Below are 54,156 nucleotides of genomic sequence, written 5' to 3'. Positions count from 1 at the left end.
TCTCCAACGGCCAGCTGACCCGCGAGGAGATCGAGAAGGGCGAGAGAAGCCCGGACTACCGGCTCCGCCTCCAGGAGAGCAAGGTGGTGCTGCCACCGCAGCCCAAGCGCAAGGGTCCGCGATACACCCCGGTCTCGCGCCGCCACGAGCGCCCGAGCGCCATTCTCTGGCTGCTGCGCAACCATGCCGAACTCAAGGACGCCCAGATCATGCGCCTGGTTGGTACCACCAAGAGCACGATCGCCAGCGTCCGCGACCGCACCCACTGGAATACCTCGTCGCTGACCCCCATCGACCCCGTGACCCTCGGTCTCTGCTCGCAGATCGAACTCGATTTCGAGGTCGCGCGCGCCGCCAAGGAAAAGCCGATCGACGCAGCCTATGGCGGCGCAACCCTGCTGCCGGCCTCCGAGACCACCAAGAAGGACGAGTTCGAGCCGGCGGAAAAATCCAGCGACGACCTCAACGTCGACGCCGTGTTCGCCAAGCTCAAGACGCTTGGCGGCAAGAAGCAGGAGGAAGATGGGGAGTAATCCTTCGTCTTCAGTCGTCATCGAATGCAAACGCGGCGGAAAAACCCGCCGCGTTTTTGTGACGCAAGGACGGTGGAAGCAGCCTCTACGGCCGGTCCGGATGGTTCAGCATGTATTCGCCGAGGTCGCGCTGGCGACGGTCGGCCCGGGTGGTCGCGGCGCTGCGCTGGACGTCGCGGTCCTTGCGGCAGGCCACGTATTCGGGCGAGCCCAGCGCATTGCCACGGCTCTGGCAGACCGCGTCGTCATCGTCGCCGCCCATCGCCACCGGCGTCTGGTAGCGCGCGGAGCAAGCGGAGAGGGCGAGGGCGAGCAGGACAGCTGCAAGCAGGCGCGGCGTGGCGGCGAGTGGCATCCGAGATCCTTATTGGCCGGCCTTGTTTAGCGCGGAATGAGGAGATTGTAAGTCGTTTGCACCGTCATTCCGGAGCGGTCCGCAGGACCGAACCCCTAATGACGACGGAAAACTCACACTCTCCCCTTCAGCGCCTCTCCGATCTCGTCGAGCACCTTGGGGTCCTCGATCGTCGCTGGCACCGTCCAGGTCTCGCCATCAGCGATCTTCTTGATGGTGCCGCGCAAAATCTTGCCCGAGCGCGTCTTGGGCAAGCGGCCGACAATGATGGCGAGCTTGAACGCGGCGACGGGACCGAGCTTGTCGCGCACCAGCGCGACGATCTCTTTCTCGATCTCGGCGGGAGCCCGCTTCACGCCAGCCTTGAGCACCAGGAAGCCGCAGGGTACCTCGCCCTTGATCGCATCCTTGACGCCGAGCACGGCGCATTCGGCGACATCGGCATGCGAAGCCAAAATCTCCTCCATGCCGCCGGTCGAGAGCCGATGTCCGGCGACGTTGATGATGTCGTCGGTGCGGCCCATGACGAAGACATAGCCGTCCTGATCCTTGTAGCCGGCATCCGAAGTTTTGTAGTAGCCGGGAAATTCGGTGAGATAGGCTTCCTTGAATCGTTCGTCCTGATTCCACAGCGTCGGCAGGCAGGCCGGCGGCATCGGCAGCTTGATGACGATCGATCCCATGGTGTTGGGGCCGACCGGCTTTGCGGCCTCGTCGACCACGTCGACCTGATAGCCCGGCATCGGGACCGTCGGTGAGCCGTGCTTCACCGGCAGCATGCCGAGCCCCACCGGATTGCCGGCGATGCACCAGCCCGTCTCCGTCTGCCACCAATGGTCGATGACAGGCACTTTCAACTGCTGCTCCGCCCATTCCACCGTCGGCGGATCGGCGCGCTCGCCGGCGAGGAACAGCGTGCGGAATGTCGAGAGGTCGTATTGCCGGATGAATTTTCCTTCCGGATCATCTTTCCGGATCGCGCGGAACGCGGTCGGCGCGGTGAAAAAGGCGACCGCCTTGTGCTCGCTGATCACGCGCCAGAATGCCCCCGCATCGGGCGTGCCGACCGGCTTGCCCTCGTACATGATCGAGGTCGCGCCGTGCAGCAGCGGACCGTAGACGATGTAGCTGTGGCCGACCACCCAGCCGATGTCGGAGCCGCACCACCAGACCTCGCCCGGCTTGACGCCATAGAGGTTGAACATGGACCATTTTAGCGCGACGAGATGGCCGCCATTGTCGCGCACGACGCCCTTGGGAATGCCGGTCGTGCCTGACGTATAGAGGATGTAGAGCGGATCGGTGGCCGCGACGGGCACGCACGGCGCCTTCTTGCCGTCGTTCATCGCCTTGCGGCGCAGGCCCGCCCAGTCGTAGTCGCGTCCTGGCGTCAGGTCGCAGATGAAGTGCGAACGTTGCAGCACGATGCAGGCCTTCGGCTTCACACCTGCAAGCCTGATCGCCTCGTCGAGCAGCGGCTTGTACTGCACGATGCGCCCGGGCTCGATGCCGCAGCTCGCCGACAGAATCAACTTTGGCTGCGCATCGTCGATGCGGCTGGCGAGCTCCTTCGCGGCAAAGCCGCCGAACACCACGGAGTGCACCGCGCCGATGCGCGCGCAGGCGAGCATCGCAACGACGGCCTCCGGTACCATCGGCATATAGAGGATGACGCGATCGCCCTTGGCGACACCAAAATCCTGCATGATGGCGGCGAGCGCCTGCACCTCGGCCAGCAGTTCAGCATAGGTGAACCTGGTGACCGTGTTGGTCAGCGGCGAATCATGGATCAGCGCGACCTGGTCGGCGCGGCCCCGTTCGACATGGCGGTCGAGCGCGTTGTAGCAGGTGTTGACGACGCCGCCGCTGAACCAGCGGCCGTAGACGCCCTGCGAAGCATCGAAGATCGCCTTCGGCGGCTCGATCCAGTCGATCTCCTTCGCCGCCTCGGCCCAAAAGCCCTCAGGGTCGGCCAGCGAGCGCGCATAGACGTCGTGATAGCTGCTTTTCCCCTGGACATTCATGCTTGCGCTCCCGTTCCCTTTATTCGCCTGGCCTTGACCTTTGGCGGGACAAACGTCCCGCCATGACGGGGATCAAGTACCGGGCTTGTTTGGGGGGTATTTTCCCGGGAACGGGCCGTGGTTCAAGCTGAAAGAACGGTGCTCAGCTATCCATCGCATTCAGCCGCTGTAACCGCTCCTGCATGACCTTTCTCAGGTCATAGCCCGGCCGGCGGAAGCTCGTATTGCGGGTGGCGAGGAAATCGCGCTGGCTGCGGCGGAGATCGCCGGCCGAGCGGGAGCCGGCCGACTTCAATACGCGTTCGTAGGTCTCGGCAATCTGGCGGTCGAGCACGCCCAACTGTGGATCGGCGCAGATCATCTTCTCGACCTCGCGCTTCGCCGTGGCACAATCGAACGACGGGCCATTGCCGGAATTCGCCGCGAGCGGCCGCAGCGGCTCGGCGCCGAATTTCGCGATCTCCGCGATCATGGTGCGGCGGCCGCTGGCGGCATTGTCGTTGCCGGGATCGAGCCGCAGCGCGGTCTCGTAATCGGCCAGCGCCTTCTTGCGCTCGCCCATCTTCTTGTAGAGCACGGCGCGGTTGTTGTAGGTCTGCGCGAAAGTCGCGTCGAGTTTCAGCGCGGCCTCGTAATCGCTGAGCGCAGCACCAAGCTCGCCCTTGAGATGGTAGGAATCGCCGCGATTGGTGAAGAAATTCGGCCGCGGTGCCAGCCGCAGCGCCTGATCGTAATCGGCAATCGCCTTGTCGTACTCGCCCATCGCGGCCAGCGACAGGCCGCGATTGTCATAATATTCGGGCACCTTCGGATCGAGCCTGATCGCCTCGCCGTCGACGGCAACCGCCTTGTCGAGCTGGCCGAGCTTCTTGTAGGCGGCGCCACGATTGGTGTAGCTGCGCGGCCGGTTCGGATCGAGCCGCAGCGCCTCGCTGAGATCGCGAATCGCCTTGTCGTTGTCGCCGCCGAGATAGTAGGTCACGCCGCGGTCGGACCAAGCCTGCGCATTGTCAGGCTTCAGCTTGATCGCCTGGTCGTAATCGGCAAGCGCGCGGTCGAGCCGGTGCTGGTTGGTGTAGACCACGCCGCGCAGCTCGTAAGACTCCGCATCCTGCGGATCGAGCTCGATGGCCTTGCTGAGATCCGCCGCGGCGCGGTTGAGATCGCCGCCGGCCTCGCGCAGGAGATCGCCGCGCAGGCGCCAGGCTTTTGCATTTCGGCCCTCGAGCGCGATGGCGCGGTCGATATCCCTCAGCGCCTGCGTGACGCCGCCCGAGGTCCGCGCATTGGCGTCGGCGCGCACCAGCAATGCCGCGGCGCGATCGGAAGATGGATTTGAGGCCTGGTCGATGATGGCGCTGCATGCCGGGATCAGCTCGGCCGGAGCGGCCTTGCTCCCCATCACGCAATCGACGCCGGACAAGGCAGGAGCGACGAGGACGACGCTCATTGCCGCGCTGAGCAGGAAGGAGCGAAGCGAGATTTTTGCAAACGAGAACATTTGCGCGGAAAGATGCGTGCCGCACATGGCATAGGGCTCCGAGACATCAGGCTTTCACCATTGTCGCGGCGGCCAAAGAATCGGTTCAAATCGGGCGTGTCAGGGGCGCACCGACCCCTCGCTCCCTCGCCCCGCTCTTAAGGCGGCAGACGAGGAGCCTCAATAGCCATCCACCCCGTTCAGCCGCAGCAACCGCTCCTGCATCGCCTTCTTCAGATCGTAGCCGGGCCGGCCATATCGGGCATTGCGGCGGGCGATGAAATCGTCCTGCTCGCGCTGAAGCGCCTTCGCTTCGCCCGCATTGCGGGCGTCGCGGAGCACACGGGCATTGGAGGCAAAAACCTCGCGGTCGAGATCGGCGAGCTCGCGGTTGGCGCAGATCGACTTCTCGACGGGGCGGCGCGCACCCTTGCAACTGAAGCTGGGCTTGCCTGCGACCGCCATCTGCGCGCCGATCCGCTCGATCTCGCGCGCCATCGCCTTGTGATTGACCCTGGCCTTCTCGTGGTTCGGATCGATCTTCAATGCCGCGCCGAAATCCTGCACCGCCTTGGGCTTGTCGCCCTTCCTCAGCCAGAGCTCGCCGCGCGCGTTGAAGATATCGGCGAGGCCGGAATCAAGCAGAAGAGCGCGGCTGTCGTCGGCGATCGCGCGGTCGATCTGGTCGTGCCGGGCAAACAGCGCGCCGCGCGCGATCAGCGCCTTGATCAGGTCGCCTTTCGCCGTCTTCTCGTTGTCGATCACGGCGGCGCAGGCCGTGGCGGCCTTGTCGAAGTCGTCGGCCGCTGCAGCAGCAAGGCACGGCGCGACATCGACCTGCGGGACCGCGGCCGGTTCGCCGCCGGTCGCGGCATGAGCCGCGGCGAACGAGAGCGCAAAGAGCAACCCGGCGCCGGACCATTGAATGAGAAAACGCATGCTCGTCACAGTCGGTAAGGCCTGAGTTAAGGTCCGGGTTAAGGTCTTGCCTCGGGGCCGCACTATCCATCATACGGCCGGATTGGTGCTAGCTTGTGGCGCCGCTCAATCGGTTTCGGGGATCAACGTGTCGACATTCGAATGGATCATCGTGCTTCTGCTCGGCGCCGTTGCATTATCGGCGCTGGCGCGGCGGATCAAGGTCCCCTACCCGACCTTTCTCGCGATCGGTGGCGCGCTGATCGCCTTTGTGCCGTCGAGCCCGTCCTGGACGCTGGAGCCCGACCTGGCATTGGCTCTTTTTGTCGCACCGGTCCTGCTCGATGCCGCCTTCGACACCTCGCTGCGCGATCTGCGCAACAATTGGGTTCCGGTCTCCACCCTGGTCGTCGCCGCCGTCGGCCTGACCACGGCCGGCGTGGCCTACGTCGCGCACCGGCTGATGCCGGACATCCCCTGGGCCGCCGCGGTTGCGCTCGGCGCCATCGTGGCCCCGCCGGACGCAGCCGCCGCGGTCGCAATCCTGAGCCAGGTGAAGTTGCCCTATCGGATGGTCAAGGTTCTGGAAGGCGAGAGCCTGCTCAACGACGCGACCGCGCTCTTGATCTATCGCATCGCGGTCGGCGCCGTCGCCACGGAGCATCTGGCATGGAGCCAGGTCGCGCCGACCATGGCGCTGGCGCTGGTCGGCAGCGTCATCGCGGGATTGGTCGCAGGCCGCATCATCCCGCTGTTCATGGAACGGGTAAAGGAAGCGCCGAGCGCGATCATCGTGCAGTTCGCCACCACCTTCATGGTCTGGATTGCCGCCGAGCATCTCGGCCTCTCCGGCATCCTCACCATCGTGGTCTACGGCATCACCATCGCGCGCACGGCGGGGGCACGCATGCCGGCGCGGCTGCGGGTGCCGTCCTATGCGGTGTGGGAGACCATGGTGTTCGTGCTCAACGTGCTCGCCTTCATGCTGATCGGCATGCAGATGCGGCCGATCTGGACGCGGCTCAATGCGGACGTGCGCTGGGAGTATTGCGTGGCCGCGGCCTGGATCCTGCTCACGGTGGTGCTGGTGCGGGTCGCTTGGATCACATTCTACCGCACGACGCTGCGCGCACTGATCGCGCACGGGGTCTATCACCCGAAGGATCCGAAGCAGGTCGCCTCGCCCAAGGGCGGCCTCATCGTCTCCTGGTGCGGCATGCGCGGTCTCGTCACGCTCGCGACCGCCTTTGCCCTGCCGGAAAACTTTCCCTATCGCGACTTCATCGTCTTTTCGGCGTTTGCGGTCGTGCTCGGCACGCTGGTCGTGCAGGGCCTGACGCTGCGGCCGCTGATCCTGGCGTTCGACCTCAAGGACGACGATCCCGTCGGCATCGAGGTCGCGCGCGCCCGCGCCGTCGCCTATCGCGCGGCGCTCGACGCGATCGAGGACGATCCGTCGGAGGAGGCTGAAATCCTGCGGCTCGAATATCGCGCCATCCTGATGCAGACAGACGACGATCCGAACGGCGGTGTCGCCAACGGCGAATTGCCCGCCGATCCCCTGCGCCGCCGGGGTATCGCGGCCGCGCGAAAGTCGATCTTCGACCTCCGCGCCACCGAAGTAATCGGCGACGATGCATTTCATCGGATCGAGGAAGAGCTCGATCGCGCAGAATTGAGCGCGGGGGGTTAAATCCTGTCGCCCCTGACATCCGCCCCGCCTGCACAGGTGGCCAGGGGCTTGAACCAAACCCCGCCTCTTCAGACTCATTCCAGATGACGACCCTAATCGACGACCGTCGTGTGCGCGCGCGAGATGCGTCGCCCGCACGATATTTTTATCTCCACATGGCACTGGCCTGCGCGGCCACCGCTTTTCTCGGCTTCGCACCGACCTATTTTGTGCCGCTCGCGCAACGGACATTGTCCGCAAGCCCCGTGATTCATTTTCACGGTCTCTTGTTCTTCACCTGGTCTCTCTATTTCGTGATCCAGGCCTGGCTCGCGGCCTCGGGCCGCGTGCTCAATCACCGCGCGATCGGCATCGCCGGCGTCTCGCTCGCGACCGCGATGACGATCTTCGGCTTCCTCGCATCGGTGCATGTGATGCAGCATTCCGCCGCGCTCGGACAAAAAGAGGCCGGCATCGCCTTCTCGATCGTGCCGATGAGCGGGATCGCGTTCTTCGCAGTGGTGTTCATGCTTGCGATCATGAACACGCGAAAGCCCGAGATTCACAAACGCCTGATGCTGCTAGCCGCGGTCTCCATCCTCGATGCGGCGATCGCGCGCTGGTTTCTCACCTTCCTTGCACCTCCGGGACCGCCCGGGCCGCCGCCAGTGCCCGTTACCATCGCGCCGGCCGTGGTCGCTTCGCTGCTGCTCGTCGTCGCCATGGTACGCGACTGGCGCACCGAAGGCCGGGTGCATCCGGTGTACATCTACGGTACGCTCGCGATGCTGGCGGTGAAGGTGCTGAACTGGCCGATCAGCGAGACTGCGGCTTGGCATTCGTTTGCCGGCGGGATTCTGGCGCTGGCGCAGTAAGGGCCCGGGCTGTCGTCCTGGCGCAAGCCAGGGCGACGAGGAAGGGAGCTACGCCCCCGCCTTGCACGTGATCCCGCCGTCCACCACCAGCTCGATCCCCGTCACATATTTCGCTTCGTCCGACGCCAGGAACAGCGCCGCATTCGCGACGTCCCAGGCCTCGCCCATGTGGCCCATCGGCACCTGCGCATCGCGGGCGCGCCACATCGCCTCGACATCGCCCTTGGCGTAGCTGTTCGCAAGACCTGCGGAATGTTCCACCATCGGCGTCTTCATCAGACCGGGCAGGATTGCATTCACGCGCACATGGTTCTTCGCGAACTCGATCGCGGTGGATCGCGTCAACTGGTTCATCGCCGCTTTGCTGACGTTGTAACTGATATAAGAAATCCCGACATGGCGGATCGATGCGATCGAGGAGATGTTGATGATCGAGCCGCCGCCCTGCTTCACCATCACGGGGATGACGTGCTTCATGGCGAGATAGGCGCTCTTGAGGTTCACGGTGAAGACGCGGTCCCAGCTCTCCTCGGTCACCTCGACGACGCTGCCCATCTCGGCGATGCCGACATTGTTGTCGAGCACGTCGATGCGGCCATAGGCCTTGAAGCACGCCGCAACCATCGCCTCAATCTCGGCAGACCGCGAGACGTCGGCGGTAAACGCGGTCGCCTTGCCGCCTTCGTCCGAGATGATCTTCGCGGTCTCTTCAGCGGCCGCGCCGTTCCGATCGACGCAGAACACCTGCGCGCCCTCGCGCGCAAAGGTGACCGCGGTGGCCTTGCCGTTGCCCCAGCCCGGCCCGATCGAACCGGCGCCCACCACCATCGCAACCTTGCCCTTGAGCCGATCCATCGCGGGTCTCCCTTATTTCTCTTGTTCTTCGCAGATGCTCATCTTCGTGACGTTAGCACCGATCGGATGCCCGACAATCTCCGACAACGTCTGGCACTTACCGTCATGGCAAAGCCGCCATTCGCCAGCCGCGCCGGAATTGCCCAGCACCACCTCCGGCGTCGGCGCGCCCCCAGGCCTCCACTGAAACCAGCCGTCGACGAGCCGCGCCTCGGGCGGCGGCTCCATGCCGGGTCCGGTGCCCTTCACCCGCGCCTGCACCAGTTCGAGCCCCGCGTGGGTGACGCGCCAGTCTTCCTGCCAATCGACCTTCGCGATCGAATGTGTCCACACCAGCGTGAAGGCGGACAGCGCCAGCGCCTTCACGCCTGAGGCTGTGGCGAAGCAGAGGCTCACATCGCCTCGACCGGCGCCGGCGGACGCTGCCGCCACTGCCACAGCACGATCGCCGCGGAGAGCAGGAAGCCCGCGGTGTCGCTGAATGGGAAGTCGCCGAGCAGGCAGAGCGCTGCACCGAGCGCGACCAAACGTTCGAGGAACGTCAGGCGCGTGAACAGGAAGCCGATCGCGACCATGCCGAACAGCGCGATCGCCACCAGCGCCTTGAAGGTCGCCAGCGCCACCGCGCCGTAGAAGCCGAGCCTGGCGGCCATGGGATCGCCGGCCTGCAGCATCAGCGCCGGCGAATAGACGAAGACGAACGGGATCACATAGCCGGCGAGCGCGATGCGCATCGCCTCCCAGCCGATCTTGTCCGGATTCTCCTTCGCGATCGGCGCCGCCGCGAGCGCCGCAAGCGCCACCGGCGGCGAGAGGTCGGCCATGATGCCGTAATAGAATGCGAACATGTGGCTCGCGATCAGGGGAACGCCGAGTTTGGCCAGCGCAGGTGCTGCAAGCGCCGCGGTGATGATGTAGGTCGGGATGGTCGGGATGCCGGTGCCGAGCAGGATCGACAGCAGCATGGTCATGATCAGCGCCAGGAACAGGCTCTTCTCGCCGAGGCCGATCACCCAGCCGCCGAAGATGGTGCCGACGCCGGTCTGCGACATCATGCCGATGATGACGCCGACGATGGCGCAGGCCATGCCGACGGTGATGGCGGATTTCGCGCTTTCAGCCAGTGCATCGCGGCAGGCGCGCAGGGCGGAAAATCCGCCGCGCACGAACGCAGTGATCACGATCAACGCGACGACGACGCCTGCGACCGGCACGATCTGAAGGCCGTCACGCGACAGCGCGGCAACAACGAGCGCGAGCCCGATCCAGAAGATGCTGCGGATCGCCATCGAAGACGCGCCCGTCGTGATGGCGGTTCCAAGGATCAGCCCCACTGTGAGCGCGAGGCCCATGCTACCGGCATAGAGCGGCGTAAAGCCTTCGAACAGCATGTAGACGAGGGCTGCGAGCGGCAGCACGAGGTACCACCCCTTCACCAGCGCCTTCCAGGCGCTCGGGGTCTCCGACTTCTTCATGCCGGTGAGGCCGTGCTTGCCGGCTTCCAGATGCACCATCCAGAAGGCGGAGGCGAAATAGAGCATCGCGGGAATCGCCGCCGCTTTCACGATCTCCGAATATTGGACGCCGAGCGTCTCCGCCATGATGAAGGCGACCGCGCCCATTACCGGCGGCATGATCTGCCCGCCCATCGAGGCTGTCGCCTCGACGCCGGCCGCGAACGCGCGGCGATAGCCGAACCTGATCATCAGCGGAATCGTGAACTGGCCGACGGTGACGACGTTGGCGACGCCCGAGCCGGAGATCGTGCCCATCATGCCCGAGGCGAACACCGCGACCTTGGCAGGTCCCCCGCGGGTACGGCCGAACAGGCCGAGCGAGACGTCGGTGAAGAGCTGGATCATGCCGGCGCGCTCCAGGAACGAGCCGAACAGGATGAACAGGAAGATGTAGGTCGCCGAGACGTAGATCGGCACGCCGTAAAAACCTTCGGTGCCGAACGACAGATGCGTGACGATCTGGTCGAAATCATAGCCGCGATGGTTGAGCGGCGACGGCAGATATTGCCCGAAGAACCAATAGACGAGACAGGCGCCGCACATCAGCGGTAGCGCCGGCCCCATCAGGCGTCGCGTGCCCTCGAAAATCAGCACCGCAAGCAGCGTGCCGACGGCGAGATCGAGGCGGGTCGGATCGCCGTCGCGCGCAATCAAGTCCGCATAAAAAATCCACTGGTAGAGGCCGCAGAAGAAACCCGCGCCGCCGATCACCCAGCCGAGCGCGCGTCCGGCGGCGCTCTTCGCGGTGAAGTTTGCGATCAGGCCGAAGGTGAGAAGAACGAGGAAACCGACATGGACGCCGCGCACCACCTGGCTCGGGAGATAATTGAAGGCGGCGACATAGAGCTGGAACGTGGCGAACGCGATGCCGATCCAATAGGCGAGTGTGCCCCACCAGCCAGGGCCAAAGCCTTCCGGGAAACCGTGCTCGAAATTGTCGAACTCGACCTTGATGGGCGCCGCGGTGCCCTCTGCCTGCAACATCGATATGTCCCCGCCCCCGATCGGGCGTTCCTACAGCATTCGCGCTGCATCCTGAATACGTTATGCCCGGGCTTGTCCCGGGCATCCACGATCTTTCTCGCCTGGCCTTAGAACGTGGACGGCCGGGACATCTGCGCGAAGACGCGCTTCGCGCTTTTGCCCCGGCCATGACGTCCGATAATGAGGGCCGACCTTACTTGATCAGCCCTTTTTCCTTGTAATAGCGGATCGCGCCGGGATGCAGCGGAACCGGGCTGCCGCTGGCCGCCGTCTCGAGCTTGATCTCCTTGCCGGCCGCATGCGCATTGGCGAGCTCGGGCAACGACTCGTAGACCAGTTTTGTCATCTGATAGGCGAGATCGTCCGACACCGCCGAGCTGGTGACGAGATAGTTGACCACGGCCGCGGTCGGCACGTCCTTGTCCTGCCCGGTGTAGGTGTTGGCGGGAATGGTCGCCGCGATGAACGGCAGGCCGATCTTGTCGACGGTCTCCTTCGGCACCGACACCACCGTGATCGGGCTCGAGGTCGAGAGATCCTTCAGCGAGGCCACGCCGAGGCCGGCCGATTGCAGCGTCGCGCCGAGCTGGCGGTTCTTCATGAGATCGACGGATTCGGCAAACGGCAGATACTCGACCTTGCCGAGATCCTTGTAGCTCATGCCGGCCGCCGCCAGGATCGCGCGCGAATTGAGCTCCGTGCCCGATTTCGGCGCGCCGACCGACAGGCTCTTGCCCTTGAGGTCCGCCAGCGTCTTGATGCCGCTCTCGGCAGTCGCGACGATCTGGATGTAGTTCGGATAGATCGCGCCGATGGTCCTGAGCTTGTCGAGCTTGGTCTTGAAGCCCGCCTCCTCCTCGCCGTCCCAGGCGGCTTTCAGCGAGTCGCCGAGCGTGAACGCCAGCTCGCCGCGGCCCTGCTGGAGCAGGATCAGGTTCTCGACCGACGCCTTGGTGGCCTGCACCTGCGTCTTCACGTTCGGAATCTTGTCGCCGTAGATCTTCCCGATCGCAACCCCGAGCGGGTAGTAGACGCCGGAGGTACCCCCGGTCAGCACGTTGATGAAGGATTGCGCCTGCGCGCAAGGTGCCGACGCCGCCAGAGCAAGAGCCGCGGCCACGCCGAAAATCGTTCGTTTCATGATCTTTCCACTCCCCAAACCGGCCGGGAAGTTGGCCGGATGAGGGGAGCGGGTCAACCTATCCAAAAGTCAAAACAGGACTGCGGTAAATGGCTGTCCTGGCTTGATTTTTGGGGAACCGGGCAGGTGCGGCGAGGTGGCGCAGCCAGGCACGCTTACGTGGGATCAATCACTCACGCAGCAGGCTCGGTGCAACCTCTCCCGCGTACGGGAGAGATCGGCGCGATGCGCCGGGTGAGGGCTTTCTCCTCTGGGACTATCCCATTGCGGATACACCCTCTCCCCAACCTCCCCCGCAAGCGGGGTCGCAAGCGGGGAGGGAGCGCACCGTCACTGGCAAGCCTTCACTGGCAAGCCCTTACTGGCAAACCCTCATTGGAAGGTCATGTCCAGGCACTTGGAGATGTCGGAGCCGAGGCCGGAGGAGATGATGATGCAGCCGCGGACCTTCTGCGCGCTGACGTCGGCGGCCCAGACCGAGTAGCCGCCGGGGCCGAAGAACGAATTGGTGTTCGGCGGCTCGGTCTCGGTCGCGTCGAAATCGTAATGGCCGTCGGTCTCGAAGACGCGCGGCTTCTTGGTGCAGCCGCCGTCGGTCTGGACGTTGATGACTTCCTTGTTGTCGCGGGTCAGCGCCAGCGAGACCTGGCAGCGGAAATATTCCGAGGTCTTGGTATTGAAGAGGTAGGTGTAGGACTTGCAGGTCGCAGTGTTGAGCTTGCCCGGGGCCAGGCCGCGGCTGCACGAAATCCGCTGGTTGTGGCTGAGCTGGTAGTCATCGGCCCGGGCGGCCGGCGCCAGCGCCGTCAGCAGCAGCGCGGCGGCCCAGCAGGCTTTAATGACATGGTGCATCCGAATCATCCCTACCCAATATTTTGTCGAATTGCGTTCTAGACGGAAAGCGGAACATAGTCGCGCGGGGACGATGGGAAAATCACAAACTGCTGGGCAAGACGTGATGCGCTGCGGCACTTACGCAGGTTGACCTGTAAATGCCGTTCGTGATTTGTTCAAGACGGGCAACCCCAATGGCGGGGAGGATGGATGATGATATTTCCAAAGAAGACATTTGCACTTGTTTCGGCTGCACTCGTAGTAGTGCTCGGCACGTTCGCGGCTCCCACATCGGCGCAGACCGCGGCCACGCCGTGGGAGCTGAAGCCCGACACGGGCTATGCTTATGACAAGGAAGGCAAGACCTTCTCCTACAAGATGGGCACCAGCAATGCCGGCGAACTTCTGAAGGGTGCCAAGAAGGTGCCGAAGGGCACGCTGTTCTTCATCGGCCACAACGGCCAGCTCTACATGCGCAGCGGCCCTTATCTGGAAGGCGACGGCAAGTTCAAGTTCGGGGCGGATCACTAGGGGCGGCGCGTTACCTACTCGGTGTCGTCACCCGCGAAAGCGGGTGATCCAGTATTCCAGAGGCCGTGATGGGATACGGAGAAGCCGCGGCGTACTGGATGCCCCGGTCGAGCCGGGGCATGACATCGACCTGTTCTGACGCCAGCTAAAACGCCCCCGCCAGCTCCCGCGCGCCGGCATTGTTGCTGTTGCTGTCCATCCGCGTATCCGTCACCGCCAGCAGCTTCGCCACCGTGTTGTGGCGGATCGCGACCGGGTTGCGCTCGTAGCCGCCGCGCTGGAAGAAGTTCGAGGTCGGCACCTGCTCGCGCATCGCCTGCGGCATCGTCACCATGTCGAGGCCGGTGCCGTCGCCGGTGAGGTTCATCATCTCGAGCTCGGCGGCAGTGAGCGGACGGCTGTAACCCTTGGTGCGCGCGAACAGCACCGAGGTGAGCAGCTTGTGGGTCTGCAGCATCGGCCCGATATCGATGTCAAGCACCATGGCATGCATGGCCCAGCCTTGCGCGGTGTTGCCGATCTTCTCGTGCTCCGACCAGGTGTCGGGCACCGACTTGGCATGCGCCACCATTTTCTTCAGAACCGTGAGCTTGTGCTCGAGCGACTGGCGCGCCGGTCCCGAGGTCCGCGCTACCTTGTCGGAGAGCGCGCGGATGAGTTCATGGCCCTGCTCGGCCAGCAGCTCGACGCTGTTTGTGGTCAGCAACTGGTTGTATCCCATCGCGGTCGAGATCGCGCGCTTGCCGCCATGCTCGATGCCCGCCTGCACGTCGTAATTGCCGGTTCCGCCGGTTTCGAACGCATAGACCCGCACCGTCTGCTCGCGCGTCAGCCCCGAGGCCAGCGCGTAGCGTGCATAGACGCGCTTGAACTCGACTTCGCTGGACGGCCGTTGCGGCGTGAACTGGTAGAGCTCCTGCGCCGCGCGCAAGAGATCGGCGACGACGGGTATCGGCTTTCTGGTGGGACGGTCCGGGGTTTCCTCCGGCTCCGGATTCACCGGTCGCTTCGGCCCGTTATAGAGCGGCGGATGCTCCAGCACGTAGTCCTCTAGCGTGACCTGCTGTCCACTGCGCCGCTTGGCGTTGCGGCCACGACGCTTCTCGGAGATCTGGCTCCAATAGGCGCCGGCCTCCTCATCGAAGGCGCCGCGTGCCGCCTGATATTCCTGCAGCTTGCGGCGATACTCGAGCACCGCCGGCGACGCTCCACCCTGCGCAAAGAACTGCGACAAGAGCTGGGCTCTGGCATTGCTGACGGCCGGCGGCAGCGCGTCGGATTCGCCACCGCGCGCGGCGGGCGCGAGCAGGACGAACGCGAGTGGAACCAGCCTCACGGCATTTCGAATCGATCGATGCATGCCGCCTTCTTAGCAGCTAGCCGGTAACCGTCACGTTAACGCGCCGTTTACCTCTTTTTTCGTCTCTTGCATCACTTCCAGGCGAATACCGGCTGTTCCAGCTCGATGACGCGGGTGTGCCGTCCCGCCAGTACTTCGCGGAACTGGTAGATCAGCGCCGCCGTCGGTGCGTGGATCAGGCTCGTCTGATGATGGAAGCGGATCACACGGCGCGTGCTCTCGGGGATCGCGACGAAATCGAAGGCGTCGTCGCGCTCGATCGTCGCGAGAGCGATGCGGTGAACCGAAGCCACCTCGTCCGGATTTGGCTTGATCGCAGCACTGTCGGCGGCCCAGACCACGACGGGCGTGATCAAATAGCCGGAGCGGGTCGGATAATCGTCGAGCGTGCCGAGCACCTCTGCACTGGTGAGACGGAGGCCAAGCTCCTCGTCGAGTTCGCGTAGCGCCGCTTCGACCGGCGTCTCGCCGGCATCGCAGCGTCCGCCGGGCAAGGCCCATTGGCCGCGATGAGCGCGCAGATGCGATGCACGCAGCGTGAGCAGCAACGCCGTGTCATCGCTCTCGCTGGCCGCGGTCAGCGCAACCACCACTGCGGCACGCTTCAACGCCGCCGGCGCTTCATCCTCCGGCAGGCGCGTGAAGGCCGCGCAAGCGGCCGCGATATTCCGTCGTGTGGCATCGTCGAACGGTCTCATGATGCTTGACTACACCACGTCCCGCCCCGATGAAATGAGATCGCAAGGCCCGCGCAGGAATGGACGACCACATGACCAACAAGACGGCCGCAAGGCTCAAGTCAGACGGCTGGACCATCCTGGAGACCACGGGCTTCATGCACCTGATCGGTCCCCTGTGGGAGCGCAAGGTCGGCGGCCAATACGAATTCGCACTTGCGACCGAGGACAAGCACCACAACCGCCGCGGCATGGTCCAGGGCGGCGTGATGATGACGTTCGCGGACCGCACCTGCGGCATGACCGCCCGCTACGTCTCCGGCAAGGAGTTCATGGCAACGGTACAGCTCGACACCCATTTCGTCGAAGCCGGCCAGATCGGCGACATCCTGATTTCCCGCCCACGCGTGGTGCGCTCGACACGCAGCCTCGTCTTCATGAGCACCGAGGTGACGGTGGACGGTCGCTGCGTGGTGATGGCCAATGGTGTGTTCAAGATTTTGAAGGGGCCGGGGTAGGTCCACGCCCAACGCTGTCATTCCACGCGAAGGCGGGGAATCCAGTACGCCGCCGCTTCTCCGCTCAATCACCAACCTCTCGGCTCGCAATGACGGAGCGAGACGGTTATGCTGGCGCCACAAGAAGCAGCAAGGACAGCCCATGCAATACCGCCAGCTCGGCCGCAGCGGCCTCAAAGTGTCGCCGATCTGCCTGGGCACCATGATGTTCGGCGGGCAGACCGATGAAGCTGCCTCAAAGCGCATCATCGCGAAAGCACACGAGGCCGGCATCAATTTCATCGACACCGCGGACGCCTATTCCAAGGGTGCATCCGAAGAGGTCGTGGGGCGCGCGATCGGCAACAACCGCTATGCCTGGGTGCTTGCGACAAAGCTCGCCAACCCCATGGGCACCGATCCAAACCGTGTCGGCCTGTCGCGGCGCTGGGTGTTGCAGGCAGCTGATGAAAGCCTGAAGCGGCTCGGCACCGATCACATCGACATCTTCTATCTGCACAAGGAAGATCATGCGACGCCGCTGGAAGAGACGGTGCGCGCGATGGGTGACCTGATCCGCGCAGGCAAGGTGCGCTATTTCGGCGTCTCGAACTACCGCGCCTGGCGTGTCGCCGAAATCTGCAACATCTGCGACCGGCTCGGCATCGACCGGCCCGCGGTGAGCCAGCCCTATTACAACGCCATGAACCGCATGCCAGAGGTCGAGCACTTCCCGGCCTGTTCCTATTACGGCCTCGGCATCGTGCCCTACAGCCCACTGGCGCGCGGCGTGCTGACCGGCAAATACAAGCCCGATGCAACTCCTGACAAGGAGACGCGCGCGGGCCGTAACGACACCCGCATGATGCAAACGGAATGGCGGCCGGAATCGCTTCAGCTCGCGCAGGAGATCAAGACCCATGCCGAGAAGAAGGGCATCACCGCCGGCCAGTTCGCGGTCGCCTGGGTGCTGAACTCCGCCTTCGTCTCCTCGATCGTCGCTGGCCCCCGCACCGAGGAGCAATGGGACGGTTACATCAGCGCGCTCGACTACCGCTTCACTGCGGATGATGAGGCGCTGATCGACCGTCTGGTGACGCCGGGCCATCCCTCGACGCCAGGCTACAACGACCCCGCCTATCCGATCGAGGGCCGCCGCGCGCGGACGGCTTGAATCGCGGAGACGACGATGGCGCTTGACGACCGCTACGGCCTGCCGGTCTCCACCACCTCGCATGAAGCGGCAAGCGCTTATCGCGAGGGCATCGACCTGATGCTGGCGGGCTGGACCGGCACGGCGGAAGCGCTGGAGCACGCGATTGCGGCCGATCCGGATTTCGCGCTTCCCCATATCGCCCGCGCCCGCGTCCACGCCTTCTACCAGCAGGGCGATCTCGCGCGAAGCAGGGCGGCGCTCGCGCGCGAGCTCGTGGCGAAACGCGGCACCGAGCGCGAGCGTTCACATGTCGAGGCGCTGGCGCTGGCAATCGAGGGCCGGCTGCCCGAGGCGATCGCGGCGACGATGAAGCACGTCGAGGCGTGGCCGCGCGACGCATTGGTGCTGTCGCTGCCGCTCGGCGCGTTCGGCCTGTTCGCCTTCTCCGGCATGGCCGATCACGACCGCGCGCGGCAAGAGCTGTGCGAGCGCGTCGCTCATCACTATGGCGAGGACTGGTGGTTCCTCACGATGTACGGCTGGGCGATGACCGAGAACGGCGACGTCGCGCGCGGCCGCGGTGTCACCGAGCGCGGCTTCGACCTGCGCCGGCAGAATGCCCACGCTGCGCACGCCGTGCTGCATGCGATGTTCGAGGACGGTTCGATCGCGGCGGCCGACCGGCTCGTCGACGACTGGATTCCCTCTTACGACCGCGCCGGAATTTTGCACGGCCATATCCGCTGGCATCAGGCGCTCGGCGCGCTGGAGCATGGCGATGCCGCGCGGGCGCTTGCAATCTATGCCGATGTGCTGCAGCCAAAAGCCACGCAGGCGCCGCCGCTCAACGTTGTCACCGACGCCGCGTCCCTGCTCTGGCGCCTGTCCGCTTACGGCCACGCGGTGCCGAGAGCGCTGTGGGTCGAAGGCGATGACAACGCGCAAAAACTGTTTCCGAAATCGAGCCTGCCCTTCGCCGACATCCACATGGCGCTGTTCGCGGCTGCGACGCAAAATCGCGAGGCGCTCGCCGCGCGTCTTGCCGTGATCGAGCAGCGGCTCACTGAGGGCAAGCTGCCGGCGGGTCCCGTGGTGCCGGCGGTCTGCCGCGCCCTGGCAGCCTTCGCGGACGAGAATTACGCGGCGTGCGTGCAAATGCTCGCGCCGGTTCTCAGCGAGGTCGTGCGCCTTGGCGGCAGCCATGCCCAGCGCGAGCTGATCGAGGACACCTTTATTGTCGCTCTGATGCGCAGCGGCGAGCTGCCCCGCGCCCGCGCCCTGCTCAATGCCCGCCTGCACCGCCGCCCATCCTTGCGCGATGCGCGCTGGCAGGCGGCGATGGGGTAGCCTTGCCACGAAAAAAACACCCGGCTGACGGAAAGTGCTAGCTGGGAATGGGTTGGCGACAGGGCAAATCGCCGTTGGGGTGACGCGGTGGTATTCCAGGCGGGTTCGGCAGAACAAACGGGATCGCAACCAATTTGCGGTTCGCTGGTTATTGGACAGAACTTTTCCGTGGTTCCCAGGCATGTGAGCCTTCTGATGCGCCTCTGCCGCCCAGTGCTCGCTGCCGCCCTTCTCGCCTTGGCAAGCCCTTGTCTTGCCGAATCTTTCGCGCCGATCGCCGTCAAGAACCCGCTCGGACAGCAGACCGCTTTTATCGACCTGTTGGCGCTGATGTCAGGCCACTGCAAGACGTTGAAGGTCGCCGGCCGCACCTTCGCCTGCAAGACGGTGGCCTACGCCCATGGCGGCAGCGGCCGGGTCAATTTCGCGGTCGCAGTCGACGATCCCTCCGATGGCAACCACGTCGTGTCGTTCTCCGGCGAGAACGGCAAGCGCGCCGACGACAATTCCTACGAGCTGCCGATCGACCGCATGCTGCTCAACTCCAAGGACCGTCCCAAGGTCGACGGGCTGCCGGTGCCGGCCGAGCAGACCTCCACCGGAGTTTGCCGGCAGACCGGAAATTTCGCCGCCAAGAAGGTGACAGACGTGACCTGCTCGGCCACCGACAGCGAAGGGCGTCGCTACGAGCTGCTGTTCGTCTCCGACGGCACGCCGGTGAGCGTGCGTCGTATCAGGCAGTCGGCGCCGTCGATCCAGGATCCGTTCAAGTAGCGGCGCGCTCCGGCTTTCGTCAGGGCGATCCGCATCCGTGAGGATGTGGGTGCGTACCGGATGGAGCATAACGCAGTCCGGGAAAGTCTCGTAGCGAGCAGCGGGCTCGGATTACGCTGCAGCGAAATCCGGGCTACGGACCTTCCGTCGTAAAACGAGGGAAGATTGACATTGCGCGTTGTCTTCTTCGCCTCGCATAGTCGGTGCAGCAAGCAAAGTCCGAAAGCCGCTCCTGATGCCTCACCCCCTCCCCGCCCTCATCGTCGTCGACGTCCAGCGTGCGTTCGACGAATGGGAAGCAGCGGGCAAGCGGCGCAACAATCCGGATGCGGTGGCGCGCATTGCCGATCTCCTGAAGGCGTTCAGAACCGGCGGCGCGCCGATCTTCCACATCCGTCATGAGGGCACCAGGCCGACATCGTCGTTTCTTCCCCAAAACTCCGGCTACGCTGTCAAGGACGAGGCGCGCGAGCAGCCGGGCGAGACGGTGATCGTCAAGCGCGTCAACAGCGCCTTCATCGGCACCGATCTGGAAAAGCGCTTGCGCGCAGGCAGCATCGGCACGCTCGTTATCTGCGGCGCCACCACCAATCATTGCGTCGAGACGACGACGCGGATGGCCGGCAATCTCGGCTTCGACGCGCATCTGGTGCGCGATGCGACCTGGACGTTCGAGCGGATCGGGCCGGATGGCGACAAGCATTCCGCCGAGGAGATCCATGCGATGACGCTGTCGAACCTCAACGGCGAATTCGCACGCATCGTCACTACCGATGACGTGATTGCGTCATTCGCGGCAGACTGATGGCAGAGTTGCGATCGACGCCGGAAATGCGACAATAAATCTCACGAAACGCACGCAAGTCGCGCGAATCATACATCCATGAACTGCGTCGATGAACTGCGTCGTTTCGACGCCCGCACTGGCTGGAACGCGCAGCCTGCCCATCTGTTGTCACACGACATTCAACTGGAGTGATGACATGAAGTATCTCTTTGTCGCGATGGCCGTCGGTGCCGCGGCGCTTGCCAGCGGGACGGCGGCGAGCGCGGCCAACAATTCAGCCGCGAAGCAGAACGCGCAGGGCCAATCGACCGATATCAGCGCGCAGCACAGGCACCACTATGGCCATCGCCAGCATTGGCGTCCTCACCACCATCGTGGCTATCATCGTCCGCACTACCGCAGCTACGGCTACTACCCGCGGCATCACGGCTACTACGGCGGAGGACCGTACGGAGCTTACGGCCGCGGCGGTCCCGGCGTGACGTTCAGCTTCGGCGGCAGCCGCTGGTAAGCCGCAGGCCGGTAAGACGCAGGCCGGTAAGACGGGGGGCCCGCGGGGACGCGGGCCTTTTTCTTGCTCGTCAGCTATCCCCGCAAGATCATACGCGCCGTCTCCAGACCGCTCGCCAGCGCCGCTTCGACTGTGCCCATGTCGGCTCCGCGATAGAGCGCCTCGCCGGAGAACAGCACCGGGCTGTCGGCGCGCGCAAGGATCGTTTGCGCCTCGCGCGTTCGCGGCGTCGCCCAGGAATAGGCGCCGCAAGCGTAGGGATCGTGCGCCCAATTGGTCGCAGCGGCCGCCACGAGCTCACGCGCAATCTCTCCGCGCGGCTGCTTGAAAATAGCCGCCAGCGAATCGAGCCCGGCATCGACCAGCGCTTGCGGGTCGAGGTGCGACAGCGCTGCCGTGCGCGGGCCGCCGAACCAGCCGGTAAGCACGGGATGCCCGTTCGGATATTGCGTCCACCACACCGGGATGGCCTGGTCGGACAAAAGGAAGGTCATGTTCGCGAGCTCCTGCTTGCGCTCGCGCCACCATGGCCGTGAGAAGCGCAGCAGGATTTTGATCACGTTGCCGAAGCCGATCTCGTCGGCAGCCGCGGCTTTCCCGCGTGCGCTCTCCGGAAGCGCGATGTCGCGCAACAACGGCAACGGAACAGTGAGGATCACACGATCGCAGCCCTGCACGTCGCCGCCGGCGCAGCGGACCGCCATCGTGCCGCCGGCCTCCTCGATCGCCAACACCACGCAACCGAAGCGAAAAATCACGCCAAGCCTGCGGCACTCCGCCGCCAGGAAGTCAATCAGCGCACCATAGCCGCCATCGATGCGCGCCTGCGGAGAGTGCCCGCCGTGCATCCACTCCTCGCGCAGCGCCAGCGTGGAGGCGCGCTCGGGGTCGGCCGCGTCGTAGCCTTCGACCATTCGCTCGATCGAATGGCGCAGCCGCGCGTAATCATCCCCGGCAAAATGCCGGCGCAGGAATTCGGCGACGGTGAGATCGTCCCTCAGGTCTCGCAGCACGGCTTGCAGCTCAGCCTCATGCGGATCGTGGCGATCCTCACGCATGATGTCTGCGCCGTCAAAGCTCCACCGCTCGCCTTCGATCTCCTGAAGGGATAGCCCGGCCTCACGCAGCAACGCGCGCGTGACCGGCGCCTCGCCGTGGACGAATTCGGCGCCGCCATCGGCGGGGTATTCGAACTCTGAAATCGACAGCGGATGGATGCGGCCACCGCAGCGCTCGCGCGCCTCCAGGATCGTCACTGTCGTGCCCGCGCGGACAAGCTCACGCGCCGCCATCAGGCCGGCCGCGCCCGCGCCGACAATGACGATGTGCTCTGATTGTCCCGGCATGTAGCTGCTTTACGTGCCCGTCGCCTGTGGGTCGTTCTGGATGAGATAGCGCAGCAGCAGCACGCCGCCGCCGAGCGGCCGCGCGCTTTCCAGCGTCATCGCGGTCAGTGGCGCGCGCTGCTCGCTGTCCGCGTCGGTTGAATCGAACACGAAGGGTGCGCCCTTCGCGCCATCGATCGCAGGGCTCAGGATCAGATTGAATTCGTCGATAAGGCCGGCGCGCAGGAATGCGCCATTGGCGACGCCGCCGCCCTCGACCAGCAAGCGCTTCACGCCCAGCTCGCGATTGAGAATGTCCAGCGTCAGCGCGAGGTCGATCTCGGACTTGCCGGCAAAGATATAGGACACGCCCTCGCCGCGGAGCCCGGCGAGATGGGAATTGGAGACGCTCTCGGTCAGCACCACGACGATCGGATCGCCGCCGATATCGGAGCGGCCCCAGCCGATCTTGCCCTGCGCATCGAGCACGACGCCATAGGTTTTCGCGTCCCGTCGCGCGAACCAGTTTTCGCGCGGAAGTTTCGCGTCCGTCGTCGTGGGATAGGGCTTGCCCTTGGCGAACTCCGAGCCGGTGACGCGGCCGATCACCCAGGCATCGCCGCCGAGCTCGTCATGGATCTTCTCGAACCAGTCCGTCCCTGCCGCCTTCGGGCGCCAGCGGCTCGGATGGGTGCGGCCGTCCAGGCTGGAATGCATCAGACAGATCACGTAGGGCTTCATGCGTATCTCCGGGCCGCGCTCAGGCTGCCGGCTCATTGCCCTTCTCATTCCCCGCGGCCCGATCGTTCACGATCACCGCGAGGGGATTGAGCTTTGGCGGCGCGACGAGTTTTAGTGTGTTGGTGTCGCGATGGTTGAACGGCGCGCCGCGCACGAACAACTCGGTCTGGATCAGATAGGTCCAGCTGCCGTCGCCGTTGAAGGTGATGTCGCAGCGGTAAGCATCAGTGCGGAACGCTTGTTCCAGAAAGTCGGTCGAGCAAATCCCGTAAGCGGTGTCGCCGCGCTTCGCTGTAACGGAGATCTCTTTGTCGTCCGGCCCGGCCTTGCCCGACGCCAGCAGCACCTGCCCGCGCGGGATCGCCAGCGTCTGCATGATCAGCCCGGTCGCGGGCTCCCACAACCAGTAGCCGACCTGGTCATGGAAGGTGATGTCTTCCTCGGGCGTGTTGATGTGGATGTGATAGCGCAGCCCGTAAAGCAGCTGCGGCCCGTTAGCCTGCGGATCGATCGGGTCCATCCGGATATGCTCGATGAAGGTCCGCCGCTCCGGCCCCTCCGCCTTCGGATTGATGTCGATACCCTTGTCAGCCTGCCAGACGCCGGCGAGACGGCGGAGCGGACCGAGATTGGCAAGACCGTCGGGCGAGACGTCCGCGGGCTCGGTGAAGATGTCGGCGGGAAGGGGCAGCATGGATGTCCTCGCGTCGTTGCGAGGCAGGAATAGCACGAGAGCGCGGGCGTGGCCCGTGCTCAAGCCTCACAATCGCGAATGGACACAAGCGCCACGCGCAGACGATACATGACGCGAAGCGGAGCCGAACCTCCTGAGTTCGGCTCCGCCGCCAGGACGTCTAGTAACGGTGGTCGCGGACCTCAGGTTGATTCCGGTGGTCCCGGACGGTGCCGACGCTTCCCAAGATTTTGTGTTCGGCGCTCCCGTTGCGCCGCCGGCAGCTGGTATTTGCGCGCCGGAGCTGACGCCGCTGAAGTTTCCGGTGTGAACGCCCCTCAAGCAGCTTCCGACGTTGATCTCGCACGCTGCTCGAGCACGCCGATCGTCGAGACCAAATTGTCGCGCCGGGCGCGAAGGTTCAGTGCGAGAAGCGGATATTCCGGCTGATGCACGTCGAACACGCGCGCTCGGGCTTCTTCCTCGATAATGTCGGTGTTGATGAGTCGAACGCGCCACCACAAATCGGCGATCAACCCATCGAGCCGGAGTTCGCCGGCAGCACCAGAACGGGACACATCTTGCATCGCTTGCCTCAACCTGAAACGGCCTCTCTACCAAGGCCGGACTTTGGTCCTGACTGAGCAAGCAGAGTGCCAGCTATGGGCGGGCACGATCTGGTTCCGGAATTTAAGCTCGGGGCTGCGCATGACGAACTGCTGAACGGACGCTCTTGTCGATCCTCCGCGTTGGCGGCGGAAGGGTCGATGACCCCTCGAAACGTCTCGGCTTAGCGTTTCGTCTTGGGAAGCACCATCCTGCCCTGTGTAGCAATGCCACCCCACTTGGCAGACCAGCTGACTTCCGGGGCGGAGGATCGCTTGATACCCTTCTGATCCCACGCCCCCTGCAGCGCAAACAGGGCGCCTTGGGGATCGACACATCGCACGATCCAGCAACCATCGGGCAACTCGATTGGTTCCTGGAGAACCCGACCCCCGCCAGCATTGATCCGCCGGGCCGCCGCGCCGACGTCCTCGACATTGAAGTAATGGAGCCAACACGCCTGCGATACGCTCGGAAGCTTGGTGAGCATGCCTCCGATCGTCTGCCCGGCCGCCGAAAACAACTCGTACACGCTTGCCGGGCCGGCGTCGGCGGAGGCCCGTTGCCAGCCGAGAAGCTCGCCGTAAAACGGAAAGACCTTGCTTCGGTCTTCGGCCAGCAACTCGTGCCAGCCGACGCGCCTGGGCTGGTCCGGCCCGCTCGGTTGCGATTGGCCATATGTCAGCCCGGTGACCAGCGCAAAGGTCGCTCCTTGCGGATCGGCGACCACTGCAATGCGGCCGATGTTGCTGTCGGTCGGCGATACCAGGATCGCGCCTCCAAGCCGGCGGATCTGCGCGGTCCTCGCATCCATGTCATCGACGGCGACGTAGCCGAGCCATCTCGGCGTAGCTCCCATTCGCACCCCCTCTTCGGGGAGATCCATAAGCCCGACGACCGGAGCTTCGCCCGCAGTCAGCAGCGAGTAAGCCAATTCCGCGCTCGACGCATCTTTCACGGCCCAGCCGACGACCTCCGCGTAAAAAGCAGCCGCCGACGGCATGTCCGTCGTCAGAAGCTCGTACCAAACGAAGCGTCCGGGTAGATCGACCAAGCTAGCTTCCCCGTTCGAGCGGGCAGACCATTGCGCACTGCATCATGCGCCGCAGCCCGGTGTCATCGACAGGAACTTGCCGCGATGTCGTTCATGAAGATGAATGCGATCTGAACGAGCGCCACTACATTTCGTGTTCACGTGAATCTTGCCCGCTTTGATTGCTCGGCGTAGCATCATTGCAGAAGATCGTTCTTCCAACCATGGAGGATGCGGCCATGCGACGAACGAAGCAAGCTTCGAAAAGGAGGCGAATGACCAAAGCCGCAGTCCCGGCGCTCGGATTCGCCGGACTGACTTTTTCGCTGGCGGGAAGCGCGATGGCGTCCGCGGTGCCGCCAAGCGAGCCTCAACAAAGACCGAACTTCGCGCCCGGCCAGTTCACCACGCTCAACGAGGAAGAACTCGCCGACGTCAACCTCGCCACCTTCCATCTCGCCACCGATGAGAGAAGCTTAAGCGGAGTGCTGCTCGCGCGCGGATGCGGTGGCTGTCGTGGCTGCGGCGGTTGCCGTGGCTGTGCGGCCAGAGGTTGCGGTGGCTGCAGAGGTTGCGCAGGCTGCAGAGCCTGTCGCTGCGGCGTCGGATGCGGTGGCTGCGGCGTTGGCGTGATCGGCGTACCAGTGGCATGCACAGGGTGCTGTGCGTCATGGGGCCGCTGCCGCTGGTGCTAGAAAGCAGCACTCCCTGACTGTGTGTCGACAGGTCGCGATTTCATTGGCCGGGCTCGCAAACGACCCGGCCAATTTGCTGTTTTTGTTACAGCGTTCGCTGCGCCCGGCTGGTCAGCTTGCCGATGGCGAGCGAGTGTGTTCCAACTTATCCGAAGAAGAAGGCCGGTGGTCGAGCTCGGTGCACAAGTCGGGCCAGGCCAAGCGTTCGTCGCGCGCCGGCAATCGGGATGACGGGAACAGGATCGGCGTGCTGACCCGATGACAGTCAAGCGAAAGAGCAGCGCTACGAAGCAAACCCGCAAGGACATCTTGCGATTCGCACCGAACTTCACCGCCTATCTGCTTCCTCCCAATGTGGTCTGTCTCTATTCCGAGAACCGCAAGTTCTTCCTGCACGGCGATCTGTATTGCGCCGTGGCGAGCGCGATTGGAAAAAACGGCAAGACTGCGCCGGAAATCATCCGCCTGCTTTCGAAGAGTTTTCCCGTTGCCGAGATCGAGGAAGCCATCAGGCGGCTGCTGGAGCGCAAGTCCGTCATCAGCGGAGCATCGCACGCATTTGCAGGCGCCGTTAATGGATATTGGGCAAGCCTCGGCCTGCCTCCCGAGGTCGCCGAAGAGAATCTGCGCAATTGGCCTGTGCGGGTGGAATCGATCGATGTCAAAGGCGCGAGCGAACTGAGCGCGGCGTTGAGCAAGCTCGGGGTTCGAATCGCCAAGCGGTCGCCCCGGCTTATCATCACGCTTGTGAACGATTACCTCGAGCGGCGGCTCGCCGAGTTGAACGGCGAACGCGTGACCGCCGGGACGCCCTGGCTGCTGGTCCAGCCGTCCGGCGTGTTTCCGCTGGTGGGACCTGTGTTCATGCCGGGCGAGAGCGCCTGCTGGACCTGCCTGCACGATCGCATGATCCGCAATCGCGAGATCAAGGGGTTTCTCGACCGCGGAGTGGCGCAAGCGGTCGCGATATCGCCCCTGGTCAGCGACACCGTAGGACAAACCGGGATCCACTTCGCTGCGGTTGAAATCGCGAAGGCGATCGCCTCCGGATTTCGCACTGATCTCAGCGATCATATCGCGAGCTTCGACCTGACCGGGGCTGCGATCGTCAAGCACTACGTCGCGAAACGCCCGCAATGCTCGACCTGCGGCAGCAAGAAGCTCAGGAATCCACGACGGGCAGCAGTGCCGATCGAGATTGCCGAGGGCAGAAAGCTCGTCATGACCAGCGGCGGATACCGCACCGTGACGTCGCGAGCCACCGTGGCGCGGTACCGCAAACACGTCAGTCCGCTGACCGGCGTGGTGTCGCGGCTCGAGCGGATCGAGGCCGATCTGCCGATGAACACCAATTTTTTCGCCCACCACAATTTCTCTGCGCCGGCCTGGAACGTCGACCAGCTCAGGTCCGGCCTGAGCGGCGGCAGCTTCGGCAAGGGCTCCACGGCCGAGCAGGGCGAGGCCAGCGCGCTGATGGAAGCGATCGAGCGCTACTCGGGCATTTTCCAGGGCGACGAGATCAGGACAAAGCGCCGCTTTGCCGATTTCGCTCCGGGTGACGCTCTTCTTCCCAACGACGTCCAGTTCTTCAGCGACATGCAGTTTCAAGACAGGCATGCCCCGCAGCCGGACGATTCACATCCGGTTCCAGAACCATTCGATCCCTCGACCAGGACCGAATGGTCGCCGGTCTGGTCGTTACGCGACAAGCGTTTCAAATATCTTCCGACGGGCCTTTTGTATTTCTTCTATGGCGGCTTCCACACGGATTCCAACGGATGCGCGGCCGGCAACACCCGCGAGGAGGCCATCGTTCAAGGCTTCCTCGAACTGGTCGAACGCGATGCCTACGCGATCTGGTGGTACAACCGCGTCCGGCGCGCCGAAGTGGACCTTACGCAATTCGAGGATTCCTATGTGCGGGATCTCCAGAGCCAGTTTGCCGACGCGGGGCGACGGCTCTGGGTGCTCGACATCACCAGCGATCTCGGCATTCCCTCCTACGTTGCGATCATGCACTGGATGCAGAACGGACACGAGAATATCGAGTTCGGGTCCGGCTCGCATTTCGACCGCCGCATCGCCTTGCTGCGTTCGCTCACCGAGCTGACCCAGTTCATGTCGATTGGCATGATGAGCGGCGGAAGCGGCGAGAAACCGTCGCTTGACGGTGTCACGCCGCTGCGGCTGGACGATTATCCGTTCCTGATCCCGAGCGACAATCCGATCATCCCGCCGGCACCTGACCTCGAGGTTCACGCCAATACGCGCCACCAGGTCAATGCCTGCGTCGAGATTGCCGCCGGCGCAGGATACGATTTCCTCGTGCTCGACCAGACGCGACCCGACGTCGAGGTCCCCGTCGTCAGGGTGCTCGTTCCGGGCTTGCGGCATTTCTATCGCCGCTTCGGGCCCGGCCGGCTTTACGATGTCCCGGTGAAGCTTGGGCTGCTGGATCGCCCGCGACTGGAAAGCGAACTGACTCCGTTCCTGCCACACACCTGAAGGCTGGCCTTGTTGCACGTTCCCCGGAAAAAGCCGACGAGGAAGATCACACCGATAATCGCCGCCCGACTGAACGGCCGTTTCTCCCTTCAAATGCAAGCCGACGGAAGCATTGCCGCGGTCTCGGGCGATTATTCGGTCGGTATGGGACAATTCAGCGCCGCGGCGATCGCTCGCGCGGGGCATCTCGCCTCCGGCCTGCCGCTCGCCTCCCTTGCCGGCAAGAGTGTCCTCGCGGGACAAGTACATGTTCTGGTGCGGCGACTGGCGCAGCATGGGCTGCTCGACTATCGCCTGTTCTCTCCCCGTGACGCGCAAGATTTGGTGGTCATCGAGCCACAGGTCGCCGAATACTGGCCGCAACGCGCGAAGCTATCGAGCAGCGATACGATCGTGTTGTCGCGCTTTGCCTATCTGCGCCGGCGCGGCAACGAGATGGTGCTGGAATCGCCGCGCGCCGGCGCGCTGTTCCGGATTTGCGATCCCGTCGTCGCCGCCACGCTGGCTGCCCTGTCGCAGCCGCAGAAGATCAGCAAGCTTCGCAAGCAGGTGCCTTCCCTGAACCTCGATCTGCTCAGACTGCTGCTCGACAGCGAGATGCTGATCAAGCTCGATACGAAGGACAGAGACGGCCTTCGAGCGAACGAAGGCAACCGCAATCTCGTTCTCTGGGACTTCCACGATCTCGTGTTTCACACGCGGAGCACGGAGGGCCGGCATACCGATCCGGTCGGCGGCGCGTACGCCCATGCGGGGATCGTTCCGCCGCTGCCCGCGGTGCGCCCGCCCTGGCCCGGCAAGAAAATCTCCCTCGGCAAATTCGCCACGCCAGACCCGGCGTCGTCCTTTGCTAAGCTGTTGCGCGAGCGCCATTCAACACGGGATTTCGACGACCAGCATCCGATCACACTCACCGAGCTCGCGCAGTTTCTCGACACGACCGCCCGCGTGCTGTCGAAATGGAAGAGCGGCGCAGATGTCAACGGTGGCCTTGAGGTCGCCTACAGCTCAAGGCCGTATCCGGCGGCAGGCAGCGCGTACGAGCTGGAGTTGTACCTGACGGTCTCGAACTGCGAGGGGCTTGCGCGCGGACTTTATCACTACGACGCCGGTGGCCACGCACTGGTCGCGATCGACGCCTCCGCCCAGCAACTCCAGGCGCTTTCAATGGCCGCCGAGTTTGCCATGGGCGCATCCGGTCCGCCGCAAATCCTGATCACGATCGCCGCGCGGTTCGGGCGGATCTCCTGGAAATACAGCGCGATCGCGTATTCGCTGATCTTGAAGGACGTCGGCTGCATGATCCAGACGTTCTACCTGGCAGCAACCGATATGGGCCTCGGCGGCTGCGCCATCGGCACTGGCAATATCGATCTGTTTGCAAAGATGACGGGGCTCGAATTCCACGTCGAGGGCCCTGTCGGTCAGTTCGCGCTCGGACGCGGCAGGAAGCCAGCGAGCCTAGGCTAGAGGACGGTATTTTTTGGATATTGCCGTTTGGACCGTGCGCAAAAATGGTGCGCCATTCAGAACAAAACTACGAACTCATATATAATTCAAATTTCAAGGCTATTCGAAAGAGGCCGGACTCGAGGCTAGGTCCGCCGCGCATCTGCCAAGGCCTGCGGCTCGACCAGCAAACCTTGTCGTTCGTAACGGCCACGGGTCGTGCTGAAGCGCACGACCACGGCATGTCGAGTGCTGTTCGCTTTCACGCGCCGCGTCAGCAAGGCATCGCCCGCCGGCAGAAACTCGAGATCACCGAGGCCAACGCAGCGCAGGCACGCCGGGCCAGGATTCTCCATTATCAACAGATCGCCGGTGCCGCCGCACCGATGGCATCGCCACTCCGCGTTCAATGGCTGGACGACCACCAGTTCCGGCGCGCGGCTTGCCTTTTCCGCCAGGCGCTCACGCTTCTTCTCGGAAAGCTCCGGTGACACCCAATGTGTTCGGTATGACGCTTCGATCGCAGGATTTCCGCTTCGGCTGAAACGCAGCCTCTGGCGTCCCACCGTACGGGCAACATACACCGTCTCGCTGGCAGATAATCCCTTGGCCACCGCCCACGACCGGAATAGCCGCATAGCTTCCGAGATTCGCGGCGGATTGGTTCGGACAACCTCCTCCAGGCAGCCGATCTGGCCGCGGCGCCAGCGCTCCACCGCTTCTGGATCAAGCCAACCGAGCTCAAGGAGAATGTCGATGCTGCTCACAACGAGCCGGGCGGCAAGCGCCGTTTCAGCCGCTCTGGCGACACGATCAGCAAGTGGAACCCGATTCTTCCGGCTCATTTTTTAAGTCGAACTCGCTATGCCCGGGTGCAAGGCAAACTTTGTCCGTCCAGCGCCGACGCATGCGCCAGGCCCTCTCTTCGCTGCTTGGCACGCCGCTCGTAGCTGGCCTGGTTCTTGGTCGCGATCAGCGTGTGGGGGCTGCCGCGCCGTTCGGTCGTGAGGTCAAGGTCACACGCCGTACTCCGAACGCTTTGCTCGACATGGGTCCTTCGATCCTGGATCGCCTTCAGGCGCCATTGCTGTTGATCCGGCGCGGCCAGGAACGCGCCCAGTCGGCGGCACTCGTCACATGTGCATTTGAGCGGGTTGGTCCTGGTCCAATCCCGTGGTGCCTCCAGCGGCAGGGCGATGCGCCTGCGCAAATGGTCGAGAGACGCCTCGCGGAGCCGCCGCACCGCCGGCCAAACCCTGCTCTCCACCAGCTTGGCAAACGCGCGAGCGGCGGGGACCAGCACGTCGTCTGGTTTGTATGTCTTCGGCCAAGCCAGCAGGTGCTCGATCGCTCGCGCCGCGAGCCCCGCGTCGATCCGGCTCGTCGCCGTCACAAGATCGACGACGAAGCCCGGCTTCACCGGCGTTGGCCGGGTCCAGGTGTCTACCCGCTCGCTCTTGGTCGGATCGCCCGGCAAGGCCTCTATCAAGGCTGCGCCGATCTGCTCCAGGTCGCCCGTCGCACCCGTCGGCGCCGCGACGCATCGCTGCAGCAGATCGCCGCAGGCACTGAGATGGGCCGAAGCGCTATGCCTGACGATCCGGACCAGCAGCTCCGTTGCGCGCGGGGCCGGAAGAAGCGCGGCGGCGCGCACGATGGCGGCGTTGTCGGGCGCAGCGTAATGGCCTTCGGCGGATCGCTCGGCGAGAAACGAATCGATGCGCGCCACGTTCCCCAGCCGGACCTGCAAATCGAGCATCCGGCCGGCTTCGGCGTCGTCGTCCGCCCGCCAGGACGAGCGCGACCAGGAGCGCAGCATGTGCCCCGAAAGCTCATCGGCCTCACGCCACAACGGCGACTGGATCGATGCGTTGCTCGTCTCCCAGCGCGCCGTCAGATCTTCGAGATACGGCAGCGTGGTGCGGAGGCCGGCCTGATTGAGCACCGCGAGCCTCCGCGCGATCGGCCACAACACGAAGCCGGCACGGCGATAGGTACGCTCGAAGGACGCGCCTTCGTTGCCTGTCGCTTCGTGAAAATGCTGCTCGTCCGGCGTCAGATCCTCAAAGGCATCGGGCGGGCAGAGCTCGTCCTCGGCAAATGGAAAATCGTCGAACCCGGCCTCGCCGCGATCCGGACGCCGCCACTCGGACAGGATCAGCGCCCGGTCAACGACCTCGGCGGCCTCAAATTCTTCTTCGTCATCCTCCTCCTCGTCGCGACTCCAGCGACGACGGGCCGTGGTAGCCGGTATGTTCGGCGCTGCCGCTTTCCTCGATCGACACGAGAGCGAGGTGGAGATCGCAATCCGCCTCTGCGGCCGCTTTGGCCAGCACGGACGCAATACCCGCATCGGTACCCTTGAGTGCCCCGAACGACAGTTCCGTCGGCGTATAGGCGTGCTCCAAGGGCAGGACCAGCTTATCGGGCTCGTCCTCCGCGCTCGCCCAACTCCGCAGCAGCTCAACCACGCGCTCGTGCTCCGCGCGATAATCGGGCGCCTTCAGCTGACGTCTCTTGCCGGCGAAATGCAAGTTATAGACGAGCGTCAGGCGACATCCCTTCTTCACGGGACGCACTCCATGCACGCAGTCGGCATAGAACGCCGCGAAGCCGATCTCCGACGGCTCCTCCGGACATAGATCGAGCACCACCTCCCGGCCGAGATGCTTTATGACCAACTCGCCGCCGCTGTGGGCCGAGGGCAGCACCAGCACCATCGTCGCGAACATGCCGGGCACCTTCTCGGTATCGCGGTGATCGACGAAGAAGCCGCCGGGGTCGTAGACAAGAAGCTTATAGAAGTCGGCCGCAACCGGTTCGCTCACGCCAAGCCCAAGGGCTATGTCGGCGACGAGTCCGGCCAGGGTCTTCTCCCAGTGACGCCCTCCAATCCGAACCTTGGCCGGATCGACCTGCCAAGTTCTCCGGACTTTGCGATCGACCACCGTCTCCTCGCCGCGCCCATGGGGAGCTTCCTCGGCGATCGCGACGAGCCGCTCGGCTTGTACGGGCAGAATCGGAAACGCGATCCTTCCCACGCCGTCGACATCGATCGCCGGCATGAAGATCTCCCGAATTCCACCGATACAAAAGTCGCCCGGACGCTCAACGGAACGAAGACTGTTGAGCAACGCGGTACCGATCGGCGACATGGCAACTCCCTGCAAGCTGGACAGCGTTCCGTGAACGATCGACACGTCGACGCGCTGGGCCTTCAGGAAATTATACGCAGCGAACGCACGCGTGTGAAATCACGGTCATGCGTCACCAGGGCGGCCGCGTTGATCGCCAATGCGCTGGCCGCTTGAACAGCGTCTGCCAGCTTGAGGCGGAGCGACGCCCGCAGCCTCGCAGCACTTTCCGCAATGTCGATGTCAAGCGCGATCGGTTGCCACGATTCGAGGATCGCACGGTAACGCTGCGCGAGCGCGTCATCACGTGCCTGCAGGGGCCCGGTCAGCACCTCGGCGACGGTGATGGTCGTTACGGCGAAGCGCAGACGCCCAGCTCCATGGGCTTCGAAGAGCGGCTTGAAGCGCGGTCCGAATTTCGTGTGTCCCTCGAGAAAGTAGATGATGGGCGCCGAATCGACGAGAACGAGCGCATCCTCCGGCAGATCTCCAAAATCTAGCGGTTCCATTCGTCACGCAGCTTTCGAAGCGTACGGGTGCTACTCTTCCCCCATAGCCCATGTCCGGATCCTGCGACGGTCATCAGCGACTGCTGGCGAATGGCAGCGCCATACGCCTCGATCGGCACTAACGCTGCAACCGGACGGCCATGTCTGGTAATGACCGTCGAACGGCCCTTCTCGGCTGCTTCGAGAAGATCCGGGAGCTGATTGCGGGCTTCTTCCGCGCCTTTACGCAAGATGGGGTTCACTGCGCTTTCACCTAAAGAACCGTACAGCACCGTACAGATTCAGTCAACAACATCCGGCCGCACGAGCCTCTCGGACCTTCGCTGGAATTTTCAATACCGCATTTTTTCGGCCGGGAGGACGACGACGAAGGGCGGCGCCATGGTCATCGGGGGTCGATTCACTGGCCCGCTACGGCCTTAACCAGACAAAATATCCCTGCATTACCAATACAGGGAGAGGTCAGTTAGCCGGAAAAAATCAATCGCCAACATGCGGGACGTGCAATTCGACGTGCTTAGGTCCAGGACCGCCAGTATCTGCGGCCGCACCTTATCGCGGCCGCTTCTGACAATAACTCTCCAACAACGAAGCATTAACCGGCCGGGCCTGCTCAGCTAAATTTCAGGTAGCATCAGTCATTGGGCCTGAAGCGTTGGTCAGCTGTTGGTTGCCTCCCCCAAGGTAGCCAAGAGGCGTTCGAATAGCAGCGTGCATCTAATCGGAGCTGTATGGGCGAGCCGGCGCCTCACGACTTGAGAATCGAAGAACATAATCTCAAAGCTCGAATCCAAGGTTTGTCTTAGTATGCGGGTGATTGCAATCTGTGCAGCTGTCAGCTGGTGCGCGCAAACCATCACTTTATCAGGCGCTGCGAACAGGCCCATGCGTGGGCTTGCTGCCGCAAGGATCGTCTCGAAAACGAGGATTGAATGAACCGCCGTCATTTCTTGATCTCGCTGACCGCCGCCGCCGTTCGGCCGGGCATTGCTGCCGCGCAGAGCAAAGTCTATCGGATCGGTTCGCTGAGCCCGGTAATGCCCTTCGTTCCGAAGAGCCCATTTGGGGCCCTTCTCTCCCGCGGCTTCACGGCAGCCGGTTACGCTATCGACGGGAGTCTGGTCTTGATTCCCCGTGGCAGCAATGGACAAAGCGAACTCCTACCGCGCTTGGCGCAAGAGCTCGCGGACGCCAAGGTCGATGCGATTCTCGCGACCGGTTATCCAGCAGCAGTTGCGGCAAAGCAGACCGGCTTGCCGACGGTGGTCACCCATGCTGTCGGAGATCCGGTGGCGACCGGGTTGATCGCCAGCCTCGCCCGGCCTGGCGGCAATGTCACCGGCATTTCGGACAATGCCACCGAGCTCCTTGCCAAACGACTGCAAATACTCAAGCAGGTGGCGCCAGGGATCAAGCGCGTTGCGATGCTGTGGAACAAGAACGATCGCGCCATGGTCTTGCGCTATGAAGCGTCGGCCAAGGCCGCCGATGTGCTCGGCGTTTCCATACAACCGCTCGGCGTCGGTGAGCCGGATGATTTCGGGGAGGCATTCAATGCGATGGAAAGCAGTATGCCGGATGCCATCTTGATGGTCGCCGATAGCCTCACTATTCTCAACCGGAAGCGCGTGTTCGATTTCGCCGCAGCTCGTCGGCTGCCGGCCATGTACGAATACGAAAATCTTGCGCGCGATGGCGGCCTGTTGTCGTACGGGCCCGATTTCGCCGAATGCTTCGCGCGTGCTGCCTCCTTGGCCGACCGCATCCTCAAAGGCGCCGACCCGGCCGATTTGCCCTTCGAGCAGCCCACGCGTTATCGGCTTGTGATCAACCTCAAGACTGCCAACGCGATGAGCCTCGAAATTCCGCCAACACTCGTCGCCAGCGCAGATGAAGTGATCGAATGACGCCTGTTAAGGCAGAGAAACAGGAGAAATCCATGAGAACGCGTTACGCGATAAGCTTGTCGCTCCTGTCGGGAATCGCACTCTAGGTGCGATCGCGGTCCAGACGCTGCATGCGAAGGCAAAGCCGCCTGCCTATACCATTGTCGACAACGATGTCAGCGATCAGGTGGCTTATCTCAAGGAGTTCGCGCCAGTGGGCGGCAAAGCACTCGCCGCTGCCGGCGGCAAAATCCTGGCGCGCGGCGGTATGACCGTTTCGATCGAGGGCGAGCCGCCAAAGGGGCGCGCACTGGTCGTGATGTTCGAGTCACTGGAAAAGGCGCAAGCGGCCTTCGCAAGCCCCGCATACAGGGAGGCCAGAAAAATCGGGGACAAATACGCCAAGTTCCGCATTTGGGCAGTCGAAGGCGTGGATTGACCGTCCATTGCGCATCGGTCTGGCGGGCCATCTCGAATGCGCCATCGCCGGCGGGTGTCGCTGCTTCCAAGATCGAGGATCATGGGCGGACATCAAGTCCTCCGCCAACCGGCGCCTGGCTTTCGACGCGAAGGCCGTCGCCATCAACCTGCCCGAAGCGTCGGGCAGAATTCGGGCTCAGCGCACACGCCCGCTACTTCATCACCGGCAGACCCCTGACCGGGCTGAGGCGCTTGACTATGCCAAAAAGGCGAGTGCGCTCCCGATCGAGATCGATCCGATCGCCGTCGACCGCTTTACGCCTGTGGTTCGCAAATCTGTTTAGGAATGGTGCCCAGGGGCGGAATCGAACCACCGACACTGCGATTTTCAGTCGCATGCTCTACCAACTGAGCTACCTGGGCGTGCTCCAAAGAGGGGCCAAAGCCCATCGAGCGGGCGGTTTATAGTGGGCTGAAGGCTGCCTGTCCACCCACGCTTCGCCTTCGGCCGAGCGGGCGCGCGGCCTGGCTGTGCACAAGCTGGGGCGGCTTTGCCGCGGCTGGCTCGCGGCACATCGGTGAGAGAAGCAGCCGATTGATATTACTTGCTTATTCTTCACCATCCGTCTCATCGTCGCGGCCGGGGATGACGTAGGAGCCCTTCAGCCAGCGATTCAGATCGACGTCGCGGCAGCGCGGGGAGCAGAACGGACGGGTGGCCTCGGACTGCGGCTTGCCGCAGATCGGGCAGGTTTTGAGGGGGCTGGCGGGCTTTTTCACCTGGTCGTCCATAAGGTGCGCAGCTTACACGGGGTGAGGGAGTTCAAGAGCGTGTCGGCAAAGGGGTTCCTCCGGCCGAAGCGCAGGCAGGAGCGGCTGTTCGGCTTACACGGCGGTGGTGTTGAGCCAGCCGAAGCGGATCGGGAAACCTTCGCCGCCGAGCAGCGTGGTGGTCTCGTAGAGCGGCAGGCCGACCACGTTGGTGTAGGACCCCACCATTTTGACCACGAACGAGCCGGCGATGCCCTGCACGGCGTAGCCGCCGGCTTTGCCGCGCCATTCGCCGGAGCCGATATAGGCCTGGATGTCGTCCTCCGAGAGGCGCTTGAAGCGGACCCGGGTCTCCACCAGGCGCTGGCGGAAGGCCTCGCGCGGCGTCACCAGGGTGATTGCGGTGTAGACGCGGTGGTTGCGGCCCGACAGCAGCCGCAGGCACTGCGCGGCCTCGTCGACCAGATTGGCCTTGGGCAGGATGCGACGGCCGACCGCCACCACGGTGTCGGCGGAAAGGATGAAGGCGCCGCGCAGCTCGTCGTCGAGCTGTACCGATTTGAGCGCCGCATCGGCCTTGGCCCGCGCGAGCCGGTTGGCACAGGCGCGCGGCAGCTCGCCTCGCTTCGGCGTCTCGTCGACGTCGGCGGGCCGGAGTGCGTCCGGGTCGATGCCGGCCTGGTTGAGCAGCGACAGGCGCCGCGGCGAACCGGAGGCAAGAACGAATTTGGGGCGGCCAAGCATCAGGTGATTTGGGGATGAAGCAGGGGGTGAATTGCGCGCGGAACCTATCGGAAGGGGGCTGATTTCACAACCCGGGAACCCGGACTTTACTGATTCGACGGGCACAGGATGCGTGTGCCTGCGCTCTGTGACGCGGGTGTTACGGACGCGGAATGCTACCCGTTCGCCGCGCCCACCTTCGAAAACCGCCGGCGGATGCGCAGCATGAGCTGGTCGCAGACCTCACGGTAGGCAGCCAACTTCTGGTCGCGGCTGCCTTCGATGGTGGTGGGATCCTGCGTCGGCCAATACTCGACGTCGGCGGCGAGCGTGCGGGTCAGCTCCAGCGCCTTGTGGTGCGCCTCCGGCGACAGCGTGATGATGAGGTCGAAATTCAGCCCCTCCCAGTCCTCCAGCTCCTCGAAGGTCTGCGGCTTGTGGGTGGAGATGTCCTGGCCGAGCTCAGCCATCACCGACACCGCGAACGGATCGAGTTCGCCGCGCCTGGCGCCGGCCGACTTCACGTAAAGCCCTTGCGGAAACATGTGCCGCAGCAGGCTCTCGGCCATCGGCGAGCGCACGCTGTTCATGGCACAGGCGAACAGCACCGATTGCGGATCGCGTGCGCGTGGCGGACCCGCCATCGCGCCTAGCCCTTCCAGTGCAGAACAGTAATGAGCGTGAACAGCCGGCGCGAGGTTTCGAAATCGATCCGCACCTTGCCCTTCAAGCGCTCCTGCAGCGTACGCGATCCCTCGTCATGGATGCCGCGGCGGCCCATGTCGATGGCCTCGATCTTGTCCGGGGTCGCGGTGCGGATCGCCTGGTAGTAGCTGTCGCAAATCATGAAATAGTCCTTCACGATCCGGCGGAACGGCGTCAGCGACAACAGATGGGCGACCACGGGCGTGCCGTCCTCGCGGCGGATGTCGAACATCAACCGGCTGCCGGTGATGCCGATATGCAGCGTGAACGGCCCCTTCCCGTCGGCGCCCTCGGGGGCGAACAGGTTCTGCTCGATCAGATCGTAGATCGCGATCGCGCGCTCATGCTCGATGTCGGGCCCGGAACGGCCGATCGAGTCCTCGTCGAGCGTGACGCCGACGATGCGATTTTGCGAGTCGTCCTGTTCGGGCGGCTGGGTCATGACAAATTGAGGCGCAATCCGATCGAGCGCGAATGGGCATCTAGCCCTTCCGCCTTACCGAGAATCATCGCAGCCGGACCCAGCGCACGCAGCTGATCCGGGCCGCATTTCAGGATCGAGGTACGCTTGAGGAAATCGTGCACCGAGAGGCCCGAAGAAAATCGCGCCGAGCGCGCCGTCGGCAGCACATGGTTGGAGCCGCCGACATAGTCGCCGATCGCCTCCGGCGTATGCGCGCCGAGGAACACTGCACCGGCATTGCGGATCTTTGCAGCGAGTGCGTCGGGATCTTGCGTCATGATCTCGAGATGTTCGGCGGCAATGGCGTCCGCAAGCGGGATGGCGTCGTTGAGATTCTTCACCATGATGATGGCACCGAAATCGGCCCACGAGGCGCTGGCGATCGCGGCACGCGGCAGCGTCTTCAACTGCGCCTCGACCGCCTTCTCGACATCGACGGCAAGGCGCGCGGAATCCGTGATCAGGATCGACTGGGCGCTGGCATCGTGCTCGGCCTGTGCCAGTAGATCGGCAGCGATCCAGTCGGCATTGCCGGTGTCGTCCGCGATGACAAGCACCTCGGAGGGACCGGCGATCATGTCGATGCCGACCTTGCCGAACACCAGCCGTTTTGCCGCAGCGACATAGGCGTTGCCAGGGCCGACGATTTTTGCGACCGGCGCGATCGTCGCGGTGCCATGCGCGAGCGCGGCCACGGCCTGCGCGCCGCCGACGCGGTAGATCTCGCTGACGCCGCCGAGCTTTGCTGCCGCCAGCACCAGCGGATTGAGCTTGCCGTCGGGCGAGGGCACCACCATGACGAGACGCGCCACGCCGGCGACCTTTGCCGGCACCGCATTCATCAGCACTGAGGAGGGATAGGCCGCGGTGCCGCCGGGCACGTAGAGGCCGGCGGATTCGATCGCGGTGTAGCGCCAGCCGAGCTCGACGCCGAGCGGATCGGTGAAACGCTCGTCCTTCGGAAGCTGGCGACTGTGATAGGTCTCGATGCGGTCGCGCGCGAGCTTGAGCGCGTCCAGCGTCGCGGCATCGCAGGCTTTCACCGCGGCCTCGATCTCGGCAGCGGTGACGCGCAGGCCGGATGCATTCAGCGTCAGCCGGTCGAACTTTGCCGTCGCCTCGAGCAGGGCCGCGTCGCCACGCTTAGCCACGTCGTCGACGATGGCACGCGCGGCAGCTTCGACGTCGGCCGAGGCCTCGCGCTTTGCGGCGAGGAAGGCCACGAATCGCTGGTCAAAATCGGCGCTGCTGCGGTCGAGACGAACGGGCATCTTGGCTTCTAACTGGTTTTTGGGGGCGCGGTTTGGCTCACCGGGTCCCTGCTCAATGGCGCGGCGGGAAAGCTGCGTCAACCCTTGGCTCAACCCTTGAAAGGCGGCGTTCCGGCGCGGGCCTCAGCGGATTTGGCTGGTATACCGACCACCTCACCCCTCCCCGTCAACCTCCAGCCCCGTCCCTAGCTCATCCGCCCCCAGATCGGTCAGCTCGCATTCCAGGCATTCGACGTCGAGGCGGATGGCGCCGCCTTGGGCAAACAGGAGCAACGCGCTGCCGCCGGGGGCGTCCTGGCCGTGAAATTCGATGCCGATGAGGTCCAGAATCATGTCCGCCGCGGCGAGGTCGATGTTGCGCGACTTGCAGGCGAGCACGCGGTCGAAACGCAGGGCGGCGATCAGCCTGCGCGGCTCGGCCTCGCCGTCCAGCATCTGCTCCCAGTCCAACCGGCTCATGCCGACCACCAGCCGCTTTTCGCTTTGCCGCCAGATGATGTCCGAGGGCTGCACGCGGGCATCCTGGACGTGGGCCGAGATCACGGCGAGGTCGTCGGCGTCGAGCGCGATCAATTTGAGCTGGGGAGACATCGCCGGCGCTTTCTCCTTCGGGCGGACAGGGCTCAACGCGCGCGGGCGCCAAAATTTCCCTGGAACTAACGCTCCACCGGACTAGAGGCTATTGATATCCTCCATCTCCAGCACCTTGCGCGGATACCCCTCCCGGGCAACCCGGATCATGGCGCGGCCCATCTGCTCGGTCGAGGTGACGAGCCGCGGCGAGAGCCGGCGCAGCACCGACCAGAGTGGCCAGGTTACGGTATACACCGCCTGCACCCACGCGGTCTTGGAGCGGGCACCGTGCAGGGGCTGGATCGCGCCGGGCCGGAACATGTAGGCCGCCTTGAACGGCAGCTTGAGCAGATCGTTCTCGGTCTTGCCCTTGATACGCGCCCACATTCGCGAACCCTGCTCGGTGGAATCGGTGCCGGCGCCTGTGACGTAAGTGAAAATCATCTGCGGATTGAGCCTTGCCAGCGTCGTCGCCGCCGCGAGCGTGAGGTCGTAGGTGAGATGACGATAGCGATCCTCGCTCATGCCGATCGAAGAGACTCCGAGGCAAAAGAAGCAGGCGTCGAAGCCGGTCAGTTGCGTTTCGATCGCCGAATAATCCGTGAAATCGCCGTGTGTGATCTCGGTGAGCTTGGCATTGTGCACTCCGGTCGGGCTACGGCCGATCGCAACCACGCGGTCGATGCCGGCATCGACCAGGCATTCGCGCAAAACGCCCTGCCCGACCATGCCGGTCGCGCCGAAGATGATGATCTGCATCGGGACGTTTCCTACAGCGTCGCGGCTCATGCGGCGGCTACGATCTCGTCGAAGGATATACCGGTCAACGTCGCCGAGACATCCCACAGCATGGCTGCCGAGGCGAAATCCTTTGCCTGCGGCATGATCTTCGCCGGCCTGGGTGGTCCCTTCAATTCGTAGAACCAGTTCGGACCGTAATAGCCGCCGGGCTCAGCTGCCGGCGAGGTCGCGGCCAACAAGGTCGGCAGCGCGCCTTCCGCGGCAGACTGGCTGATGAAGGGCTGCAGCCACCGGCTCACACGCGATTGGAACGTGTTCGCACCCGGCCCGTTCGGAATGAGATCGGTCCGCGCGTAGCCGGGATGTGCGGCAAGGCTCGTCAGGCCCCAGCCGGCGGCGAGGCTGCGGCGCTGCAACTCCAGCGAAAACATCAGCATCGCCAGCTTGGATTGGCAATAGGCCCGCCACGGACGATAGGAGTGCCTGCTTTGCAGATCGTCAAAATTGATCGCGCCGGAGCGGTGCGCGAGGCTCGAGAGATTGACGACGCGCGCCGCCTTCGCCCGGCGAAGCTGCGGCAACAGCCGCGCCGTCAGCGCGTAATGGCCGAGATAGTTGGTGCCGAGCTGCATCTCGAAACCATCCGCCGTCTGCCGCCGCTTCGGCAGCGCCATCACACCGGCATTGTTGACGAGAAGGTCGAGCTGCTCGTTGCTGGCCGCGAAGCGCCTGGTAAAATCGGCCACGGACGCGAGGCTGGCGAGGTCGAGATGCTCGTAGGCGATCAGCGCATTGGGAAAGCGCTCGCAAATGCCCTCGATCGCGCGCAGGCCCTTTGCGTCGTTGCGCCCGGTGAGTATGACAATGGCACCCGCGCCCGCCAGCGCCAGCGCCGTCTCGTAGCCGAGGCCGCCCGTCGCCCCGGTCACGACGGCGGTCTTGCCGCTGAGAGAGAGGGGATGTCTGCCGTGGTCCAGTCGGTCATGCCATAGCTCCGTCGGCGCTGGGAAAAGGCCCGCGACGGGTCTAAATGTGCACTGGGTGCAAGTTTGCAAGAGGTGAAATGATTTGAAGATTTCGAAGGTCGCCAGGAAATCAGCCGACAAGCGCGCCAAGCCGTTGCCGGCAGGGGTAAAATCCCCCGATGGCCCCGGCCTGCGCGAGCGCAAGCTGCAGGCGACCCGCGAGCGACTGGCCCGCGCGGCCATGGCGCTGTTCCTGGAGCGCGGCTTCGAGGCCACGACCATCGACGACATCGCGGCCGCGGCGGACGTGTCGCGACGCAGCTTCTTCCATTATTTCGCCTCGAAGGAGGACGTGGTGTCCGCCTGGCAGGAGGGCGCAGCCGCCGCGCTGGTCGCGGAGGTCGTCGGGCGGCCTGCGGGCGAATCCATGCTGACCGCGGCGGAGAACGCGATCGCGGCGGCGCTCAAGCGGATCGACCCGGCCGAAGCGGCGGCAATGTCGCGGCTCAAGCGTGACAATCCCGCGCTTCGGGCACGCGACCAGCTCAAATACGAGAAGCTCGAGCGCGCCCTGGCCGAGGGGCTTTCACAGCGCGCCAGAACCAAATCGGACAAGCTGAAGGCGCGGCTCGTCGCCATGATCGCCACCGGCGCGATGCGCGTCGGCGGCGAGAGCTGGATCGGTGAAGGGGCGCGGGAGAAGCCGGAAGCTTTCGTCAAGCGCACCTTCGATGCGATCAGGGCGATATTGGAGTGAGGCCGCTCACCCCTTGAAGAACGCCAGCAGGTCCGCGTTGATGGTCTCGGCGTGCGTGGTCGGCATGCCGTGCGGAAAACCCTTGTAGGTCTTCAGCGTGCCGTTCTTCAACAGCTTGGCCGACAGCGGCGCGGAATCGGCGTAAGGCACGATCTGGTCGTCGTCGCCGTGCATCACCAGCACCGGCACGGTGATCTTCTTCAGATCCTCGGTGAAGTCGGTCTGCGAGAACGCGACGATGCCGTCGTAATGCGCCTTCGCGCCGCCCATCATGCCCTGGCGCCACCAATTATGGATCACCGCGTCCGACGGCTTTGCGCCGGGACGATTGTAGCCGTAGAATGGGCCGGCGGGGAGATCGCGATAGAATTGCGTGCGGCTGGCGGCGAGTTGCGCCTGGAGACCGTCGAACACGCTCTTCGGCAGGCCGCCGGGATTGGCCGCGGTCTGCACCATCAGCGGCGGCACGGCGGAAAGGATTGCAGCCTTCGCCACCCGGCTCTCGCCGTGGCGCGCGATGTAGTGCACGACTTCGCCGCCGCCGGTGGAGTGGCCGACGTGGATCGCATTCTTCAGGTCGAGATGTGCGGTCAAGGCCGCGAGATCGTCGGCATAATGATCCATGTCGTGGCCGTCGGAGACCTGCGACGAACGGCCGTGGCCGCGGCGGTCATGCGCGATGACGCGGTAACCGCGCGCGACGAAGAACAACATTTGCGTGTCCCAATCGTCGGCCGATAGCGGCCAGCCATGACTGAACACGATCGGCTGGCCACTTCCCCAATCCTTGTAGAAGATCTCGACGCCGTCCGTGGTGGTGATAGTAGGCATTGCTAGGCTCCTTGAACGATCAGACGAACGCCATCGGCTTGTAGCGGCGCCAGGCGCCGACGGTGAGCACCACGAAGAACACCAGCACGATGCCCTGCACCACGGCGAACACCGGGCCTCCTGGCGGCGCCGGCGGCACTGCGGGCGCGAGCGCGGCAAGCGCCGGCACCTTGAGGAACGACTGGATCACCAGCACGAAGACGTTGAAATAAAGCGAGATCATCGCGGTCACGATGTAGACCGGACGCCAGACGCCCGCGAGCTTCATGCCGTACAGCGCGATGCAGGCGATCGCGAGCAGCACCAGCGAAATGATGCCGATGATGTGCGACGGCAGCAGCTCCTTGAACGGAAACAGGAAACCGGTGGCGCTGGTGAGGATCGTGAACAGCAGGAAGATCGCGGTGAGGCCCGGCATCGGCTTCGAGCCGAGCAGGCCGAACATGACGACGAGGCCGGCGGCGATGCCGATCAGGCTGATGATGACATGAACCAGCGTGAAGGCGGGCAAGCTCAACCCAAGAACCATGACATCTCTCCTACTCGTCTCGCATTGAGATCGGAAAGATAGTATTACGGTCCTCATCGAATTGCCACCTGCGCCGGTGTCACATATGCGCGTGCACCCATGCACCGTCGTGCGAATCGACAAACGCATGCTTTATTTTTTTGCAACGCTGTCACTAACGACGGCAGGTTTTCGAGGAAAGTTGAATCGAACGTCGCAACATCGGCCCGCCATCGGCGGGCCGATGCAAGACGAATTTAGACTTCCTTGGTGTCGAAGATCAGCAGGTCGGCGCCGCCGCTGGCGAATTTCGGCACGTCAGCGCCGGTCGCCTTGCCTTCCGGGCTGGCGAATGCCGCCTGGATGTCGGCCGTGCTGTCGAAGGTGAGAATGGCGACCAGATGGATTCCGGACGGTCCGGCGGGGGAGCCGACCGGCCCCTTGCTGATGGCGTACTTCTTCAGGCCTGGAAGTTTCTTGGCGAGCGGAATGTGGGTCTCGGCATAATATTTGTCGAAGGCCGCAGCATCCGTGGGCGTTTTGTACAGCACGACGATTTCAGCCATTTAGTTCCTCCCATTAAGCGTTTTGTTTGTAGATCCTCTCCATGGTGAGGAGCGTGCGAAGCACACGTCTCGAACCATGCAGGCCCGGCTTTGGCAGCTGGGCCTCGATCCTTCGAGACGCCGCTGTCGCGGCTCCTCAGGATGAGGGGATAGTCACGTATGACACGGCACAATGGCAAGTCACATTCGCCTTGCCATCTGCTTGTCTTTGACTTGACTCATGGTTTGAGCACGATCTTTTCGGAAAACCGCTGCACACTTTTCCGGTTCGTGCTCTAAAGCGCCGGCTTTGCGGCGTCACCGAGGAAACCGTGCAGGGAGGCCACGACTTGCGCGCCCTCGCCGATGGCGCCGCCGACGCGCTTGACCGAGCCGGAGCGGACGTCGCCGACGGCATAGACGCCGGGCACGGAAGTCTCCAGCGGCGCGACCAGCCGGCCCTGGTTCTGCTCGGACTGCGCGCCGGTCACGACGAAGCCGCCGCGATCGAGCGTCACGCCGCAGCCGTCAAGCCAATTGGTCGCAGGATCGGCGCCGACGAACAAAAACAGATTGCGGACGTCCGCAAAATCCTCGTCGGTCGAGAGCCGGCTCTTCCAGCGGATGCGCCGCAGCAGCGAGGCCTCGTCGCCTTCGAGCGCCGTGATCTCGGTGTTGAACATCAATTCGATGTTCGGCGTCGCTTCGATGCGTTCGATGAGATAGCGCGACATGCTGGCGCCCAGGCCGCCGCCGCGGATGATCATCAGCACGCGCTTCGCGTGCCCCGACAGGAACACGGCCGCCTGCCCCGCCGAATTGCCGGCGCCGACCAGCGCCACTTCCTCGCCGGCGCACAGCTTCGCCTCGACCGGGGACGCCCAGTACCAGACGCCGCGGCCTTCGAACTTGTCGAGGTTCTCGATCTCGGGCCGGCGATAGCGCGCGCCGCTTGCGACAACGACCGCGCGCGAATGCAGGGGGTCGCAGCCGTCAAGCGCCACCGAAAACGCGCCATCCTTGCGCGTGCAGTCGAGCGACTTCACCGTCACCGGGATCATGATCTCCGCGCCGAATTTTTGCGCCTGGTTGAAGGCGCGCGCGGTCAGGGCCATGCCGGAAATTCCGGTCGGAAAGCCGAGATAGTTTTCAATGCGCGCGCTGGCGCCGGCCTGGCCGCCGAAGGCGCGGGTGTCGAGCACGGCGACCGAGAGGCCTTCGGACGCGGCATACACGGCGGTGGCGAGCCCGGCCGGCCCGGAGCCGACGATCGCGACGTCGTAGATGCGGTCGTTGCGCGGGCCACCGATCATGCCGATCGCGCGCGCAAGCTCGGTTTCGCCGGGATTGCGCAGCACCGCACCATCGGGGGTGACGACCAGCGGCCAGTCTTCCGGCTTGGGCGAATAGCGCGCGATGACGTCGGCGGCGTCGCGATCGCGCTCGGGATCGAGCAGATGATGCGGCTGGCCGTTGCGGGTGAGGAAGCCCTGCAACCGCACCACGCCTGACGAATGCGAGGGACCGATCAGCACGACGCCGCCGACACCGCCCTGAAGCAGATTGACCCGGCGCAGGATCAGGGCGCGCATGATGCGCTCGCCGAGTTCGGCCTCTGCGACCAGCAGCGCGCGCAGCCGCTCCGGCGGCAACAGCAGCGTCTCGACATCGCCTTCGGCGCGGCCGTCGACCAGCGCCGGCCGCCCCGAGAGCTGGCTGAGCTCGGCCAAAAATTGCCCCGGCCCCTGGTCGATCAACGGGGTGACGTGACCAAGGCCGTCGCGCTGGGTGATGGCGACGTGGCCCTTCAGCACAACGAACATGCCCGGCCCGGGCTTGCCGGTCTCGAACAGGAATTCCCCATCGGCATAGAGGCGGACCTCGCCGAAATGCCTGACACGCTCGATCTCGGCTGATGTCAGCGCCGGAAAGGTCTGTTCAGGGCGGGTGAACCGCGACATCTGCGCGTCACCGTCGGGTCGTTGCGATTCGTCCTGCCCCATTGCCACGTCCATGCACTCCAAAAAATTCCAGCCGCCGGATTCTAGCCGCCGGTCTTGCCAGCGGTCTTGCCGGCGGCCCCCTCATCTAGGGAACCATCCTCGTTCTGCGAGGGGTCGGCACTTGCGGCGCGTTCCCGCGCCTGCACCTTCCGCCGCTTCAAATTTTCGCGCAGCGCCGATTTCAGCCGGTCGTCGCGGGACGCCCTCGCCTGTCTCGAATCCTGCCGCTCGCTCTTGTCGTTCTCGTCAGCCATCGGGGTCCATTACAGCGATCGGCGGTAACATGCCTGAGGAATAAGGCAGCTCAAGAGGCCCGCGCGATCCGATCGTGCGAAAATCGAAATGGATCGAATCCGGCACATCGGGCAACTGGCCAGTTGGGTGGGGATATCGGAACCGAATCCGCAGAAAGTCGACCGTTTCGAGCCAAAACAAGCATTTTGGCCCCGATATCGACCCGATTTTATCGCTTTGGCGGGGCCTGCAAGCTTGCACAGGCGGGGGGCTTGTGGCAGATATCGGCCCGCTTGGTAGGCCCCTCGTGGCGGCCGATTCTTGATCCCAGCACATGCTGCCGTAGCTCAGTGGTAGAGCACTCCATTGGTAATGGAGAGGTCGACAGTTCAATCCTGTCTGGCAGCACCATTCCCTGGCTCAAATCACGCATGAAGCGGCCTTCTCGCGGCATGAGATGCCCGAGTTTTGCTGTTTTCCGTAGCCCTCCTCTGTGAAGAGAGCGCAGGGAAGACCGGGTGCCGGCTGGCACCCGCGGTCCGCTGCGCGAAAGCACACGCAGAAAAACCGCACAGCAGCATACAGGTGTAGCCAAACACTCGGCCTTCCCTGCGCAGTGGGTTGACGGCTTATGCCGCGCTCTCCCCGGCGACGAGTTCCTTTTGTCACCGTCGCCTTGCGAATTGACGATGCCTCGAGACCCGGTAGAGCCCCGATCCATCTCCGCAAGGCTTGACCGTAGCAACGACGGCCAGGACCACACGATTTTGCCGTACGCATCGGCGCCGTTCGTCCGCACGGAGCAAGGATCTCACGAGGTTCATCTCGCCCTGATCCCGCCTTCGCGTGCCCGACGCTGCCGCGTCCACCGCACCCCGATCCACGTTTCGTTACGACGGACGACCGCCCCTCTCCCTGGACCGGGATGGGGATTGATACTGCGATTCCGAATTTCGGTAAAGTGGAATATTTTCGCGACAGGGGATTGACGGTTTTGGGACGGAGCGGTGTTTTGCCCGACGGGTTGGATTGGCGCAGGCGACAATGCTTCGGTCAGAAAGCTTCACCCCAGCCGCCGCCGGTCAGCTTCATTCCGAAATTGGAGCGGGCTTCGTCGACGAACGCCTTCAGGGTCTCCGCCGTACTAGCGACGCAAGGCGGCTGGGCACCGACCGAAAGAATGAACCCCCGCTGGCCAACTCTAAAATAGATTCCGATGCCACGTTCTGGCTCATTTGACGCCAGAACGGTGAATCCTCCGGAGGGCTCCCATGGAAAATGGGAGGCCTCAACCGCTTGAAGATATTCGAGCTGTCCCGAAATTCGTGCATCGACAATACGAACGACGCAGCCGCTGATCGCACCGACGGTCGGCTCCTTTCGGCCAACGCAGTCCCAGCAAAGTGCTTCCATCGCGTCGGACACAACTGCGAATTCCTTCTCGCCGCTTGTCACGGGATTTGACCGCACAACCTTTCCGTTCTCATCGATGGTGTGCCGTTCAGATGCTCCATTGTAATCCTTCTTCAATTGAAGGAATCGATTCCACTCTTCGGGGTCACCGATATGCCCGTTAACTGCTTGTCGGACGTTACCACTCTCGATAACGAACAATTCCTTCTTCGCCCCGTTCTTCAAAACAAGAAAATCAGCGTCGAGAATGTTTTTGGACGCAAGCCATTCGGTGGGATGGAGCGTGGGATCAGCGGAAATGGCCAATTTCAAAGCTGCGACCGCAGAATAAGCGGCATCAAAATTACCCGCCAATCCGATCGCAAGTTCGCTCGTCAGTATTTGTATTTTTAAGCTGTGAAATTCGCCGTTGACTGGGCCGACATCGCCTTTAAGTGCAAAGTGCTCGTGGCTCAGGAGCGTATCTCCTACCATAAAGCAATTATCGGTTCCGGCATACCCCACCACCAGCGTCATTGTCGTTACTCCCAATAAGCGCTCGTCCAGGAAGCGACCCCATCAAGGCCTTCTTCGATGACGTAGCAGGATGGTTCCGCAAGCCTTGCTCGGTGACGAAACATGATGGGTTTCGCTTCCGCCTACGCTCTTCAAGCTACGGCGGACAAGTCGCTCCCCCATCCTACGCATGATCAATTGTCATCATCCACCTGATGTCCGGTGAAGCGATCGTCGGAACGACGCAGCCGTCTGCATAGCTCGCGATTGATGTTCTGCAGGACGATCACATAGGCGTGGATATCGGCCTTGTAGCAGCCGTAGAGATTTTGGGCGGTCAACTCGTACAGCACCGCCGGACTTTCCGCGGCGACCGTGGCGGAGCGATTTTGCATTTCAATCAGCGTCATTTCACCGAAGAAATCGCCGGGCTCCAGAACCGAAATCGGGATGACGCTCCCCGAACTCGCCCGTTTGCTCACCGCCAGCCGACCGGATTTGACGATGAACATCGAGCGTCCCGGCTCGCCTTCCACCACGACGGTCGCGCCGGCATCGAAGCGGCACTCGACCAACATCGAACTCAGGAGATCGAGACTTGGGTCCGGGAGACCACCGAAGAACGGCGTCGCGAGCAGGAACGCTTTCAGATCGGGGGCACTGACAACCATCGCGCGAACATACGCCCCGTCGCCGTCAGCGGTAATCAGCCGGTAGGATGGGTAGAGCGGAAGCGAAATCCATCCTACGCGCTACTGCCGCGCAACGCCCGCTTTCTCCAGAGGTCAGCGATGACCTTGATGGTCGCTGCGAGGACGAGCGCGCAAAGCGCCGCCTTCGAGATCGTCTCCATCGTCCCCTCGATCAGCAGGCAATGGGCCACGCTGGCTACGACGATGACGATCGCGAGGGGAATATGGACGATGCGCCAGGTTCGCAGCCGCAGGCGCAATCGCCGGCGTAACAGCGCCAGCAGCGCGACGGTGAAGATGGCCCACATCGCGGTCACGCCGAAGGGGGAGAACGGCGTCGGTGATGTATAGGTCAGGGCGTCGATCATGTCGGGCGGGCTGGTGATCCAGAGGCCAGCGACGTGGATCACCACCGCCAGGGCAAGCGCGCCGCCGATCCAGTGATGGGCGCGCCGTCCTCGATAGGCCGACAGTCCCGGCAAATATCCGCCGATCAAGAGAGGCTGAACGAGTACGAGACCGAGGGCAACAATCCCGGCGAAGCCGGCAAGGATGTAGACCGGACCGCGCCATGCGAGCTGCTCGCTTCCCGCAGCGAGCGCGATCGGCACGCCAATCGCCAAAGCCAGGGCGATCCAGATCAGGGCCACCTTCGCCGATCTCCACCCCTTCATTCGCAACTTGGTCAGGCCGGCTGAAGGACGAAATGCGCTTCGAGGCTGGTTTCCTTCGCGCTCCGCATCACCGGACGCAGGAAGACCGTCTTGAATTCACCGCTGTCATAGGCGAGGTGGCCATGCGGCTGGCCGAAGATGGGAATGATCTGCGGCATATCGAGCCGGAACTTGCCATCCTTGTCGGTGAGCGTGGCGCCATGACTCTGCGGCTCGTGCTCCTGCCCCTCGGTCGTGTGCGCCCAGATCTGAATGCGCTGCCCGGCAAGCGGAGCTCCGTCGCCGGCGCGGCGCACCGTGCCGCTCATCCAGAAGCCACCCTTGCCGATCCGATCCACGATCGCCGCGCCCTTGCGGTAATTGTTCGCCCCGCCCGACATCGAATCGGTCGGTGCGAGGCCTTCGGCGCGGGCCGGCAGCAGGAGGCCGGAAACGCCGGTTGCCAAAACTGCGGTTGCAAGGACGGAGCCGCCGGCGGCGAGGAGGTTGCGGCGGTTGAGTACGACGATGGTCATGTCGGTTCCTCCTGGCGAGTGCAGTGGCTCCACCGAGAGTACAACAACAGGAGAGAGCCGCCCAGTTACCGCGAACGGCGCACCAGGCCGCAATAACGGTGTTGTGAACGGGAATGCAGGTCACTCGAACAGCTTCGTAGGATGGGTAGAGCGGCAGCGAAACCCATCGCCCTTACGCCCTGACAAAACATGATGAGTTTCGCAAGTGCTCTACCCATCCTACACGCTGACACTACATGTGACGTGCCAGATGCGCAGATCCTTCACTCCGGACCCCACTCATGATCCCCTTCTCCGTGCTCGACCTCGCGCCCATCCGTCAGGGCGGCGATGCGTCGCAGGCGTTTCGCAATTCGCTCGATCTCGCGCAGCACGCCGAGGGCTGGGGATACAAACGCTTCTGGCTGGCGGAGCATCACAACATGACGGGGATCGCGAGCGCGGCGACGTCGGTGGTGATCGGGCATGTCGCGGGCGGGACCAGGACGATCCGGGTCGGCTCCGGCGGGATCATGCTGCCGAACCATTCGCCGCTGATCATTGCCGAGCAGTTCGGCACGCTGGCCTCGCTCTATCCGGGACGGATCGATCTCGGGCTCGGGCGCGCGCCGGGCACCGACCAGCTCACGGCGCGGGCGCTGCGGCGCGACCTCGCGACGAGCTCCGAGAATTTTCCGCATGACGTGCTGGAATTGCAGGCGCTGCTCGGCGACATCAAGCCGAACCAGACCATCCGGGCCGTGCCCGGCATGGGAACTAACGTGCCGCTCTGGATCCTGGGATCGAGCACCTTTGGCGCGCAGCTCGCAGGCATGCTCGGCCTGCCGTTCGCGTTCGCCTCGCACTTTGCGCCGCAAATGATGATGCCGGCGCTGCGGGAGTATCGCGCGCGCTTCGAACCCTCGGCGCAGCTCGACAAGCCCCATGCGATGGTCGGCGTCAATGTGTTCGCCGCCGACAGCGACGTTGAGGCGCAGCGCATGTTCACCTCGCTGCAGCAGCAGTTCATCAATCTTAGGCGCGGCACGCCCGGCCCGCTGCCGCCGCCGGTCGAAGACATGGACGCGCTGTGGTCGCCGGCCGAGAAGGCCATGGTCGCTCAGTCGCTATCGTGCTCGGCGGTCGGCTCGCCTGACGTGGTCGAAGAGAAGCTGAAGGCGCTGATCGCGGAGACCGGCGCGGACGAGCTGATGACGACGGGACAGATCTACGATCACGCCGCCCGGCTGCGCTCGTTCGAGATCGCGGCCGAGGTGCGGGACCGGCTGGCGGGGCAGCCAGCGACGTGATCACCAGGATTGAGCACGTGGCCTCCATGGTTCGAGACGCCCGCCTTTGGCGGGCTCCTCACCATGAGGGTCTAACATTCTCGCCGCGAAACCAGACCTCATCCTGAGGAGCCCGCATAGCGGGCGTCTCGAAGGATGGCCGCCGGCAACAGTCAGGCCTGCATCGTTCGAGACGCGCTTCGCGCTCATCACCATGAGGGTTGCGGACTAATCCGCAAATCCGAACAGCTTCGCCGGATTGTGCACCAAAATCTTCTCCAGCTCCGCCTGGTCGGGCGCGTAGCGGTACATCAGCTCCAGCAGATCGGCGTCGTTGGGCGGCTGCTTCACCGACACCGGATGCGGCCAGTCGCTGGCCCAGACGCAGCGGTCGACTGCAGCCTCGATGTAGGCGCGCGCGATCGGGATCACGTCGTCGTAGGGCGGGCCGGCCTTCGAGGTCTTCTCGCCGAGCGACAGCATCACCCAGAAATTTCCCTTGGCGAGCAGCTCGAGCATCTTGCGCAGGTTCGGATCGTCCTTGCCGGCCTCGGGATCGGGCCGCGCCATATGGTCGATCAGCACGGGCACGTCGAGATTTTCGTACTTGGCGACGCTGGAGACGATGCCGTCTTTCTCGGGCTGGATTTTGACGTACCAGCCGAGCTCGCGGATACGCGCGATGGCGCGAGCGAAGTCGGCGTCCGACAGCACCGCGCCAAGCTCCTGGCGGAAGCTGAAGCGCGCGCCGCGGACGCCTGCATCATGCAGCTTGGCGAGATAGGAATCGTTGGCCTCGGCGAACACCAGCGCGTTGGCGCAGCCGCGATAGTTCGGACCCATCGCGGCGAGGCCGTCGAGCACCACGGCATGATCGGCGCCGTACGTCGTGGTCTGCACGATGATGCCGCGCTCGATGCCGAGCGTCTTGTGGACGCGCAGCGCCGCTTCCCAGGTCGCGGTCGGCATCCGATAGGCCGCGCCTGGACGCTCCGGATATTTATCCACGGGACCGAGCACGTGAAACTGGCTGTCGATGGTCTTGGGCGGCGGCGCCTTGACCGGGCGGCGCGGGTTCGGGTCGAACGGCAGATAGGTCGGCATGCGCGAAACTCCCTCAGTCGATCATTGCGGTGAAGTCGCACTGCACCAGCGCGCCGCCATCCATGTTGTCCATCGGCAGCGCGTGGCGCGCCGGACGCGAATGCTCGTCCGGAAACATTTTGAGCCACTCGACATTGACCGGGCCGCGCTGCGTGCGGTCCTTCAACCACACCGTCATCTTGATGATGTCGTCGGTGGTGCCGCCGGCGGCCTCCACCGTCGCCTTCATATACGCGAACATGTTGGCGCATTGCGCGTCCAGGCTCTCGGGCATCGCGCCTGCCGCATCGCGGCCGAGGATGACGCCCGACATCACGAGATTGCCGATGCGGCAAGCGTTCGGAATCGGATTGGCATGTTTGAAGCCGCCGATATGGATGCTCTTGCGACGCGTGTGACCGGTCATGATGCGCTCCCTTTCATGTGTTGATTCAGACGAACTGGCACGACACCGAGCCGAACGTGCCATAGTCGGCATGGAAGGTGTCGCCGCGGCGGATATCCACGGGCCGCGTGAACGATCCCGCCAGTACCACTTCCCCGGCCGCGAGATGTTCGTCATGCGGCGCGAGACGGTTGGCGAGCCAGGCGATGCCGTTGGCGGGATGATTGAGCACGCCGGCCGCAAGCCCGGTCTCCTCGACCTCGCCGTTGCGGAACAACAGCGCGCCGATCCAGCGCATGTCCGCATCCATCGGGCGGAACGGCCGGCCGCCGAGCACCAGCGCGGCATTCGCCGCGTTGTCCGAGATCGTGTCCATGACTTTCCGGGTCTTGCCGGTCTCGGGATCGACGCGGTGCATGCGCGTCTCCAAGATCTCGAGCGCGGGCGTAACGTAGTCGGTGGCGTTGAGCACGTCGAAGATGGTGCAGTCGGGGCCGCGCAGCGGCGCCTTCAGCACGAAGGCGAGCTCGACCTCGATTCGCGGTGCGTGGAATCGATCGAACGGAATCGGCGTGGCGTCGGCATAGAACATGTCGGCGAACAGCACGCCGTAATCAGGCTCGGAGATGCCGACCGCGTTCTGCATCGCCTTCGAGGTCAGGCCGATCTTGTGCCCCTTGATGACGCGGCCGCGGCCGAGCTGGAGTTTGGTCCAG

The 54,156-nt window shown here is 64.0% G+C and carries 57 protein-coding genes, 2 tRNA genes and 1 pseudogene (2 of these 60 only partly in view); 19 read left to right on the top strand and 41 right to left on the bottom strand.

All coding sequences use genetic code 11. The features are described from left to right. Positions 1-533: the 3' portion of a DUF1013 domain-containing protein gene (locus ABIB00_RS11480; RefSeq protein WP_247445227.1), read on the top strand. Its footprint begins 163 nt before the window's first position; 533 of the gene's 696 nt are visible here — the last part of the coding sequence; the start codon falls outside the window, past its left edge; its stop codon occupies positions 531-533. An 85-nt stretch (positions 534-618) separates the two neighbouring features. Here ABIB00_RS11480 and ABIB00_RS11475 read toward each other — a convergent pair whose 3' ends face one another. The 4 genes from ABIB00_RS11475 to ABIB00_RS11460 form a co-directional block, all read right to left on the bottom strand. Next, positions 619-888: a hypothetical protein gene (locus ABIB00_RS11475; protein ID WP_354104398.1), complete on the bottom strand. Its 270-nt coding sequence runs from the start codon at positions 886-888 to the stop codon at positions 619-621. Positions 889-1,001: 113 nt separating this feature from the next. Then, the gene (locus ABIB00_RS11470; RefSeq protein WP_354104397.1) at positions 1,002-2,912 is read right to left on the bottom strand and encodes a propionyl-CoA synthetase; all 1,911 of its coding nucleotides are present in this window, start codon (positions 2,910-2,912) and stop codon (positions 1,002-1,004) included. Between the two features lie 142 nt (positions 2,913-3,054). Beyond that, positions 3,055-4,440, bottom strand: coding sequence for a tetratricopeptide repeat protein (locus tag ABIB00_RS11465; protein ID WP_354104396.1), 1,386 nt, complete (start codon positions 4,438-4,440; stop codon positions 3,055-3,057). 132 nt (positions 4,441-4,572) lie between these two features. Next, the gene (locus ABIB00_RS11460) at positions 4,573-5,331 is read right to left on the bottom strand and encodes a tetratricopeptide repeat protein (protein ID WP_354104395.1); all 759 of its coding nucleotides are present in this window, start codon (positions 5,329-5,331) and stop codon (positions 4,573-4,575) included. Between the two features lie 127 nt (positions 5,332-5,458). Between ABIB00_RS11460 and ABIB00_RS11455 the strand changes: the two genes are divergently transcribed. Next, entirely contained in the window at positions 5,459-7,003 is a 1,545-nt protein-coding gene (locus ABIB00_RS11455) for a cation:proton antiporter (RefSeq protein WP_247351246.1), read from the top strand. 83 nt (positions 7,004-7,086) lie between these two features. After that, positions 7,087-7,857 (top strand): hypothetical protein, encoded by a 771-nt coding sequence (locus ABIB00_RS11450; RefSeq protein WP_247351248.1) that lies wholly within the window; start codon positions 7,087-7,089, stop codon positions 7,855-7,857. Positions 7,858-7,905: 48 nt separating this feature from the next. On the opposite strand, the gene ABIB00_RS11445 is transcribed toward ABIB00_RS11450, so the two are convergent. From ABIB00_RS11445 to ABIB00_RS11425, 5 genes are all read right to left on the bottom strand, one after another. Further along, on the bottom strand, positions 7,906-8,712 hold the full coding sequence (locus ABIB00_RS11445) for an SDR family NAD(P)-dependent oxidoreductase (protein ID WP_354104394.1): 807 nt from the start codon (positions 8,710-8,712) through the stop codon (positions 7,906-7,908). A 12-nt stretch (positions 8,713-8,724) separates the two neighbouring features. Next, entirely contained in the window at positions 8,725-9,144 is a 420-nt protein-coding gene (locus ABIB00_RS11440) for a DUF1850 domain-containing protein (protein ID WP_354104393.1), read from the bottom strand. After that, positions 9,105-11,213, bottom strand: coding sequence for a TRAP transporter permease (locus ABIB00_RS11435; protein ID WP_247445236.1), 2,109 nt, complete (start codon positions 11,211-11,213; stop codon positions 9,105-9,107). Before ABIB00_RS11435 ends, ABIB00_RS11440 begins: the two co-directional genes overlap by 40 nt. Before the next feature lie 193 nt (positions 11,214-11,406). Beyond that, positions 11,407-12,354, bottom strand: coding sequence for a TAXI family TRAP transporter solute-binding subunit (locus tag ABIB00_RS11430; protein ID WP_247351256.1), 948 nt, complete (start codon positions 12,352-12,354; stop codon positions 11,407-11,409). Between the two features lie 372 nt (positions 12,355-12,726). Next, on the bottom strand, positions 12,727-13,206 hold the full coding sequence (locus tag ABIB00_RS11425; protein WP_247351257.1) for a hypothetical protein: 480 nt from the start codon (positions 13,204-13,206) through the stop codon (positions 12,727-12,729). A 195-nt stretch (positions 13,207-13,401) separates the two neighbouring features. On the opposite strand from ABIB00_RS11425, the gene ABIB00_RS11420 reads away from it, so the two are divergent. Next, positions 13,402-13,719, top strand: coding sequence for a hypothetical protein (locus tag ABIB00_RS11420; protein WP_354104549.1), 318 nt, complete (start codon positions 13,402-13,404; stop codon positions 13,717-13,719). 145 nt (positions 13,720-13,864) lie between these two features. Here ABIB00_RS11420 and ABIB00_RS11415 read toward each other — a convergent pair whose 3' ends face one another. Both ABIB00_RS11415 and ABIB00_RS11410 read right to left on the bottom strand, forming a co-directional pair. Continuing rightward, complete coding sequence (locus ABIB00_RS11415) at positions 13,865-15,079, bottom strand: hypothetical protein (RefSeq protein ID WP_354104392.1); 1,215 nt, start codon at positions 15,077-15,079, stop codon at positions 13,865-13,867. Positions 15,080-15,150: 71 nt separating this feature from the next. Next, positions 15,151-15,780: an NUDIX hydrolase gene (locus tag ABIB00_RS11410; RefSeq protein ID WP_502917805.1), complete on the bottom strand. Its 630-nt coding sequence runs from the start codon at positions 15,778-15,780 to the stop codon at positions 15,151-15,153. Between the two features lie 68 nt (positions 15,781-15,848). Here ABIB00_RS11410 and ABIB00_RS11405 point away from each other — a divergent pair, with 68 nt between their 5' ends. The 6 genes from ABIB00_RS11405 (at position 15,849) to ABIB00_RS11380 (ending at position 20,828) form a co-directional block, all read left to right on the top strand. Continuing rightward, complete coding sequence (locus ABIB00_RS11405) at positions 15,849-16,274, top strand: PaaI family thioesterase (RefSeq protein WP_354104390.1); 426 nt, start codon at positions 15,849-15,851, stop codon at positions 16,272-16,274. 142 nt (positions 16,275-16,416) lie between these two features. Next, a complete protein-coding gene (locus tag ABIB00_RS11400; protein WP_354104389.1) occupies positions 16,417-17,427 on the top strand; it encodes an aldo/keto reductase in 1,011 nt (336 codons plus the stop codon). Positions 17,428-17,442: 15 nt separating this feature from the next. Next, a complete protein-coding gene (locus ABIB00_RS11395) occupies positions 17,443-18,756 on the top strand; it encodes a tetratricopeptide repeat protein (RefSeq protein ID WP_354104388.1) in 1,314 nt (437 codons plus the stop codon). A gap of 195 nt (positions 18,757-18,951) precedes the next feature. Continuing rightward, positions 18,952-19,530, top strand: coding sequence for a hypothetical protein (locus ABIB00_RS11390; protein WP_247351271.1), 579 nt, complete (start codon positions 18,952-18,954; stop codon positions 19,528-19,530). A gap of 235 nt (positions 19,531-19,765) precedes the next feature. Further along, positions 19,766-20,335 (top strand): cysteine hydrolase family protein, encoded by a 570-nt coding sequence (locus tag ABIB00_RS11385; protein ID WP_354104387.1) that lies wholly within the window; start codon positions 19,766-19,768, stop codon positions 20,333-20,335. A gap of 178 nt (positions 20,336-20,513) precedes the next feature. Then, complete coding sequence (locus ABIB00_RS11380) at positions 20,514-20,828, top strand: hypothetical protein (RefSeq protein WP_354104386.1); 315 nt, start codon at positions 20,514-20,516, stop codon at positions 20,826-20,828. A 74-nt stretch (positions 20,829-20,902) separates the two neighbouring features. Here ABIB00_RS11380 and ABIB00_RS11375 read toward each other — a convergent pair whose 3' ends face one another. The 5 genes from ABIB00_RS11375 to ABIB00_RS11355 form a co-directional block, all read right to left on the bottom strand. After that, complete coding sequence (locus ABIB00_RS11375; RefSeq protein ID WP_354104385.1) at positions 20,903-22,174, bottom strand: flavin monoamine oxidase family protein; 1,272 nt, start codon at positions 22,172-22,174, stop codon at positions 20,903-20,905. Between the two features lie 9 nt (positions 22,175-22,183). Continuing rightward, positions 22,184-22,894: a RibD family protein gene (locus tag ABIB00_RS11370; RefSeq protein WP_354104548.1), complete on the bottom strand. Its 711-nt coding sequence runs from the start codon at positions 22,892-22,894 to the stop codon at positions 22,184-22,186. Between the two features lie 19 nt (positions 22,895-22,913). Further along, the gene (locus ABIB00_RS11365; protein WP_354104384.1) at positions 22,914-23,588 is read right to left on the bottom strand and encodes an FABP family protein; all 675 of its coding nucleotides are present in this window, start codon (positions 23,586-23,588) and stop codon (positions 22,914-22,916) included. Between the two features lie 317 nt (positions 23,589-23,905). Next, entirely contained in the window at positions 23,906-24,154 is a 249-nt protein-coding gene (locus ABIB00_RS11360) for a hypothetical protein (RefSeq protein WP_354104383.1), read from the bottom strand. Positions 24,155-24,357: 203 nt separating this feature from the next. Next, complete coding sequence (locus tag ABIB00_RS11355) at positions 24,358-25,227, bottom strand: VOC family protein (RefSeq protein WP_247351283.1); 870 nt, start codon at positions 25,225-25,227, stop codon at positions 24,358-24,360. A gap of 717 nt (positions 25,228-25,944) precedes the next feature. Between ABIB00_RS11355 and ABIB00_RS11350 the strand changes: the two genes are divergently transcribed. The 3 genes from ABIB00_RS11350 (at position 25,945) to ABIB00_RS11340 (ending at position 29,876) form a co-directional block, all read left to right on the top strand. Further along, on the top strand, positions 25,945-26,163 hold the full coding sequence (locus tag ABIB00_RS11350) for a hypothetical protein (RefSeq protein ID WP_247351285.1): 219 nt from the start codon (positions 25,945-25,947) through the stop codon (positions 26,161-26,163). Continuing rightward, positions 26,160-28,406, top strand: coding sequence for a TOMM precursor leader peptide-binding protein (locus ABIB00_RS11345; protein WP_354104382.1), 2,247 nt, complete (start codon positions 26,160-26,162; stop codon positions 28,404-28,406). The genes ABIB00_RS11350 and ABIB00_RS11345 overlap by 4 nt, the downstream gene beginning before the upstream one ends. A 93-nt stretch (positions 28,407-28,499) precedes the next feature. Then, positions 28,500-29,876, top strand: a complete 1,377-nt coding sequence (locus ABIB00_RS11340) for a SagB/ThcOx family dehydrogenase (protein WP_354104381.1) — start codon at positions 28,500-28,502, stop codon at positions 29,874-29,876. A 125-nt stretch (positions 29,877-30,001) separates the two neighbouring features. Here ABIB00_RS11340 and ABIB00_RS11335 read toward each other — a convergent pair whose 3' ends face one another. The 4 genes from ABIB00_RS11335 to ABIB00_RS11320 form a co-directional block, all read right to left on the bottom strand. Further along, complete coding sequence (locus ABIB00_RS11335) at positions 30,002-30,700, bottom strand: hypothetical protein (RefSeq protein ID WP_354104380.1); 699 nt, start codon at positions 30,698-30,700, stop codon at positions 30,002-30,004. 1,356 nt (positions 30,701-32,056) lie between these two features. Further along, complete coding sequence (locus ABIB00_RS11330; RefSeq protein WP_354104379.1) at positions 32,057-33,010, bottom strand: 2OG-Fe(II) oxygenase; 954 nt, start codon at positions 33,008-33,010, stop codon at positions 32,057-32,059. Between the two features lie 62 nt (positions 33,011-33,072). Continuing rightward, positions 33,073-33,498: a type II toxin-antitoxin system VapC family toxin gene (locus ABIB00_RS11325; protein WP_354050427.1), complete on the bottom strand. Its 426-nt coding sequence runs from the start codon at positions 33,496-33,498 to the stop codon at positions 33,073-33,075. Further along, positions 33,486-33,740: a type II toxin-antitoxin system Phd/YefM family antitoxin gene (locus ABIB00_RS11320; protein ID WP_354104378.1), complete on the bottom strand. Its 255-nt coding sequence runs from the start codon at positions 33,738-33,740 to the stop codon at positions 33,486-33,488. The genes ABIB00_RS11325 and ABIB00_RS11320 overlap by 13 nt, the downstream gene beginning before the upstream one ends. A gap of 708 nt (positions 33,741-34,448) precedes the next feature. Between ABIB00_RS11320 and ABIB00_RS11315 the strand changes: the two genes are divergently transcribed. The 3 genes from ABIB00_RS11315 to ABIB00_RS11305 are packed head-to-tail and all read left to right on the top strand — an operon-like array spanning position 34,449 to position 36,148. Next, on the top strand, positions 34,449-35,405 hold the full coding sequence (locus tag ABIB00_RS11315) for an ABC transporter substrate-binding protein (protein WP_354104377.1): 957 nt from the start codon (positions 34,449-34,451) through the stop codon (positions 35,403-35,405). 28 nt (positions 35,406-35,433) lie between these two features. Continuing rightward, on the top strand, positions 35,434-35,823 hold the full coding sequence (locus ABIB00_RS11310) for a DUF1330 domain-containing protein (RefSeq protein ID WP_354104547.1): 390 nt from the start codon (positions 35,434-35,436) through the stop codon (positions 35,821-35,823). Between the two features lie 7 nt (positions 35,824-35,830). Next, positions 35,831-36,148 carry a hypothetical protein gene (locus tag ABIB00_RS11305; RefSeq protein WP_354104376.1) on the top strand — a complete coding sequence of 106 codons (318 nt, stop codon included), beginning with the start codon at positions 35,831-35,833 and terminating at the stop codon, positions 36,146-36,148. A gap of 3 nt (positions 36,149-36,151) precedes the next feature. Here the strand turns inward: ABIB00_RS11305 and ABIB00_RS11300 are convergent. The 9 genes and pseudogenes from ABIB00_RS11300 to ABIB00_RS11260 all read right to left on the bottom strand — a co-directional run bounded on the left by ABIB00_RS11300 (position 36,152) and on the right by ABIB00_RS11260 (position 42,036). Beyond that, a tRNA-Phe gene (locus tag ABIB00_RS11300) sits at positions 36,152-36,227 on the bottom strand. Between the two features lie 186 nt (positions 36,228-36,413). Then, the gene (gene yacG, locus ABIB00_RS11295; protein ID WP_247445257.1) at positions 36,414-36,596 is read right to left on the bottom strand and encodes a DNA gyrase inhibitor YacG; all 183 of its coding nucleotides are present in this window, start codon (positions 36,594-36,596) and stop codon (positions 36,414-36,416) included. A 93-nt stretch (positions 36,597-36,689) separates the two neighbouring features. Next, entirely contained in the window at positions 36,690-37,319 is a 630-nt protein-coding gene (locus ABIB00_RS11290) for a Maf-like protein (RefSeq protein WP_247445258.1), read from the bottom strand. Positions 37,320-37,474: 155 nt separating this feature from the next. Further along, positions 37,475-37,942 carry an arsenate-mycothiol transferase ArsC gene (locus tag ABIB00_RS11285; RefSeq protein ID WP_247351297.1) on the bottom strand — a complete coding sequence of 156 codons (468 nt, stop codon included), beginning with the start codon at positions 37,940-37,942 and terminating at the stop codon, positions 37,475-37,477. A 5-nt stretch (positions 37,943-37,947) separates the two neighbouring features. Beyond that, positions 37,948-38,445 carry a UPF0262 family protein gene (locus ABIB00_RS11280; RefSeq protein ID WP_247351299.1) on the bottom strand — a complete coding sequence of 166 codons (498 nt, stop codon included), beginning with the start codon at positions 38,443-38,445 and terminating at the stop codon, positions 37,948-37,950. Further along, positions 38,442-39,737, bottom strand: a complete 1,296-nt coding sequence (gene hisD, locus ABIB00_RS11275; RefSeq protein WP_354104375.1) for a histidinol dehydrogenase — start codon at positions 39,735-39,737, stop codon at positions 38,442-38,444. The genes ABIB00_RS11280 and hisD overlap by 4 nt, the downstream gene beginning before the upstream one ends. Before the next feature lie 153 nt (positions 39,738-39,890). Next, entirely contained in the window at positions 39,891-40,328 is a 438-nt protein-coding gene (locus ABIB00_RS11270; protein WP_247351301.1) for a DUF2948 family protein, read from the bottom strand. Positions 40,329-40,409: 81 nt separating this feature from the next. Next, on the bottom strand, positions 40,410-41,069 hold the full coding sequence (locus ABIB00_RS11265) for an NAD(P)H-binding protein (RefSeq protein WP_354104374.1): 660 nt from the start codon (positions 41,067-41,069) through the stop codon (positions 40,410-40,412). Positions 41,070-41,095: 26 nt separating this feature from the next. After that, positions 41,096-42,036, bottom strand: a pseudogene (locus tag ABIB00_RS11260) (SDR family oxidoreductase). An 83-nt stretch (positions 42,037-42,119) separates the two neighbouring features. Between ABIB00_RS11260 and ABIB00_RS11255 the strand changes: the two are divergent. Next, the gene (locus tag ABIB00_RS11255) at positions 42,120-42,773 is read left to right on the top strand and encodes a TetR/AcrR family transcriptional regulator (protein ID WP_354104373.1); all 654 of its coding nucleotides are present in this window, start codon (positions 42,120-42,122) and stop codon (positions 42,771-42,773) included. A gap of 6 nt (positions 42,774-42,779) precedes the next feature. On the opposite strand, the gene ABIB00_RS11250 is transcribed toward ABIB00_RS11255, so the two are convergent. The 5 genes from ABIB00_RS11250 to ABIB00_RS11230 all read right to left on the bottom strand — a co-directional run bounded on the left by ABIB00_RS11250 (position 42,780) and on the right by ABIB00_RS11230 (position 46,914). Continuing rightward, complete coding sequence (locus tag ABIB00_RS11250; RefSeq protein WP_354104372.1) at positions 42,780-43,604, bottom strand: alpha/beta fold hydrolase; 825 nt, start codon at positions 43,602-43,604, stop codon at positions 42,780-42,782. Positions 43,605-43,623: 19 nt separating this feature from the next. Then, on the bottom strand, positions 43,624-44,133 hold the full coding sequence (locus ABIB00_RS11245; RefSeq protein WP_354104371.1) for a hypothetical protein: 510 nt from the start codon (positions 44,131-44,133) through the stop codon (positions 43,624-43,626). Positions 44,134-44,369: 236 nt separating this feature from the next. Continuing rightward, positions 44,370-44,678, bottom strand: coding sequence for an EthD family reductase (locus ABIB00_RS11240; RefSeq protein WP_007615494.1), 309 nt, complete (start codon positions 44,676-44,678; stop codon positions 44,370-44,372). Positions 44,679-44,953: 275 nt separating this feature from the next. Further along, on the bottom strand, positions 44,954-46,660 hold the full coding sequence (locus tag ABIB00_RS11235; RefSeq protein ID WP_247351313.1) for an FAD-dependent oxidoreductase: 1,707 nt from the start codon (positions 46,658-46,660) through the stop codon (positions 44,954-44,956). Positions 46,661-46,701: 41 nt separating this feature from the next. Then, a complete protein-coding gene (locus ABIB00_RS11230) occupies positions 46,702-46,914 on the bottom strand; it encodes a hypothetical protein (protein WP_354104370.1) in 213 nt (70 codons plus the stop codon). 316 nt (positions 46,915-47,230) lie between these two features. Between ABIB00_RS11230 and ABIB00_RS11225 the strand changes: the two genes are divergently transcribed. Beyond that, positions 47,231-47,305 (top strand) — tRNA-Thr (locus tag ABIB00_RS11225). Between the two features lie 642 nt (positions 47,306-47,947). On the opposite strand, the gene ABIB00_RS11220 is transcribed toward ABIB00_RS11225, so the two are convergent. From ABIB00_RS11220 to ABIB00_RS11205, 4 genes are all read right to left on the bottom strand, one after another. Further along, a complete protein-coding gene (locus ABIB00_RS11220) occupies positions 47,948-48,823 on the bottom strand; it encodes a hypothetical protein (protein ID WP_354104369.1) in 876 nt (291 codons plus the stop codon). 173 nt (positions 48,824-48,996) lie between these two features. After that, on the bottom strand, positions 48,997-49,473 hold the full coding sequence (locus tag ABIB00_RS11215) for a Crp/Fnr family transcriptional regulator (protein ID WP_354104368.1): 477 nt from the start codon (positions 49,471-49,473) through the stop codon (positions 48,997-48,999). 74 nt (positions 49,474-49,547) lie between these two features. After that, positions 49,548-50,168, bottom strand: coding sequence for a ferric reductase-like transmembrane domain-containing protein (locus tag ABIB00_RS11210; RefSeq protein WP_354104367.1), 621 nt, complete (start codon positions 50,166-50,168; stop codon positions 49,548-49,550). Between the two features lie 11 nt (positions 50,169-50,179). Continuing rightward, positions 50,180-50,683, bottom strand: coding sequence for a peptidase associated/transthyretin-like domain-containing protein (locus ABIB00_RS11205; protein ID WP_354104366.1), 504 nt, complete (start codon positions 50,681-50,683; stop codon positions 50,180-50,182). Between the two features lie 281 nt (positions 50,684-50,964). On the opposite strand from ABIB00_RS11205, the gene ABIB00_RS11200 reads away from it, so the two are divergent. Next, entirely contained in the window at positions 50,965-51,972 is a 1,008-nt protein-coding gene (locus ABIB00_RS11200) for an LLM class flavin-dependent oxidoreductase (RefSeq protein ID WP_354104365.1), read from the top strand. A 207-nt stretch (positions 51,973-52,179) separates the two neighbouring features. Here ABIB00_RS11200 and ABIB00_RS11195 read toward each other — a convergent pair whose 3' ends face one another. The 3 genes in view from ABIB00_RS11195 to hpaH are tightly spaced (at most 25 nt apart) and all read right to left on the bottom strand, a layout consistent with a single transcriptional unit that may run on beyond the window. Beyond that, positions 52,180-53,055: an amidohydrolase family protein gene (locus tag ABIB00_RS11195; RefSeq protein WP_354104364.1), complete on the bottom strand. Its 876-nt coding sequence runs from the start codon at positions 53,053-53,055 to the stop codon at positions 52,180-52,182. Positions 53,056-53,068: 13 nt separating this feature from the next. Then, complete coding sequence (locus ABIB00_RS11190; RefSeq protein ID WP_354104363.1) at positions 53,069-53,461, bottom strand: RidA family protein; 393 nt, start codon at positions 53,459-53,461, stop codon at positions 53,069-53,071. Between the two features lie 25 nt (positions 53,462-53,486). Then, a protein-coding gene (gene hpaH, locus ABIB00_RS11185; RefSeq protein ID WP_354104362.1) for a 2-oxo-hept-4-ene-1,7-dioate hydratase crosses the window boundary here: on the bottom strand, positions 53,487-54,156 show its 3' portion. 134 nt of this gene lie beyond the right edge of the window; the window shows 670 of its 804 coding nt (coding positions 135-804); the start codon falls outside the window, past its right edge; the stop codon is at positions 53,487-53,489.

Source organism: Bradyrhizobium sp. LB14.3, assembly GCF_040547985.1.
GTDB lineage: Bacteria > Pseudomonadota > Alphaproteobacteria > Rhizobiales > Xanthobacteraceae > Bradyrhizobium.
The sequence above is the reverse complement of the archived record's forward strand: the minus strand, read 5'-3'. Positions and strand labels throughout refer to the sequence as shown.

What these genes read in the sequence shown, in the direction of transcription:
- ABIB00_RS11475 (WP_354104398.1), bottom strand. Translation starts at nt 888, where the DNA reads ATGCCACTCGCCGCCACGCCGCGCCTGCTTGCAGCTGTCCTGCTCGCC.
- ABIB00_RS11470 (WP_354104397.1), bottom strand. Translation starts at nt 2,912, where the DNA reads ATGAATGTCCAGGGGAAAAGCAGCTATCACGACGTCTATGCGCGCTCG.
- ABIB00_RS11465 (WP_354104396.1), bottom strand. Translation starts at nt 4,440, where the DNA reads ATGTGCGGCACGCATCTTTCCGCGCAAATGTTCTCGTTTGCAAAAATC.
- ABIB00_RS11460 (WP_354104395.1), bottom strand. Translation starts at nt 5,331, where the DNA reads ATGCGTTTTCTCATTCAATGGTCCGGCGCCGGGTTGCTCTTTGCGCTC.
- ABIB00_RS11450 (WP_247351248.1), top strand. Translation starts at nt 7,087, where the DNA reads ATGACGACCCTAATCGACGACCGTCGTGTGCGCGCGCGAGATGCGTCG.
- ABIB00_RS11445 (WP_354104394.1), bottom strand. Translation starts at nt 8,712, where the DNA reads ATGGATCGGCTCAAGGGCAAGGTTGCGATGGTGGTGGGCGCCGGTTCG.
- ABIB00_RS11435 (WP_247445236.1), bottom strand. Translation starts at nt 11,213, where the DNA reads ATGTTGCAGGCAGAGGGCACCGCGGCGCCCATCAAGGTCGAGTTCGAC.
- ABIB00_RS11430 (WP_247351256.1), bottom strand. Translation starts at nt 12,354, where the DNA reads ATGAAACGAACGATTTTCGGCGTGGCCGCGGCTCTTGCTCTGGCGGCG.
- ABIB00_RS11425 (WP_247351257.1), bottom strand. Translation starts at nt 13,206, where the DNA reads ATGCACCATGTCATTAAAGCCTGCTGGGCCGCCGCGCTGCTGCTGACG.
- ABIB00_RS11420 (WP_354104549.1), top strand. Translation starts at nt 13,402, where the DNA reads ATGATATTTCCAAAGAAGACATTTGCACTTGTTTCGGCTGCACTCGTA.
- ABIB00_RS11415 (WP_354104392.1), bottom strand. Translation starts at nt 15,079, where the DNA reads ATGCATCGATCGATTCGAAATGCCGTGAGGCTGGTTCCACTCGCGTTC.
- ABIB00_RS11405 (WP_354104390.1), top strand. Translation starts at nt 15,849, where the DNA reads ATGACCAACAAGACGGCCGCAAGGCTCAAGTCAGACGGCTGGACCATC.
- ABIB00_RS11400 (WP_354104389.1), top strand. Translation starts at nt 16,417, where the DNA reads ATGCAATACCGCCAGCTCGGCCGCAGCGGCCTCAAAGTGTCGCCGATC.
- ABIB00_RS11395 (WP_354104388.1), top strand. Translation starts at nt 17,443, where the DNA reads ATGGCGCTTGACGACCGCTACGGCCTGCCGGTCTCCACCACCTCGCAT.
- ABIB00_RS11390 (WP_247351271.1), top strand. Translation starts at nt 18,952, where the DNA reads ATGCGCCTCTGCCGCCCAGTGCTCGCTGCCGCCCTTCTCGCCTTGGCA.
- ABIB00_RS11385 (WP_354104387.1), top strand. Translation starts at nt 19,766, where the DNA reads ATGCCTCACCCCCTCCCCGCCCTCATCGTCGTCGACGTCCAGCGTGCG.
- ABIB00_RS11380 (WP_354104386.1), top strand. Translation starts at nt 20,514, where the DNA reads ATGAAGTATCTCTTTGTCGCGATGGCCGTCGGTGCCGCGGCGCTTGCC.
- ABIB00_RS11375 (WP_354104385.1), bottom strand. Translation starts at nt 22,174, where the DNA reads ATGCCGGGACAATCAGAGCACATCGTCATTGTCGGCGCGGGCGCGGCC.
- ABIB00_RS11370 (WP_354104548.1), bottom strand. Translation starts at nt 22,894, where the DNA reads ATGAAGCCCTACGTGATCTGTCTGATGCATTCCAGCCTGGACGGCCGC.
- ABIB00_RS11365 (WP_354104384.1), bottom strand. Translation starts at nt 23,588, where the DNA reads ATGCTGCCCCTTCCCGCCGACATCTTCACCGAGCCCGCGGACGTCTCG.
- ABIB00_RS11360 (WP_354104383.1), bottom strand. Translation starts at nt 24,154, where the DNA reads ATGCAAGATGTGTCCCGTTCTGGTGCTGCCGGCGAACTCCGGCTCGAT.
- ABIB00_RS11345 (WP_354104382.1), top strand. Translation starts at nt 26,160, where the DNA reads ATGACAGTCAAGCGAAAGAGCAGCGCTACGAAGCAAACCCGCAAGGAC.
- ABIB00_RS11340 (WP_354104381.1), top strand. Translation starts at nt 28,500, where the DNA reads ATGCAAGCCGACGGAAGCATTGCCGCGGTCTCGGGCGATTATTCGGTC.
- ABIB00_RS11335 (WP_354104380.1), bottom strand. Translation starts at nt 30,700, where the DNA reads ATGAGCCGGAAGAATCGGGTTCCACTTGCTGATCGTGTCGCCAGAGCG.
- ABIB00_RS11330 (WP_354104379.1), bottom strand. Translation starts at nt 33,010, where the DNA reads ATGTCGCCGATCGGTACCGCGTTGCTCAACAGTCTTCGTTCCGTTGAG.
- ABIB00_RS11325 (WP_354050427.1), bottom strand. Translation starts at nt 33,498, where the DNA reads ATGGAACCGCTAGATTTTGGAGATCTGCCGGAGGATGCGCTCGTTCTC.
- yacG (WP_247445257.1), bottom strand. Translation starts at nt 36,596, where the DNA reads ATGGACGACCAGGTGAAAAAGCCCGCCAGCCCCCTCAAAACCTGCCCG.
- ABIB00_RS11290 (WP_247445258.1), bottom strand. Translation starts at nt 37,319, where the DNA reads ATGCTTGGCCGCCCCAAATTCGTTCTTGCCTCCGGTTCGCCGCGGCGC.
- ABIB00_RS11285 (WP_247351297.1), bottom strand. Translation starts at nt 37,942, where the DNA reads ATGGCGGGTCCGCCACGCGCACGCGATCCGCAATCGGTGCTGTTCGCC.
- ABIB00_RS11280 (WP_247351299.1), bottom strand. Translation starts at nt 38,445, where the DNA reads ATGACCCAGCCGCCCGAACAGGACGACTCGCAAAATCGCATCGTCGGC.
- hisD (WP_354104375.1), bottom strand. Translation starts at nt 39,737, where the DNA reads ATGCCCGTTCGTCTCGACCGCAGCAGCGCCGATTTTGACCAGCGATTC.
- ABIB00_RS11270 (WP_247351301.1), bottom strand. Translation starts at nt 40,328, where the DNA reads ATGTCTCCCCAGCTCAAATTGATCGCGCTCGACGCCGACGACCTCGCC.
- ABIB00_RS11265 (WP_354104374.1), bottom strand. Translation starts at nt 41,069, where the DNA reads ATGCAGATCATCATCTTCGGCGCGACCGGCATGGTCGGGCAGGGCGTT.
- ABIB00_RS11250 (WP_354104372.1), bottom strand. Translation starts at nt 43,604, where the DNA reads ATGCCTACTATCACCACCACGGACGGCGTCGAGATCTTCTACAAGGAT.
- ABIB00_RS11245 (WP_354104371.1), bottom strand. Translation starts at nt 44,133, where the DNA reads ATGGTTCTTGGGTTGAGCTTGCCCGCCTTCACGCTGGTTCATGTCATC.
- ABIB00_RS11240 (WP_007615494.1), bottom strand. Translation starts at nt 44,678, where the DNA reads ATGGCTGAAATCGTCGTGCTGTACAAAACGCCCACGGATGCTGCGGCC.
- ABIB00_RS11235 (WP_247351313.1), bottom strand. Translation starts at nt 46,660, where the DNA reads ATGGGGCAGGACGAATCGCAACGACCCGACGGTGACGCGCAGATGTCG.
- ABIB00_RS11230 (WP_354104370.1), bottom strand. Translation starts at nt 46,914, where the DNA reads ATGGCTGACGAGAACGACAAGAGCGAGCGGCAGGATTCGAGACAGGCG.
- ABIB00_RS11220 (WP_354104369.1), bottom strand. Translation starts at nt 48,823, where the DNA reads ATGACGCTGGTGGTGGGGTATGCCGGAACCGATAATTGCTTTATGGTA.
- ABIB00_RS11215 (WP_354104368.1), bottom strand. Translation starts at nt 49,473, where the DNA reads ATGGTTGTCAGTGCCCCCGATCTGAAAGCGTTCCTGCTCGCGACGCCG.
- ABIB00_RS11210 (WP_354104367.1), bottom strand. Translation starts at nt 50,168, where the DNA reads ATGAAGGGGTGGAGATCGGCGAAGGTGGCCCTGATCTGGATCGCCCTG.
- ABIB00_RS11205 (WP_354104366.1), bottom strand. Translation starts at nt 50,683, where the DNA reads ATGACCATCGTCGTACTCAACCGCCGCAACCTCCTCGCCGCCGGCGGC.
- ABIB00_RS11200 (WP_354104365.1), top strand. Translation starts at nt 50,965, where the DNA reads ATGATCCCCTTCTCCGTGCTCGACCTCGCGCCCATCCGTCAGGGCGGC.
- ABIB00_RS11195 (WP_354104364.1), bottom strand. Translation starts at nt 53,055, where the DNA reads ATGCCGACCTATCTGCCGTTCGACCCGAACCCGCGCCGCCCGGTCAAG.
- ABIB00_RS11190 (WP_354104363.1), bottom strand. Translation starts at nt 53,461, where the DNA reads ATGACCGGTCACACGCGTCGCAAGAGCATCCATATCGGCGGCTTCAAA.